The following is a 52,990-nucleotide window of genomic DNA, read 5'->3' as shown; positions in this document are numbered from 1 at the left end:
TGAGAAAGGACGCCTTCCTCGCATCCGCTCCACAATGGACACTGAGGTGCCGGGGCGGCGGCGTCGAGGACCAAGACCGGGGCCGCTTCGCGGCCCGGGTCCCGGAGGGTGGGACTCGTGGGGCCAGGGTGGCACGAGTGGGTGACAAGGGGTTCAAGATCGCCGTTGGGTGTGGCTCTCCTGCAGGGAGTTGCCGATCGTTGGTTCGCCGGCTTGGCTTCAGCTCGATGAATGGGTGACTGGAGGTGCTGGTGTGGCGAGGGATTCTCCGGTGGCAGCGCCTGGTGTCAGGAAGGGGCCCTTCCTGTCGTTGAGCGTCCTGAAGGGTCCCTTCACCACCGTGGACAGTGCCCCACTGGCCCCACCTGCCACACCAGCCCCGGCACCCCGACCGAGATCAACAACTCCCCTCCAGGAGAGCCACGACGATGACGGGCCGCTCACCGGGCCGCAGTGTGGTTCGTGTGGCCACAGTGACACGTGTGGGTGACACCAGACCAATCCAGCCCAAGCCACCCTGCCAACCCACACCCCCGAAGATCAACTGGACCCGAGGCTCCCCCCGACCACTCCGCCAAGGCGACCCGGAAAGACCAGCCCGGCCCCCTCCCCTTCCCAGCCTTCTGTAAACCCAGCCAAACCCCGCCGCCGCCCGCCAACGCGACCGGACCACCGCGGCGAGGCAGGCGAACGCTGAGGACCCTTACCCCGACGCGCGGATGGACTGAGGGAGTGTTCACCTCGGACCGGGATGGTGATCAGCATGCGATGGTGTTGTCCCACTCAGACAGTGGTAATGCGCGGGCCATTTCGAACTCAGGTGTGACACGATGGCGGACGTGCCACGCCTGGGGTCCGGAATTCCTTTGGTGGCACGCACCCGGGAAGTGGATCGGTTGCGTGCCGTGCTTGATCGCGCCGCCGCGGGCTCGGCGGCCGCGGTGCTCATCGCCGGGGACGCCGGGGTCGGCAAGACCCGGCTCACCGAGGAGCTGGCCGAGCTCGCCCGCGGCCGGGATGCGCTCGTGCTCACCGGCCGGTGCCTGGACGCCGGTGAGACCGGCCTGCCCTACCTGCCGTTCGCCGAGGCGCTGGCGCAGGCGCGGGAGCTGATGCCGGCCGACCTGCCGGCCCGCCCGGCGCTCGCCCGGCTGCTGCCCGACCTGGCCATCCCGGCGGTCGCCGACCCCTCGCGGCTCGCGCCCGACCTCAACCCGGCGGTCTGGTCCGCCGGACGCGGCGGCACCCGGCCGGAGCAGGACGTCGGGCAGCTCCAGTTGTTCGACGCGGTGTACAGCGTCCTGGCGGAGCTGGCCGAGCGGTCACCGGTGGTGCTGATCCTGGAGGACCTGCACTGGGCGGACGGCTCGACCCGCGGGCTGCTCTCGTTCCTCCTGGCCCGGCTGCGCAACCAGCGGCTCGTGATCGCCGGCACGTACCGCAGCGACGACCTGACCCGGCGGCACCCGCTGCGGCCGCTGCTGGCCGAGCTGGTCCGGCTGCAGGCGGTGGAGCGGTTGGAGCTCGCACCGTTCGGCGCGGCCGCGTCCCGGGAGTTCGTCACGGCGCTGGCCGAGGACCGGCTGCCCGAGGAGGTCGTGCGCGAGGTCGCCGGGCGGTCCGAGGGGAACGCGTTCTTCGCCGAGGAGCTGCTCGCCGCGTACGCCGACTCCGACAGCGCGGGGATTCCGGCGACCCTGAAGGACGTGCTGCTGGCCCGGGTGGAGCGGCTCAGCGAGGCGGCGCAGCTGGTGGTCCGGGTGGCCGCGGTGTCCGGGCGGGAGGCGCCGCACGGCCGGCTGCGCGCGGTGGCCGGATTGGACGACACGGAGCTGGAGGAGGCGCTGCGCGAGTCGGTGCAGCACCACATTCTCGTGGTGGTGGGGGACTGGGAGGTGTACTCGTTCCGGCACGCGCTGCTGCGCGAGGCGGTGTACGGGGATCTGCTGCCGGGCGAGCGCGTCCGGCTGCACGCGGCCTACGCGAAGGAGCTGGTGGGGGAGCAGGGCACCCGCGGGGCGGCCGCGGCGCTGGCGCACCACAGCATGGAGAGCCACGCCATGCCGCGGGCACTCAGCGCGTCCGTGGTGGCGGCCGAGGAGGCCGAGCGGCTCGGCGCGCCCGCGGAGTCGTTGCGCCACCTGGAACGCGCGCTTCGGTTGTGGGACGCGGTGCCCGAGGCCGACCGTCCGTCCGATGTGGACGAACTGACGCTGCTGCGCCGGGCGCACTGGGTGGCCGGCACCTCCGGCGAGCCCGAGCGGGCCATCGCCTACGCCCGTTCCGCGGTCAAACTTGCCGACCAGACAACGGATCCGGAGATGCGGGCCCGGCTGCGCCGCCGGCTCGCCCAGGCTCTGTACATCTTGGACGGTCGGGAGGCGGAGTCCCGGGACGTCATCGAGGAGGCCTGGACGCTGGTCGCCGACCGCCCGGCCAGCGACGTGCGGGCCTGGGTGCTGGCGGTGTACGCCACGATCCTGCGCGGCGCCGGGCGGGTGGACGCCGCACGGGAGCGGGCCGAGCTGGCCGTGCGCGACGCCCGGGCGGTGTCGTCGGCCGCTGCCGAGGCGGACGCGCTGACCACGATGGCGGTGCTGGAGGAGGGCGCCGGGCGGGTGGCGCAGGCGCGGGAGCGGCTGATCGAGGCGCGCGGCAAGGCGGTCGAGGCCGGCGCGCTGTCGGTGGAGCTGCGCACCTGGTACATGCTCGCGCTGTCGCACTACGAGCAGGGCGAGCTCGAGGAGACCTGGCGGGTGCTCGACGCCGGGGCGGAGCGCGCCAAGGCCACCGGGATGACGTGGAGCACCTACGGGTTGGAGCTGCGCATCCTGCAGGTGATCACGCGGTACGTGGGCGGGGACTGGGCCGGCAGTGAGGCCGCCGCGGAGCCGCCCGGGCATCGGGTGTCCAGCACCGTGTCGGCCCGGCTGGCCGCGGTCGGCGCGCCGGTCGTGGTCGCCCGCGGGCGGTTCGCCGAGGCCGAGCGGCTGGTCAACGACCTGCGCGCGGAGCGGCACCGGGACCTGCAGATCGCCCTGGTGATCGGTGGGGCGGGCGCGGAGCTGGCGTGCTGGCGGGGGCGGCCGGAGCGCGCGGTCGAGTGGGTGCGGGAGGCGCTGGAGTCGGTGGCCGCCGCCGGCGGGGGTTGGCTGCTGGCCGGGCTGCGGCTGGCGGCGCTGGGGGTGGCCGCGCACGCCGACGTGGTGGCCCGGGCCGCCGTGCGCCGGGACGGCGAGGTGGTGCAGGCGGCGCAGGAGCAGGGCGTGCTGCTGGCCGAGCACGCGCGCAAGACCGCCGACCTGGGCACGCCCCGGACCGGCACACTGGGGCCGGAGGGCCGGGCGTGGCTGGCCCGGGCCGAGGCCGAGGCGAGCCGGCTGCGCGGCCCCGGGGATGCCGCGCTGTGGCGGGCCGCGGTGGACGCGTTCGGCTACGGCGCCGGCTACGAGCAGGCGGTCTGCCGCTGGCGGCTGGCCGAGGCGCTGCTCGGCGAGGACCGCCGCGACGAGGCCGCGGTGGAGCTGCGCGCCGTGGACGAGCTTGCCGAGCGGCTGGGTGCGCGGCCGCTGCGGGACGCCGTCCGCCGCCTGGCCAAGCGCGGCCGCATTCCCTTGGGCGAGGCCGCGGTGCTGCGGGACTCCGTGGATCCCTTCACCCCCCGCGAGCGCGCGGTGCTCGCCCTGGTCGCGTTGGGCCGGACCAACCGCCAGGTCGGCGACGAGCTCTTCATCAGCGAGAAGACGGTCAGCGTCCACCTCACCCGCATCATGGCCAAGCTCGGCGCCGCCCGCCGCGCCGAAGCCGTCGCCATCGCGTTGGAGCGCGGCCTGCTCAACGAACAGACCTGAGACCGTGAGTGGCACAGGTGCTGTTGCGCCCTGCGCACTCACGGTCTCCGACCTGACGGGTAGACGCTAGGCGGGGAAGATGGTCAGCGCGATGAACGAGTCCTTCGTGGTCACGTCAGGCTCGAAGGGGTTGGCGGCGACGAACGCGATGTCCCCGAATGCGACATAGGGCAGGTAGGGCAGCGGGCAGTAGCAGTCATAGGCCAGCCACTGGTCGTACCACAGCAAGAGGTCGGTGGTCGGGTAGCCGTTCAGCGGATACTCGAAGACGCCGCCGTCGGCAACGAACACGCAGCCCGAAAGCAGGTCGGTGTCCGCGTTGACGTAACGCTGGTCCAGGTAGACATAACCGAAGCTGGTCATCACCACCGGGTCGTCGTTCCGGATCGGACAGTTGGCCTGGATGCCGTTGCCAGATGGCGCGGCCCGGCTGGCCCCCTGGTAGCCGGCCGGAACCCGGAACAGGTCCGCGGCGGGCTCGACCCCGGCCGAGATGTTCGTGTAAGTCTGTGTGTTCACGTCACCGGACGTCTCCACCACGCGGGTCTGCACCGGCAGCTGCAGATCGATGGACAGCCACAGCGTGACATCCTTCTGCCGGGCCGGAAGCTTGCCGTGCGCCGGGAGGTTCACGGTGTACTCGCGTCCCTCGGCCCGTACCCCCGATATCTCCGTCGTGCCGAGCAACTTTGGCGGCGACGCCAGATTCTGGTTGGTTGCCACGTCCCGCTGAGCCGAGCCACCGGCCGGTGCCGGGTTTGCCTGGTCCTGCGCCGAGCGTCGGAAGGTGCGGGTCGCGACGTCCAGCACCAGCGTGGTCTTGCTGGTGGGATCATTGATCGTCACGGTCGAACCCGCCTCGGTGCGGGTGCGTCCCTGGCTGTCCCGGTACAGGTGCTGGGTTTCCAGCTCGGTCTGCCGCTGCCCGCCTGAGGTCGCGGTGGTCCGGCTGATCTGTAGGTCGGCGCGCAACGGTACGATCTTGCTCTCGCCCTTCGCCGGCCGGCCCAACGCGGACTGACCGGATTGGGCGTCCGCGGGGACCGACATGGTGATGACTACCAGGCTCAGCCCAACCGCGCATATGCCGAGCAATCTTCGCGGCTTTATCCGTTGGGTCACTGCAATCTTCTCCCTTCCCATGCCTGGATGGGTCGGGCAGGACCGTAGGGACGACCGCTGAGTTGGCCCTGAGTTGGCGCTGAGCCCGGCGGCTGGCGGCCAGACGGGTGCCTGGCCGCCGAGCGCTCAGCACGCGATGTCGACTACCGGGCTCTCCGCGGAATCGGAGCCTTCCGACCCATCTGGGAAAGACCAATGTGCGGTCATTCTTGCCTGGTAGGCGCCATTCAAACACTTCATTCTTGCTGTGGCCTCAGCCCCGAGGGTCTCGCTGAGAGAGAACTCCTGGGTCGCCGCCGTGACACCGTCGCGGACCAGTTCCACTTCTCCCTCAAGGGTGCTGGCGAACCAGCTGCAAATGACCCGGCCGGTCGAGTGCACGACGAAATCGTCCACCCGCGGCACCGGCACGAGCTGGAGCGTGCAGGTCTTCGGTAGCACGATCCCGTCCGGTCGCGGCTCGGCACTGACCGTTCCCGCGGTCAGTGCCATTGCCAGACCGGCCGCGGTCAGCGCCGCGATGCCAACTCTGTGATAGATCTTCACGATCGATCCTCCCCGCTGCTGTGTTTCGCATTCCGATCGCCGTCCCCGCCTGGAACAATAAGCCGGTCGGGGGGTGGGTGGATGCGTTTTCGGATGTTGGGCCAACTGCAGGTGCGGGTCGACGCCGGCTGGTCGACGATTCGCGCGGCTCAACCTCGGGTGGTCCTCGCGGTCCTGCTGACCGAATCCGGGCAGGTGGTGAGCGGGAGCCGGCTGGTGGCGGAGATCTGGGGAGACCATCCGCCGCGCACCGCGGTGAACACCATCCAGGGCTACGTCGCGCGGTTGCGCCGGTTGCTCGGTGCCGACCCGGCGGTCCGGCTGGTGACCCGGGGTCGTGGCTACCAGCTGGTGGTCGAGGACGGCGAAGTCGACTCCCGGGTGTTCGAGCAACTTGTCGATTCGGGGCAGCGTCACCTGCTCGGCGGTCGGGTGTCTGCCGGGGCCGATCAGCTGGCGGCGGGATTGGCGCTGTGGCAGGGCCCGGCGTTGAGCGACGTTCCGGCCTCCCCTGCCGTGACGAGCGAGGCGAACCGGCTCGAGCAGCGCCGGCTGACGGCGTGGGAAGCGCGTCTCGGAGCAGGGCTGGCAATCGGCCACCATGCCGAGATCGCCGACGAACTGCACCGCCTCGTGGACGAGTACCCGCTGCGTGAACAGCTGCGGTGTCACCTCATGCTGGCCCTGTACCGCTGCGGCCGGCGTGCCGAGGCGCTCGAGGTCTACCGTCGCGGCCGAACCGTGCTCGTCGACGAACTCGGTGTGGAACCCGGCCCCGAGCTCCGTGAGCTCGAGCGGGCCATCCTCGGCAACGACCCGCGGCTGGCTCTCGTCGCCGGGTCCAGCGAACCGGTGCCCACCCGGATCACCCCGGCCCAGCTGCCGGCGGACATCGAGGAGTTCACCGGCCGGGTGCCGGCCCTGCGGCGACTCGACGAGCTTCTCCCGCCGGCCGGCGAAGCGTCCGGCGCGGTGAGGATCGCGATCGTCGCCGGCAGCCCGGGAGTCGGCAAGACCGCGCTCGCGGTGCACTGGGCTCATCGCGTCCGCGACCGGTTCGCCGACGGGCAGCTGTACGCGAATCTCCGGGGTCACGCCGACGGGCCGCCGGTGCGACCGGTCGAGGCGCTGGCTCGGTTCCTGCACGCCCTGGGTGTGCCGGCCGAGCAGGTCCCGACGGACGCCGAGGAGGCCACCGGCCTCTACCGCAGCCTGCTTGCCGACCGGCGCGTGCTCGTCCTGCTGGACGACGCGCACCACCCGGACCAGGTCCGCCCGCTCCTTCCCGGTGCCCCTGGCTGCCTCGTCCTGGTTACCAGCCGGGCCGCCATGAGCGGGCTGGTCGCCCGCGACGGTGCGCACAGCCTGCGCCTCGACGTGCTGGCCGAGCCGGAGGCGCACCTGCTGCTCAGCCGCCTGCTCGGGGCCGGCCGGTTTCCTGCCGACTCCGCGGCCGTCGCCGAGCTGGCCGCGCTGTGCGATCACATGCCGCTGGCGCTGCGCATCGCGGCCGCCAACCTCGGGGCCGGGCGGCACCGGACCATGGCCGGCTACCTCGAACGGCTGCGTGCCGGCGACCGGCTGGCCGCACTGCAGGTCGAAGGTGACGAGCAGGCGGCTGTACGCGCGACGTTCGACCTCTCCTACGCCGCCCTCCCCGGCGACGCGCGGCGGCTCTTCCGGCTGCTCGGACTGGTGCCCTGTGCCGAGGTCACCGTGGAATCGGCGGCTGCCCTCGCCGCGTCCACCCACCCGGAAACGGAAAGGCTCCTGGCGCGGCTGGCAGACGCCCATCTGGTCAACGAGCACACCGCCGGCCGTTACGGGCTCCACGACCTGCTTCGCGCCTATGCGCGGGAACGCAGCGAGAACCTGGACGGGGAGCAGGAACGCGAGCTGGCGGTGCGGCGGTTCTACGGCTGGTACCTGCATGCCGTCGACGCGGCCGCCATCCTGCTCTATCCGCAGATGCGGCGCTTGACACCGCCCCCGGACCAGTTGCCGCAGGCCGCCTTCACCGACCGCGCCAAGGCCTTGGCGTGGCTGGACGCCGAACGTGCCAACCTTGTCACGGCGATCACGCACGCGTCCCGGCACCGGCCGCTGTCGGTGGTCGCCGTGCTTGCCGACGCGCTCCGCGGTTACTTCTGGCTCCGTATGTACACAGTGGACTGGCACGCGGTCGCTCGAGCAGGTCTCGCCACGGCCGAAGCCTGTGATGACCTCGAGGCCCGGACCGCGGCCCTGCTGAGCCTCGCCGACGCCCACTACCGGCTAGGCCAGTACCGGCAGGCCATTGACCACTCCCTGCGCGCGCTCGCCGCCGGCCGGGAGAGCGGTTGGCGGCAAGGACAGGCCGCCGCCCACAACAACCTCGGCAACCTCTACAAGGAATCGGGCCACCTTTCCCGGGCCGCCGCCCACCACCGGCGCGCCCTCGCCGTCAACCGGCGAAGCGGCAGGCTTGCCAGCCAGGTCAACAATCTCGGCAATCTCGCCGGCGTGTACCGATACCTCGGCAGGTTGCGCGAGGCGAAGGCAATGCTCACCGAGGCGTTGGTGATCAGCCGAAAGGTCGGGTCGATCCACGGAGAGGGCGTCATTCTCGGCGCGCTCGGCGCCACCGCCCACGATCTCGGCCACCTCCATGACGCGATGAGCCAGCTGAACCAGGCCCTCGGCAAGAATCGGGAGGCGGGTGACCGCGGTGGCGAAGTGGACACACGCAACGAACTGGCGGTTGTACACGGTGAGGCCGGTCATCACCGGCAGGCATTCGAACATGCCGACGCGGCGCTGGCCCTTGCCCGGGATATGGCGTACCGGCACGGTGAGATCAACGTCCTGAACACCGTGGGTGCGATCCACCAGCGCCTCGGGCACGACGACGACATGGCTGATCATCACCGCCGGGCCCTGACCCTGGCCCGCGATATCGGATACCGCTACGGCGAAGCCCAGGCACTGATCGGTCTGGCCGCCGCGAGCCACAGCCTCGTCGATGCCAGGGCGGCCGCCGAACTCTGCGGCACAGCCGGTTACCGGGTGCTCGAGGGCCAAGCGTGCACCGTCCTCGCTGTCATACAGCTCAACCGGGACCAGACCGCCGTGGCCAGCGATCACGCCGCCAAGGCGCTGGCCATCCATCGCCAGACCGGCCACCGTCTCGGCGAGGCCGGAACCCTGATCATTCTCGGTCATCTGGCGGACGCTGCGGGGCACCGCGATCAGGCCCTCGCCTATCGCGAGGACGCGCACGCCCTGCTTGCCGACATCGGCGCGCACTGGACCGACGAGGTGGTTGCGCTGCGCCTCATGGCCGAAACCTGAGCTATGGCAGCGTGATCGTCACCTGGAGACCGCCGGCCGGGCCGGGCTGGGCGGCGACGGTGCCGTGGTGGGCGGTGACGATCGAGCGGACGATGGACAGGCCCAGGCCGGCGCCGTCGCGGTGGTGGGTGCGCTCGGCGGTGAGGCGGCGGAACGGTTCGAAGAGGGCGGGGACGGTTTCGGCGGGGACGTGCGGGCCGGAGTTGCGCACGGTGAGGGCGGGCGTGTCGGCGACGATGACGTCGAGGGTGCCGCCGCGGTGGTTGTACTTGATCGCGTTGTGCAGCAGGTTGGCGATCATGCGCTCGAGCAGGACCGGGTCGCCGTGGACGGTGCGGTCGACGAGGCCGCGGTGCACGGTGAGTCGCTGTTCCGCGGCGAGTTCCGCATGGTGGTCGAGGGCGGTGGCGACGAGCTCGTCGAGGCGGACCGGGACGGAGCCGGTCACGCCGCGGTCGCTCTCGGCGAGCACGAGCAGGCCCTCGATGAGGCGCTCGTTGCGCTCGTTGACCAGGATCAGCTGGGCGCCGAGGCGGTTCAGCTCGGGGTCGGAGCCGTTGGTCGTGGTCATGGCAACCTCGACCAGGGTGCGCTGGACGGCCAGCGGGGTGCGCAGCTCGTGTGAGGCGTTGGCGGCGAACCGGCGCTGGCCCTCGAAGCCGACGGCCACCCGGTCCAGCATGGCGTCCACGGCGTCGGCCAGCTCGCGCAGCTCGTCGGTGGCGCCGGACCAGCGGATGCGCTGACCCAGGTTCTGCGGGCCCATGTGCCGCACGGTCGTGGTCATGCCGGTCACCGGGCGGAGCACCCAGCGGGGCACCGTCCGGAACATCAACACGAGCAGGGCAAGCGCGGCGAGCAGCACGATGGCCCCCAGCACCCGGTCACCCTCGCCGAGCGGTGGCGTACACGATGATGAGGTGAAGTCGACACAGAGCACATTGGGATAGGCGTAGGAGCGCCATATCCGGTTGGCGTACGTGAGGCCGGGGCCGGCCAGCGCCGCGCCGATCGTCAAGGTGATCAGGCAGGCCAGGATGATCCGGCCGCGCAGGGAGAGCGGAGTGCCGGTCAGGAACCGAGCCGGTAGCCGGCGCCAGGCACGGTATGGATCACCGGCGGGTCGCCGAGCTTGCGCCGCAACGTCATCACCGCCATCCGCACCGCGTTGGTGAACGGGTCCGTGTTCTCGTCCCATGCCTTCTCCAGCAGCTCTTCCGGACTGACCAACCCGCCCTCGGCCCGCATGAGCACCTCGAGCACGGCGAACTCCTTGGGCGACAAGGTGAGCGGCCGGCCGTCCCGCTCGGCGTAGCGCTTCGGCAGGTCCAGCCGCACGCCGGCCCGGTCCAGCACCGGGGGCAGCGCCGGCCGGGCCCGCCGGGCCAGCGCGTGCACCCGCGCGACCAGCTCGGCGAACGCGAACGGCTTGGTGAGGTAGTCGTCCGCGCCGAGGCCGAGGCCGTCCACCCGCTCCCGGATGCTCGCGGCCGCGGTCAGCATCAGCACCCGGGTCTCCCCGTCGCCGGCGACGATCGTGCGGCAGACCTCGTCGCCGTGCACGGCCGGCAGGTCGCGGTCGAGGATCACCACGTCGTAGCGGTGCACGGTGACCCGCTCCAGCGCGGCGTCCCCGTCGTAGCAGACGTCCACCGCCATGCCGAGGTGCCGCAGCCCGTCCGCGACCGCGTCGGCCAGCATCTCCTCGTCCTCCGCCACCAGCACGCGCATCGCGCCCCCCGTTCGCCCTCCTCGCGCCGCATAAACGCGGGATAAGCATCGCGCTTAGCGGCGAGATATGACCCGAACTGTACACCTTGTGTGAACCGGGGAACCGCAAGGTGGAAGAAGGGTACGCACGATGACGCGCGGGGTTGTTTTGGCGCGCCCGAAATTATTTGTCCCGCTCGTGCTGGCGAACCTGGCGGCGGGCTTTTATTTCGTGCCGAAACTGATGCGGGGTCATTACCTCGATCTCGAGGTATATCAAATCGGCGCGCGCACCCTGCTGAATGGCGGAGACGTCTACGGCGTGCTGCCGGCCACGTCGTTCGGTATCCGGCTGCCGTTCACCTACCCACCGGTCGCCGCCGCCCTGTTCACGCCGCTGACGCTGCTCCCGGTGGCGGTGGCCGGTGCCCTGCTGACCGGGTTCGGCCTCGCCGCCCTGGTGCGGTTGCTCGCGGTGCCCGGCAAGCTGGCCCTCGCCGTGGTGCTCCCGGTCGCGGTGCTGCTCGAACCGGTGCGGGAGACCCTGAACTACGGGCAGATCAACCTGCTGCTGATGGCCCTGGTCGCCGTGGACTGCCTCACCCCGAGCCCACGCTGGCCCCGTGGCCTGCTGATCGGCCTGGCCGCGGCGATCAAGCTGACCCCCGCCGGCTTCCTGCTGTTCTTCCTGCTCCGCAAGGATTTCCGCGCCTCCGCCACGGCCGCCGCGACGTTCCTGGCCGCCACCGCGGCCGGATTTCTCCTCGCCGGCACGGATTCACTCAGGTTCTGGACCGGAACCCTCCTCGACACCGGCCGAATCGGTACCCCGCACTACGCCGGAAACCAGTCTCTCGTGGCCGTTCTCGCCCGGTTCGGCATCGACCCTCCGATCCGCACCGCGCTGTGGCTCCTCGGCGCCGGTCTCGGTCTCGCGCTCGCTGCGATCACCATTCGGCACGCGGTTCCCGAGTTGGCCCTCGCCGCCAACGCGTTGACCATTCTTGTGGTCTCGCCGGTGTCCTGGTCGCACCACTGGGTGTGGGCCGCGCCTGTTCTGCTGGCCTTGTGGCGCGCTCGCGCACGAATTCTGGCCGCGTCCGGCCTCGTTGTCTTCGTGGCCGCGCCACAGTGGTGGTGGCCCGGGACCGAGAACCGCGAGTACGCGTGGAACCTCGGCCAGCAGCTACTCGGAAACCTCTACCTGTACTTCGCCGTCCTGGTTCTGGCCGTTCTGGCCCGGCGTCACGCGCAGGGAGATGCGGACCAGGTTGGATTCGCGGCGGACGGAGAGGGGGAGGCCCGAGTTGGCCGCGGTGCGGGCGAAGGCGAGCTCGGAGGGGAGGCACCAGGCGATGAGCTCGCGGTGGCCGGCGGCGCGGGCCGTGGTGGCGAGGCGGCGGAGCATGGCCGTGCCGAGGCCGCGGTTCTGCCAGCCGTCCTCGATCAGCAGGGAGATCTCGGCCTCGGCGGGGGTGGTGGTGCGGACGAGTTGGGCGAGGCCGATGACGGCGGGGCCGCTGAGCGCCAGCAGGGTCGTGCCGCGGGGTGGGCTGAGCAGGCGGTGCAGCAGCCGGCGGGGGAGCACGCGGATGCCGGCGTGGTAGCGGGCGAAGAGGGTCGCCGCGGAGCAGCGGGAGTGCAGGTCGGCGACCGAGGCGGCGTCCTCGGCGGTGGCGTGGCGTAGCACGACGCCGGCGCCGTCGGTGGTGAGCACGGCGGTGGGGGCGTCGGCCTGGATGACGGCGGCGGTGAGGATCTCGCCGAACGCGGCGACCCGGGCGGCCTCGACGTCGGTGAACGGGGCCCAGCCGCGGCGGGCCACCAGGGTGGCGCCGGTGCCGGTGCGCAGCGTCAGGTGGTGCCGGTCGTCGGGGACCGGCTCGCCGGCTGGTTCCAGGGAGACCGAGTCGGCGGCGAGGACCACGCGCACCGCCTCGGCGACCGACGCCGGGTCGTCGAGGATGCGGGCCACCGCGCGCAGCGCCGAGGCCGTGGTGTCGGTGAGGCTGCTCAGGTCCGCGGGCGTGACGCCGACGCAGCGGCCGCCCTCGGCGCGGATGTCGGCGACCAGGGCGGCCGGCGCGACGTCCTCGGGGGTGCGCACGACCAGCTCGTCGACCACCCCACCGGGTACCGGAAGCACGGACAGACCGAGTACGTTGCAGTCCCGGGCGGCCAGCCGGGTGGTGACCCGGGCCAGCGCGCCCGGCCGGTCCTCCAGCTCCACCCGGAGCAGCCAGGTCCGCGGGGCGGCGATGGCAACGTCCATGACACCCAGACTGGCCGCCGAGTGTTGCCGTTCAGGGACAGAATTGTTACCTGCCGATGAGCGCACCCCGCGCAACGGGCATCGCCCGATGTGCTGCCCGATCGGTCGTCCGTGGAGGTCAGGCCGGGCCCTAACGTCGTTGGTAGCACCCGCAAGCCGTGACCCGAGGGAAGGCAATGGTTCCGACGAAGCCGGGCCTCCGGGCATTTCGCTACACGCTGCCCACCACGCCGGTGGCGACCGCGTCCGTCGACATTGGACACGTCGGCGTGCGGTTCGAGCTGTTCCTGCACGGCGAGCTGGACATCAGCGTGTCCAGACGCGCGGGTGCGGACGACCGGGCGGTGCGCGCGTGCACACTGAAGGCGTTGCGGGCCATGGCCAAGGGCCTGATGGTGAGCGGCTCCGGCTCGTCCTCGCCGACCATCGGCTCGGCCGCCGGGCACGCCTTCGCGCAGAGCGGATACCGGTTCGCCGAGCCGAACACGATGACCTTCGCCGGCACCTGCGGGATCAGCTTCGCGCAGCGGTGCGACTCTGGCCCGGTGACGGTGACCGGCGAGGCCCGCTACGCCCTCGACGTGACGGCATGGCCGGCCGACGGGCGCGCGGTCGAGTCGATCGGCTCCGGCCAGGCCGGCGCCTGGTTCCAGCGGCACGAACAGGAGCTGGCCTCGATCGGCGTGGTGGTGCTGGTGGCGGTGCCGATCTCGCCGAGCCGGCTGGTGGCTTGTTGAGTTGGTGCCATGAAGGTGACCTTCAGGTCGTTGAGCGCCCTGAAGGTCACCTTCATGGCACTGCTCACCGCCCCAACAACGCGTCCCAGAAGACGAAGTCGACGTGCTCGCCTTCGGGCAGACCGTTCTGCTGGCGGAAGTGGGCGACCGCGCTGGCTGTCGCCTCGTCGTACGAGCCGTGCTCCTCGACCACAAGCTGGCCGTAGTGGTGGTTCAGCATCTGCTGCAGGTAGCTGACCCACTCGGAGCTGGCGCCGAGCTCCAGGTCGGGCTCGTCCGCCACGTACCCTCCCTAACCGCCGATGTCGACCGTGCTCACCGCGACGATCGAGCTGGTCGGCGCGGGCGCCGGATCATTGCACGTCATCACCGTATCGCCGGTGCGGGCGGCGGGCTTGTTGTTGATGAGAACGGTGCCGCTGCCCTTCATCACGGTGCCCTGGTTGGTCGGCGGGATCTGGAACGGGCCGCCCTGCGGGATGTGCGGCGGCGCGTTGGTGGCGGTGCTGCCCAGGACCGCCGCGGGCTGGCCCTGGATGAACACGTCGGTGCTGCAGCCACCGGTGATGGTGCCGGCGAACGGGTGCGGCAGCGGGGTGGGGACCGGGCCGCCCGGGGACGGGATCATGATGATGTGGATGTCGGTGCCGACCACCTTGTCACCCATTTTGGCGGCGGGCGGCACCGTACCTCCTGGATCGCTCCGCTCGGCCGCTGAAGCTGCCGCCTTCCCTACGTGCGCTGCTCGGTGCTCGTTCCTCGCACCTGCGCTGCTCCTCCGGTCCAGGCGGCAGCGCGACCTCACTCTCGCTCACGAGCGACCTCCGGGCTTCGTGCGGGCCGGGGTGGGGGCGTTGCCGTTGGGGCGAAGCTCGGGCTGGCCGTTGGTGCCGGGCGCGCGGGTCCACTTCTTGGGGCTGGTGGCGCCCAGCGGGCCGGGGCCGGGCTTGCGCACCTCCTGCCCGGTGGCCAGGGAGATCTGCTCGGCCGGCGGGGCCAGCTCGGTGTCCGGATCGGGCACGAACGGGGCGCTGATCCGGACCACGAACGCCGCCCGGGCCGGCATACCCAGGCTGGTCCACAAGCTGCCCGGGTCGGACTCGGAGACGTTGACGAACACCGGCGCGCCGGTGTCGGCCAGGGCCGCCGGCAGGCAGTCGGCCGGCAGGATGTCGGTGAAAACCATGGTGCGCAGCGCGATGTCCAGCAGCTGGTGCTCCTCGCTGATCTTCGGCGCGCGCGCGGTCACCAGGTAGGTCAGCTCGCAGCGGCGGATCGCCTCGCGCCGGGAGAGCACCGCGCCGCGCTCGTCGCGGACCTCGGTCCAGCCGGTCTCGCGGGCGCGGGCGTCGTCGTGCAGTCCGAACAGGAACAGGTCGATGGCCTTCGACGGCCGCTCGGTCTGCCAGGTGGGCTTCGGCGGATCGAGCCGCACCATGGTGCCCTCCGGCAAGGATCGGCCGAGCAGCACGCAGAGCGCGTCATCCACCTCCGTGATCACGCTGCCAGTGTCGGCACCGGCAGTGCCGCAGCACAGGGGCGGCCGCCCGTCCTTTCAGTGCGCGAACGCCGCCCGAAAAGGCAGCGTCGGTCGCCCACTGCCCCGCCCCGCGGCGGCTGCGTTGACCAGCCGGGAAAGAAGAAGCTCGGGGGGAGCCTCCGGCCGGGGGTCCCATCATCCTGCCGCCGGTGGCACAGACAGCCGCGAAAGAGGGAGAAACCCGAGATGGCAAGCAGTTACCTCTCGCCCGGCGTGTACATGGAGGAGGTCTCCTCGGGCTCCCGGCCGATCGAGGCCGTCGGCACCGCGGTCGCCGCCTTCGTGGGCTTCGCCGAGCGCGGTCCCCTGCACGAGCCCGTGCTGGTCACCAACTGGACACAGTTCAAGACGAACTTCGGCGATTTCGTCGAGGACTACTACCTCGCGCACGCCGTGTACGGCTACTTCCAGAACGGTGGCGGTGTCGCCTATGTGGTCCGGGTCGGGGGTGCCGCGTCTAACGGCTCCGCCAACGGCCACGCGGGCCCGGCCGCGCTGCCGCACGCGGAGTTGCCCGGGGCCGGCGCCGACGGCCGCCCGGCGCTGACCATCGCCGCGCGGGCCGCCGACGCCGCCGACATCTCCATCGAGGTGGCCCCGGCCAGCGAGGAGGGCGACGACACCTTCAAGCTGATCGTCAAGCAGGGCGGCCAGGCCGTGGAGACGTTCGACAACGTCACCACGAAGCGTGGCCCGAACAACGTGGCCACGGTGGTGCGCCAGCAGTCCAAGCTGATCGTGATCGAGGAGACCAAGGGCAAGGCGCTGACCGTGCCCAAGGCCGGCGAGGTCGCGCTGGCCGCCCCGCCGTCCGCGCCGGAGAAGATCGAGTCCAGTCACTACGTCGGCAACTCCGCGGACCGCACCGGTTTCGGTGGCCTGGAAGCGATCGACGAGATCACCATGCTCTGCGTGCCGGACCTGATGGCCGCCTACCAGCGGGGTGCACTGTCCGAAGAGGACGTCAAGGCGGTGCAGCTGGCCATGATCGCGCACTGCGAGCTGATGGCCGACCGGGTGGCCGTTCTGGACACCCCGCCCGGGCTGAAGGCCGAGGACGTCAAGAAGTGGCGGATGGACGTCACCGGCTACGACTCGAAGTACGCCGCGATGTACTGGCCGTGGATCAAGGTGGCCGACCCGGTGGCCGGCAAGCAGGTGTTCGTGCCGCCGTCGGGCCACATCGCCGGCATCTGGGCGCGCAACGACTCCAGCCGTGGCGTGCACAAGGCCCCGGCCAACGAGGTCATCCGCGGCGCGGTCACGCTCGAGCTGAACATCACCAAGGGCGAGCACGACATCCTGAACCCGATCGCGGTGAACTGCATCCGGTCGTTCCGCGGGCAGGGCATCCGGGTGTGGGGCGCGCGGACGCTGTCCAGCGACCCCGAGTGGCGCTACCTGAACGTGCGGCGCCTGTTCAACTACGTGGAGAAGTCCATCCTGCAGGGCACCAACTGGGTCGTGTTCGAGCCGAACGACCCGAAGCTCTGGGACTCGGTGAAGCGCACGGTGACCATGTTCCTGCGCCGGGTGTGGCGGGACGGGGCGCTGTTCGGTGCCACGCCGGCCGAGGCGTTCTTCGTCAAGTGCGACGAGGAGAACAACCCCGCGGAGAACCGGGACGCCGGCATCCTCACCGTCGAGATCGGGATCTCCCCGGTCAAGCCGGCCGAGTTCGTGGTGTTCCGCATCTCGCAGTTCGCCGAGGGTGCGGGCCTCGAGGAATAACTGGCGCTGCGCCATCGAGCCAGAAATTGGAACTGTCCACGTCAGGCTCATCCACTAGGGAGGTTTCACCATGGCAGGCGGACTGGGTCCGAACCAGCCGAACGACGCGATCACCGCGGCCAGGTTCTCGCTCACCATCGACGGCGTCGAGATCGCTTCGTTCTCGGAGCTGCAGGGCATCACCACGGAGGTCGAGCCGGTCGAGCTGATGGAGTCCACCGACAAGGAGGTCATCCTGAAGAAGCTCCCCGGCAAGACCAAGCCGGCGACGCTGGTTCTCAAGCGCGGCAAGAACAGCAGCATGGAGCTGTGGTCGTGGCACGAGGCGGTGCTGCTGGGCAACATCGTCGCGGCCCGGAAGAGCTGCTCGCTGGTCATGTACAACACCGACGGCAAACCCGTTGCCCGGTACCACCTCGAGCACGCCTGGCCGTCCAAGCTGGAGATCGGCGCGCTGAAGGCCGGGTCCAGTGAGGTGCTGATGGAGACGGTCACGATCGTGTCCGAGCGCATCCAGCGCATGGCGGTGTGACCGCTGTGGTCGAGACCTCGGCGGGGCTTCGTACCGAGTACCCGTTCTCGTTGCCGCGTGGCTACGTGGACGAGAACGGCACGGTGCACCGCAACGGGGTCATGCGGCTGGCGACGGCGCGCGACGAGATCACGACCCAGGCCGACCAGCGGGCCCGGCAGAACCCGGCGTACCTCACCGTGCTTCTGCTGGCCCGCACGGTGACCACGCTGGGCTCGCTGGTCGAGGTGGACCACTTCGTGGTCGAGAACCTGTTCGCATCGGACCTGGCGTTCCTGCAGGACCTGTACCGGCGGATCAACGCCGACGGCCACACCGAGGTCGGGGTCAGCTGCCCCAACTGCGGCCACGACTTCGCGGTGGACGTCGCCGGTGATGCCCCGGGGGGATCGTGACGTACGCGACCGACCGGGTGTGGGAGGAAGTCGCGTACGTGGCCTACTACCTGCACTGGGACCTGGACAAGATCCTCGATCTTGAACACCCGGTGCGGGAAAAGGTGATCTCCGAGATCGGGAAGATCCACACCCGGCTCGGGGGAGAGGACTAGCCGTGTTTCGGAATTGCGATGAAAGCGTCGTTCCTCACGCTGGGCGTGTGGAAAGCGTCGTTCATCGCATCTCCGGCATCGCGGCGGACTAAGGGGTAAGCGATGCGTTGGCCATTTCGGCGCAAGGGTTCCGGATCGGAGCCGGAACCCGCCGCCGGTCCCGCGGGATCGGCGGTACCCGCCGCGGGAGGGCAGCCGGACGCTCCGGTGCGGCCGTCCCGGGAGTGGGCGCTGCTGCCGCCGCTGCCGGTCACGGTCGCCCGGTCCGCACCGCTGGTGATCGGGCCGGCGCCGGTGCTTCCCGCGCTGCCCGGCCCGCGGGCGGTGACCGGCCCGCCGGTCGACCTGCCGGCCGGGCGGGTGGAGGGCATGGCGATGGTCCTTCCGCCGCGCCCCAAGGCTCCCGCACCCAAACAGTCCCACATGGACACCGAGCAGGGGACGCCGCCGGTGCCGGTGGTGCACCGGCCGGCTCGGCCGGTCCCGGTGGATGTCCCGTCGCTCACCGACGCGGTGGATGAGTACGTCGGGGAGCCGCGGGTGCCGGCCGAGCCGTACCGGGCCCCGGCCTGGCTGCGGTTCACCCCGAGCTGGCTCGAGCAGGGCGGCCTGCCCGGGCTGGACGCGATCGCCGAACCGCCGTCGCTGCCCGAGCACCCGGGCCTGGCGATGATCACCCCGCCGTCGTTCATCCCCGCCGACGTGCCGGGCTCGATCACCCCGGCGTCCGGGCCGGTGGAGCTGCCGCCGCCGGTCCAGGAGGTGCGGTCCGCCCAGGCACCCGAGCACCCGCCCACCGTCCTCAAGCGCCGGAGGGCGAGCCTGGCGGACTCGCGCCGGCTCGGACTCGGTGCGCCGACCTCACGGCCCGGCCACGAGCCGTTCGTCCTGCCGTCCCAGCAGCAGGAGTTGGTGTTGCCACCGCAGGCCGCCGAGCCGGAGGCGATCCCGGAGCCGGAGCCGGGGCTCGCGCCGGTGGTCGTCGAACCGGTTGTGGTGGAGGAAGAGGAACCGCCGCCGCCTCCGCCCGCGCCGGAGCCATCCGCGGTGCCGCCGCCCGCACCCCCGGTTGCCGAGCGGCCGGCGCCGGCTCGAGTGGTGAAGCCGAGCTACCGGACCACGCCGCCACCGAAGCCCGCGCCGAAGAAGAAGCTGCAGAAGGCGGTTGTCGTTACCAAGCCGCCGGCCGAGCTGGTCGACGCGCTGCGGGCCACGCAGAAGGCGGATGTCGCGGACGTCCCGGTGTATCGCGGGCCGAAGGTCAGCGAGGAGGCCAGGAAGCGCGGCGCCCGCGCGTTCGCCGCGGGTGGCGCGGTGTTCCTGCCGGACGAGGCCGGCCCGGCCGGCTCGCCGGCCGCCCGCGGGCTGCTGGCGCACGAGCTGGTGCACGCCGTGCAGCAGCGCACGTTCGGCCCGAAGCTGCCCTCACCGTCCACACTGGAGGGTCAGGCGCTGGAGGCCGAGGCGGTGTCCGCGGAGAGGTGGTACGCCGGTGAGGCGGGCGCCCCGGCGCCGGCCCCGCTGATCCACGCCCCGCACCCGGCCGCCGCGCCGACGGTCACTCATGTGTCCGAAGTGGACATGTCGGGAGTGGCGCAGCTCGCCCCGGTGGCGCCGTCGGCTCCATCGACAACCTCCACGGAGCAGCCGAGCAGCTTGCACGCCCCGTTCGACGAGCCGACCCGGCAGGCGGTCGGCGAGATCGCCGAGACCAGGGCCAGGACGGTGGTCGAGCATTGGACCAACCCGGCCCTGGGCGGCTCGGGTTTCTCCAGCGGCGGGGGATCCGGCGGTGGCACGGGATCCGGTGGCGCCAAGTCGAAGGTTTCCGCTCCTGGCGCCAAGTCCGGCGGTGGCGCCGGCACGTTCAATGCCGACGCCCGCCGCGACGAGCTCGTCGCGAACCGGCTGGCGGCGATGAACTACGGCCGCAACGCCGGCGATGGCGAGATCACCGAGCTGACGCCGGAGGCGCTGCAGCAGATCGACGACCAGGTCGCCAACGAGGCGGCCGAGCACGGGACGACGGTGCCGGGGGCCGAGCCGGAGAAGCCGCTCTCCGCGGGGCAGCGGTGGGTTCGGGCGTTCGGCGGCGACATCCACGAGAGCGCCTACAACCCGGTGGCGGGGTTCAAGGCGGAGGTCGGCAGCGAGGAGAGCTGGTTCGCCAGCAAGGTTGACCCGGACGAGCGGGACGCGGCGCACATCACCGCCGACATCGGACTGATGAGCCACGACCAGAACTCCGGCGACTGGCACGACTGGATGCAGGATCCGAACGACCAGCAGACGCTGCCCGATGTGGACGCCGGCAAGCAGGGGCCGGGTCGCATGTACACCCAGGCGGAGCGGAACGCACACGGCCGCCCCAGCCAGGAGGAGAACCCGTTCAACCTCGACCAGCTCGACATGGACGAGTTGTCCAACCGGCTCTACGACCGGCTGCGCAGCCGGATGCGACTGGAGCTGCTCGTGGACCGCGAGCGGTCCGGCCGGCTTACGGATTTCAGATAGGAGAAGGCAATGGCGTTGACCGACACCACCCAGGTCGGCCTGGCTAACCGGTTCGTGGTCAGCATGACCGGGATGAAGAAGTACGACCTCGGCAGCTGGTCCAAGGCCGACGGCCTGGACGTCACCTGGGACGTGGCCGAGTACCGCGCCGGCGACGGCGGGAACGACCGGTTCTACTTTCCCGGAAACACCAAGTACACCAACGTGAAGCTGGTCCGGGCGATCTCCGACGAGACCAAGAAGGTGCGCGAGTGGCTGGACGCCAACTCGTTCAACTTCGAGCCGTTCGTCGGCCTGATCAAGATCATGGACGCGCACGGCAAGGACATTCCGGGCGCCGACTGGGAGTTGCGCGACGTCATGCCGGTCAAGTGGTCGGTCTCGAGCATGGACGCGGGCGCGAGCTCGGTGTCCATCGAGACGCTCGAGCTCGCCCACCGCGGGTTCCTCAAGGACGAGAAGAAGCTCGCCTGAGCCGGCGCGGAACCAGCGGGTGACAAGAGGAGGTAGGTCATGACGCTCAGCCTGACCAGCATGCTCGCCCTGACCGCGCGCTTCCACGTGTCGATCTCGGGTGTCGACCTGGGTGGTTGGGCGCGCTGCCAGGGGCTGCAGGTGAAGTTCAACCCGGAGCCGATCAAAGAGGGCGGCAACTACCAGTACGAGCCGATCCTGCAGGGCCACATCCAGTACCCGAACGTCACGCTGACCCGGGCCATGAACGCCGATGGCACCAAGAAGGTGCAGGACTGGCTCAAGGATCGGGCGGCCAACTGGATCGACGGTCTCAGCAGCGGCAGTTCGGCGCTGCGGCGCATGGTCGGGATGGGCGGCTCGGGCGGGCACGCGACGATCACCCTGTACGACGCGAAGGGTGTGAAGGTGTGCGACTGGACCTTGCGCAACGTGTACCCGGCCAGCTGGAAGGGGCCGGACCTGGACGCGTCGACGCTCGGCGTGGCGATCGAGAGCCTGGAACTGGCCCACGAGGGCTTCCTGTGATGACTGGCGCTCTACGCCATCGAGACAACAAAAGGACGCAGTCCATTGTGGACTAGAGAACGAGGAGTGCCGCGATGAGCATCGGAGTTGGCGCAGCGGTCGGCATGGGTGCGAACCTGGCGATCGGCGCCGGGATCGGGATCGCGGCGCTGGCCGGGGCCAAGGTGCCCGCCTCACTGCGCTGCACGACGCTGCCGAACGTCGGGTTGGTGATCTTCGACTTCAACCCGTCGGAGATGGCGTTCAACCGGTCGAGCAGCACGTCCACCGCGGCGCGGCCGGGCGCGAACGGCTCCAACAACAGCACGAAGAAGGTGCCGAACGGCTCGAAGATCACCCTCAAGACGACGTTCGAGGGCTGGGACACGAAGCTGCGCTGCGACACGCTGCTCACCTGGGTGGCCCCGGACGCCGGCTTCCTCGGCCAGTTGCTCAAGGCCATCACCGGGTCGAACCTGAAGACCCAGCCGCCGGAGCTGACCTTCCAGTGGGGCCCGCCGATGGTCGGCTTCATGTACTCGGTCAAGCTGACCGGCTGCACGATCACGTACAAGCGGTTCACCGCAGCGGGAATCCCGATCCGGGCCGAGGTCGGCCTGACCATGCTCGAGGTGCCGACCCTGCTCGGCAGCCTGCCGCAGAACCCGACCTCCGGCGGGCTGATCGGCCGGCGCCGGCACGTCGTCGGGGACGGCGAGTCCCTGCAGTCCATCGCCATGACCAACTACGGCACGCCGGCCCTGTGGCGCAAGATCGCCGAGGTCAACCGGATCCAGGACCCGGCCCGGATTCGTCCCGGCCAGACGGTCTACCTGCCCAACGCGGACGAGCTCACGAACGGGACCGCCTGATGGGCGGGTTGCTCGGCGGCGGCGACCGGACCGCGGTGGTCTGGCCGTCGATCAAGGTGGGCTACCCGATCGGCCTGCCGCTCTCGCCCACGGTCACGCCGAACCTGGTCCGCGGGGTGGTGGACACCCACCTGCACCTGCCGGACATGTTCGAGCTCACGTTCACCGACGAGGAAGGCACCCTGATCAAGGACGCCGGCCTGACCATCGGCACGGTGATCGAGATCAAGGCCGGCCGGGCGGACGAGGACAGCACCACGTCGCTGATCAAGGGCGAGATCACCTCGATCGAGGCGATCTGCCAGGAGGGCCTGATCTTCTCGGTGGTGCGCGGCTACGAGAAGGCGCACCGGCTGCAGCGGGCCAAGCGCACCCGGACGTTCGTGAACATGAAGGACTCCGACATCGCCGAGAAGGTGGCCAAGGACGCCGGGCTGAAGATCGGCACGATCGAGCAGACGAAGACCACCCACGACCACATCGCGCAGGTTTCCCAGACCGACTGGGACTTCCTCACCCAGCGGGCCAGGGAGATCGGCTTCGAGACCGGGGTCGTCGGCGGGGAGTTCTTCTTCCGCAAGGCATCCGGCCGCAAGGACGGCGGCGGACTCGGTGGTGCGCTCGGGGCCGTCGCCTCCGCCGCGGCGAGTTTTCTGGGGCTGAGCGACAAGCTGACGTTCAAGGACAACCTGCTGACGTTCCTGCCGCGGATCTCCGCGGCGAACATCACCCCGGACGTCGAGGTGCGGGTGTGGGATCCGAAGGGCGCGCGGGTGGCGGTGGCCACGGCGGACGCCGCGACCGGCACCGCGACGATCAAGGACCAGGAGCCGGCGGATCTGGCCAACTCGTTCACCGACGGGCTGATCCCGATCCCGAAGCTGCCCTCGATTCCCCAGATCCCGGGTCTGCCGAAGATCGACCTGGGCACCGCCTCGAGCAACACCGCCTACGTCGTGGTGGACCGCCCGCTCGGGATCGGCTCGGCCGCGGACAACGCCGCCGAGGAGGCCGCGAAGGGCCTGGCCGATCACATCTCCAGCACCTTCGCCGAGGCCGAGGGCGACGCGCTGGGTGACCCCAAGATCCAGGCCGGGGCCGAGGTGGAGATCGCCGGCGTGCCCGAGCAGTTCGCCGGCAAATGGGTGGTGACCAACGCCCGGCACGTGTTCGACCCCGAGGAACGGGGCTACCACACGAAGTTCTGGGTCAGCGGCCGGCAGGACCGCTCGCTGCTCGGGTTGACCGGCGGGGCCGGCCCGGGCTCGTCCGCCACGATCAACGGGCTGGTCTGCGGCGTGGTCACCAACATCAAGGACCCGGACAAGAAGGGGAAGGTCAAGGTCGCGCTGCCCTGGCTGTCGTCGAACTACGAGTCGGACTGGGCGCGGGTGGCCTACCCCGGGGCCGGGTCCCGCAGCGGCACCCTGTACCCGCCGGAGGTCGGCGACGAGGTGCTGATCGGCTTCGAGTTCGGTGATCCGCGCCGGCCGTACGTGCTCGGCGGGCTGATCAACGACAACTCCGACTTCGGGCACCTGGCGACCGCGGTGGACGGTGGCGGGAACGTGGTGGAGCGCGGCATCGCCACGTCCGGCGGGAACCGGTTGAAGTTCACCGACGACCTGCCGCCCGGCCCGCCGGGATCGTTGCCGCCCAACAAGTCCGAGATCGTGCTGGGCACCAAGGACGACAAGCTCGCGCTGAAGATCGATCAGGCCGGCGGCACGGTGAGCCTGACCTGCAACCCGGCGCCGCCGGTGAGCAAGTCGCCCAACGGCACGCTGACCATCGAGTGCCCCGGCATGGGCGCGATCGAGATCAAGGCGGGGGCCGGCGGGCTGAAGATCACGACGGACGGCCAGCTGGAGCTGAACGGCAAGCTCGGCGTGAAGATCGAGAGCTCGGCGATCACCGAGGTCAAGGGCTCCATGCTCAAGCTCAACTAGTTCGCTGTAGGGATGGGATCACGATGACGCAGGACTTCATCGGCGCCGGGTGGGCGTTTCCACTCGGCGTCGGGCCGCAGGGCGGGATCGCCCTCGTCCGCCGGGAGGTCGAGCTGGAGCAGGCGATGCGCCTGATCCTGTCGACCTATCCGGGCGAGCGCCCGATGCGGCCCGAGTTCGGCAGCCGCATCCGCGACTTCGTGTTCCGGCCGGTCAACATCGAGACCATCGCCGAGCTTTCGCACGAGGTGCGCAACGCCCTGCTGCGCTGGGAGCCGCGGGTGAACATCGAGGCGGTGCTCGTTATCCCGGATCCCAGTGACGAAGGCGCGCTTTACATCGATATCCAGTACGTGGTGAAGGACACCAACGACCGCCGCAACCTGGTTTTCCCGTTCTACACGATCCCCGACGACGGGAGTGACTACTGATGGCGCTGCCCACTCCCAACCTGGACGACCGGCGGTTCCAGGATCTGGTCGACGACGCCAAGCGGATGGTGATGCGCCGCTGTCCGGAGTGGACGGACCACAACGTGTCCGACCCGGGCGTGACGCTGATCGAGACGTTCGCGTTCATGACCGACCAGCTGCTGTTCCGGCTCAACCAGGTGCCGGACCGGCTGTACGTCAAGTTCCTGGAGCTGATCGGGCTGCGGCTGATCCCGGCCACGCCCGCGCAGGTCGACGTGACGTTCTGGCTCTCCGCCCCGGCGATCACCTCGGTCGGCATCCCGGCCGGCACGTCGGTGGCCACGATGCGCACCGAGACCGACGAATCCATCGTGTTCAGCACGAACCAGGACATGCAGATCATCCCGTGCGTGCTGGACCGGGTCGCCACCCAGGGCGCCCAGGAGGATTCCGTCGACGACCGCACCGACGAGCTGAAGATGAACCAGCCGTTCCCGGCGTTCGCCGAGCTGCCGGCGGTGGGGGACACGCTGCTGGTGGGCCTGTCCACCGCCGTGCCGAACTGCGTGGTGCGGCTGGACGTGCACTGCCGGGTCGAGGGTGTCGGCGTCCATCCGGACCACCCGCCGCTGGTCTGGGAGGCGTGGAACGGCAAGGAATGGAAGAAGTGCCGGGTCAGCCACGACGGCACCGGCGCGCTCAACGCCAACGGCGAGATCCACGTGCACATGCCGGCCGACCACGACGCCTCGGTGCTCGGCGGCGAGCGGGCCGGCTGGCTGCGCGCCCGGGTGATCGAGGTCGACGCGGACTTCCCGAAGTACAACGCCTCCCCGGTGATCACCGGCCTGTCCGCGAGCACGATCGGCGGCACCGTCGAGTGCGATCACTGCGAGATCGTCAACGAGGAGGTGCTGGGCCTTTCCGAAGGCGTGCCGGGGCAGGAGTTCACCACCCTGCGCCGACCGGTGGTGATCGGGGCCGGCGCGGCGATGCTGGAGACCACCTCGGAGGGCGGCTGGGTCGAGTGGACCTCGGTGCAGCACTTCGCCGGCAGCAGCCCGAACGACCGGCACTACATTTTGGACGGTGAGTCCGGCACCATCTCCTTTGGACCGGTCATCCGCGAGGAGGACGGCGGCACCCGGCAGTACGGCGCGGTTCCCGAGTACGGCAGCACGATCCGGTTGCGGCGCTACGCCACCGGCGGCGGCCGGGTGGGCAACGTCGGCAAGGGCACGATCCAGACGCTGAAGTCGTCGATCCCGTTCGTGGCGCGGGTGGAGAACCTGGACGGGGCGTGGGGTGGCGTGGACGGGGAGACCGTCGAGGAGGCCAAGTCCCGCGGCCCCATCCTGCTGCGCACCCGCAGCCGTGCGGTCACCGCGGAGGACTACGAGGCGATCACCCAGGAGGCCGCGCCGGACGTGGCCCGGGTCCGCTGCGTTACCGCCGGCGACGACGACGTGGACGCCGGCGCGGTGCGGGTGCTGATCGTGCCGGCCGCGGCCCAGGTCGCCGGCAAGATCGACTTCGCCGAGTTGGTGCCGGGGGAGGAAACCCTGGCCCGGATCAGCGAGCGGCTGGACGAGGTGCGGCTGATCGGCACCCGGGTGCTGGTGTCCCCACCGAAGTACCGCGGCGTCACCGTGGTGGCCCGGGTGATCGCCCGGCCGCGGCTGGACACCGCGCGGGTGCGGGCGGACGCGCTCGAGGCGCTGTACAAGCACCTCAACCCGATCAGCGGCGGGCCGGACGGAAAGGGCTGGCCGTTCGGGCGTCCGGTGCAGGCCGGCGACGTCTACGCGCTGCTGCAACGGGTTCGCGGCGTCGACCTGGTCGAGGACGTGCGGCTGTTCGGGGCGAACCCGGTCACCGGCGAGCGCGGCGAGGAGGCCCAGCGGCTCGACGTCGACCCGCACAGTCTGATCTTCAGCTACGAGCACCACGTCCGGGTGGAGGACCACTGATGCGCGGTTTGGTACCGGGCCTGGCGAGCGCCGCCCCGTTCATCGACCTGCTGCCCGCGGTGTACCAGGAGGATCCGTTCACCGGGCGGTTCATGGGCGGCTTCGACGACGTGCTCGCGCCGATTCTGGCCACCTTGGACTGTCTGGTCGACTATTTCGACCCGCATGTCGCACCGGAGGACTTCCTGAACTGGATGGCCGGCTGGGTGGGCATCCACATGGAGGAGGGCTGGCCGATCGAGCGCCGCCGCGCGGTTCTGGCCACCGCCGTGGAGATGTACCGCATGCGTGGAACGGTTGCCGGTCTGCGAGCGAACCTACAGGTGCTGACCGGTGGGCGGGTGGAAGTCGCGGACAGTGGCGGGGTCGGGTGGTCCAAGAGCCCGAACGCGGAGCTGCCCGGGGTGTCCAGCCCCCGGCTCGCGGTGCGGATTCGGGTCCACGACCCGTCCACCGTGCCGATGGATCTTGTCGACGCGGCGGTGGCGGCGGCCAAGCCGGCGCACGTCGTGCACAGAGTGGAGGTGGATCGGCCGTGATCGTTTGTAAAAGTTGCGGCTTCCACAACAGGGAGACCGACGCGTTCTGCGGATCGTGCGGGGCGTTCCTGGAGTGGACAGGGGAAAAGCTGAAGCCGGTCGCGGTGCCGGTGGTCGAGGCGGAGGAAGAGGAGCCGCCGCAGAAGCGCGGCTTCTTCTCCCGGATCCAGTCCGTGATCTACATGGACGTCGGCGACCGGGATCCGGTCCCGCCCGCGGCCACCCCGGCCCGGCCAGGTCTGCCAGGTGCCGCCGGTCCGCCCGGTGCCGCCCGCCCGGGTTTGCCCGGTGCCGGCGGTCCGCCCGGTGCCGGCCCGCCCCGGCCGTCCGGTGCCGCCGGTCCGCCTGGACCGCCGAAACCGCCGGGCGCCCCGCCCGGTCCGCCGAGGCCGCCCGGTGCCCCACCCGGTCCCCCGGGTGCCGCGGGTCCGCCCCGGCCGCCCGGTGCGCCACCGCCGCCTGGACCGCCGAAGCCGCCCGCGCCTCCGGGTGCGAGCGCCGGTCCGCCTCCGGCGCCGCCGGGGGCGCCGCCGAGGCCGCCTGGTCCGCCAGCCGGGCCACCGGCGCCACCCGCGGCAGGGAGCTCTGGGCCACCGGCGTTGCCCCAGCCTCCCGCCCCACCGGCGCCCAAACCGCCCGCCGCGTCCGGTCCACCGTCATTGCCGCCCCCCGGCCTACCCACCAAACCACCGGGACCGCCGACCGCACTGGTCCCGCCCGCACCTCCCGGCCCGCCGGCCAAGCCACCGGGGGCGTCGGGTCCGCCCGCGTTGCCGCAAACTCCGGCCAAGCCGACCGAGGGTGAGGCCAAGGAGCTGATCGTCCCGGTCGCGGGCTCGGCGCTGGCGAAGCCGCAGCCGGACGCGGTCATCCCCCAGGAGCCGCAGAAGAAGGTGGCCGCCGTCCGCCGGCAGCCGCCGTCGCGCCGGCTGAAGCCGGGCGACCTGATCTGCGGTGACTGCGGCGAGGGCAACCAGCCGACCCGGAAGTTCTGCAGCCGCTGCGGTGCCTCGCTGCAAGAGGCCGAGGTGGTCAAGACGCCGTGGTGGCGCAAGCTCCTACCACGCGGTGGCCCAAAACAGCGCAAGTCCGGCGAGCGGCCCAAGCGCCGCGGCCGGGGCGGCAAGAGCGCGGTCGGCACGGCGGTCAGCACCACATTCAAGATCGTGCGCCGGGTGGTCACGGTGGCGGTGCTGGTCGGCGGCATCCTCTACGCCGTGTGGGCGCCGTTCCGCGGAATCGTCAACAAGCAGTTCAACGCGGCGAAGCACCAGGTCGAGGTGCTGATCTTCCCCCAGTACGCGCCGGTGTCGCCGACCAAGGGCGACTTCAAGTGCCCCGCCCAGGTCCCGCCCGAGCACGGCTGCGACAGAGCGGTCGACGGCTTCAGCAACACCTACTGGCTCGCCCCGGTCAACGGCCCCCAGCAGCCGGTGATCGTGCTCAGCTTCGGCCGCAACGTCGACCTCTCCCGCACGATCATCCGCAACGGCGCCAACGACGACTTCCAGGCAAATCACCGCGGCCGGAAGCTGCACCTGGTGTTCAACACCGGCAAGACCAGCGACATCGACCTCCTCGACAATCCCGACCCGAACCAGTACGACATCAAAAACGGCGAAGGCGCGTCCAGCGTCGAAATCCACGTGGTCGAGTTTTACCAGTCGGTGAAGGGACCCAACCTCGCCATCACCGAGATCGAACTGTTCGAGAAGAAGTAGCCGGTAGCTTGGCGTCGTGACCGTTCGCACCGTTGATCTCGACGGCGTGACGCTCGGCTACCGCGAGGCCGGCGTGCCGGAGGACCTCCCCGTGGTCCTCCTGCACGCCCTCGGCAGCTCATCCGCCACCTGGGACCACTTCGCCGCCGCCCTCGCCTCCGCCGGCCGCCACTCCATCGCCCTCGACCTCCGCGGCCATGGGGTGAGCTCGCGGACAGCGTCGTACCACCTTCAGCTCATGGTCGACGACGTCATCAATTTCCTCGACGCCCGCGGCCTGTCGCTGGTCGATCTCGTCGGGCACTCCATGGGTGGCGCGGTCGCCTCGCTCGTCGTCGGGCAGCACCCTGGGCGGGTCCGCCGGCTGGTCATCGAGGACGCCCCACCACCGCCACACGTTCCGTTCGACGACGGCTGGCCGGAGCCGCCCGCCGACCGCCCGAGCCGGTGGACTTCGACTGGGCCGTGGTCCGAACCGTCGTCCGCCAGGTCCGCACCCCGGATCCGCTGTGGTGGTCCCGGCTCGCATCGTTCCCCGGGCCCAGCCTGCTGCTCAAGGGCGGCCCGTCGAGCCACGTGTCGCAGGACCGCATCGACGAGATGGCCATGGTCCTCCCCAACGCCCGCGTAGCACTCGTCGACGTCGGCCACCGTATCCACAGCGAGCACCCCGACAGCTTCGCCGAAGTGGTCGTGCCGTTTCTCAGCGCCTAGCGCGGGTGGCCGGGGGGTTGCCTCCAGCACCACTTGCTCGGCAGTATCACAGGTTGTTCGTGTCCTCGGGGTCGGGGTGGGCGATGGACGGCGGCCGGTTAGAAATCCGCGTTTTCACGCGTCATGGCGAAACACTTGAGGGTGTCTCTCATATGTACGTCAGTGACCTTGCCCGGTTGCGGTTCAACTGTGAGGAGGGGTCGCTTAGTGGATGTCGATCATGTGGAGGCAGGCGATGCCGAGATCGCAAAGGCGATCGGAGAGGAGCTGCGACGGGCTCGGGACATAGCTGGGTGGACGCGCACAGAGCTAATTTCTAGGCTGCCTGAGGAAATCCACTCACAAACGTTAGCCGGGTATGAGCGCGGCACAATTCAATGCACAATAAGGCGCTTTGTAGAAATTTGCCGGGCTATGGGAGTATCTGCGCCAGACTTGCTGCAATGGAGTATGCAGCGCGCAGAGGTCGACTTGCGGACTACTGGATTGCAAATTGACCTCCACGCGGTGCTGCACGACAAACAAAAAAGACTTCTTCCGTTACGGAGGTGGGCTCGTAAACGGCTCGTCGAGGATCCGCGTGGATCGGGGGTTGCTCATCTGGAGTGGGCTGTTGTCCACGAGATGGCCACGATGTTCGGAATCAGTCGATCCCAATTCGTCAAAGACCTCATTGCGTTCACACCGAGGCCTGTACCGCGGCGGCGGTAGACTCAGATCTGGAGTCCGAGTGGGCAGGCCTGTTGTAGTCATGCATCAATAAGCATGCGAGGGTGAGCGCGACGGCTATGACTTTCTTTCGCAAGGACTCTCCTTTGGGCTCCGGAAGGCGGGGTGTGCCCGATTGCCGGTGGGACAGCGCATAGTGGCACAGGTTGCGAGACCGGTTCAACGTTGACACGCAGTCATCAGTGATAGTGTCAATGTCCCCGGGCTTGCCTCCACGCCGACATCTTGCCACGGCGGCTAGACCGACTGGCACGCAGGTGAGGACCCACTGACGTCCCCTGTCCGGAGCCTTCGGCTCACCCTACTGGACCAATCACGTCAGGGGGACGTGTCCTCGGACCCTGGCCTGGTGGCATCGCTCGCCGGATCAGGTGATGGCGAAGCCGGGCGCGCGGCGGGCAGGTCGATACCGCCGTTGGGAGTTTTCTCGATCTTGGCGCGAAGCAGGGCGGCGCGGGCCGTATTTCCGGTACGGTCGTACAAATCCGCCGCATGCCGCCAAACGGAGACCGCGTCCGAAACGCTGCCGTTCGCAAATCGGACGGTTCCCAGGACCTCGCGTGAACGGGCTTCGGCGGAAGCGTTATTGGTGCGCTCGCAGATGTCAATCGCGTGGATCGCATACCCGGCGGCCGCAGCGAGGTTGCCATATTCCCTGGTGACCTCGGCGAGAATTGTGCAGGCGTGCACGGTGCAGGCGAGGTCCGGGATGGCCTCGGCGAGTTTCAGGGCCTCCTCGGCGTGTGCCAGGGCGGCGCGGTGGTCTCCTCGGTCGAGATAAATGGAACCGATGGTGGCCATGCTCGTCGCCTGCGCCGTCTGCTCGCCGATGCGCTGCGCAAACCACTGTGCCTGAAAAAGGTGTACCAGTGCCTGGTCATGCTGGTCGAGGCTGCGCAGGGCCTCGCCGACCCGGCAATGGGTCCAGCATTGGCCGGTCTGGTCGTCGATGCGCCGGGCGACGTCCAGAGATCGCCGGTACATGTCGACCGCTCCGGTGGGATTGCCACGAAGCATTTCCAGACGGCCGAGGTGATGCAGGGTTGTCGCCTGGGCCTGCTCGTTCCGGTCCTCCACGGCGAGCCGGAGCCCGGTGTCAAAGCACTCCTGGGCATGGACGTGGTCGCCGAGCGTCACGTACACCATGCCCAGTCCTTCGAGGGACGACGTCTCGCCATCGCGGTGCCCGGCCGCCCGCGCCGAGGAAACGGCGACCTTGCGCACCGCGACGCTGTCTTCGAAGTAGCCGTGCCGGTCGAAGAAGGATGTCAGATTGTCGGTCAGCCGCCAGGCGTACTCATGATGCCCCCGGGCACCGGCGAAGGACACCGCGGCGGTCAGGTTGGTCCGCTCCTCGTTGAAGAATGACTTTGCTTCGGCGATGCCGGTGAAAATGACCGGCTCGACACCCTCCTCGACCGGGAACTCCGTCGGGTTGATGCGATAGGGGTACAGAACGCGATTGGCTGCGGTGGCCGAGCGGAGGTAGAACGTCAGTATTCGCCGTTCCGCAGTCGCCCGGGATTCGGGGGTTTCGTCGAGTGCGGCGTAGTGGGCGGCGAGTTCGCGGAGGATGTCGTGGAAGCGGTAGCGGTCGAGGATCAGGGGGCGTTCGAGGAGGTGGGCGCCGGCCAGGACGCCGAAGCTGCGTTTGGTTTCGGCGGGGGTGCGGCCGTCGCAGGCGATGGCGACGTCGACGCCGATTTCGGGGCCGGTATGCAGGCTGAGGAGGCGGAAGAGGCGTTGTTCGGGTTTGTCGAGGCGTCGGTAGGACCAGCCGAGGACGGAGTCCGCCGCGGCCGAGCCGTCGCCGTCCTCGCCGAGGCGAGCGATCAGTTGCCGGCGGTCCAGGTGCCGGGCGAACCCGGTGAGCTCGGTGGGTGCCGAGGTGGCGATGTGGTCGGCGAGGACGTTGATCAGTAGCGGTAGACCGCCGCACAGTTGTACCAGCCGGGCCAGATCGTGGTGTTTGACCTGGCGGTGCTCGCCGAGACGGGCTTGCAGGAGGTCGGTGGCCTCGGCCGGAGCCATGGGTTCCACCCGCACCCGGCGCGCCCCGGTCGTCGCGCTCAGGGTGGTGAGTCGCTGTCTGGACGTGACCAGAATCAGGCAGCTGGGCAGCAGTGCGATCAGGTCCCTCACCTGGGCCGTGCCGCGTGCGTTGTCGAGCACCAGCAGCGTGCGCCGGTTCGCGAGCAGGCGGCTCAGCAGCAGTTCCCGCGAGCGCGGGTCGAGGCTGCGATCCGGCGGATGGCCCAACGCGATGAGCATGTCATCGACCACTTTGGACGGCTGAACCGGGGCGCTGTCGGCGAAACCGTTGAGGTTGAAGAAGAAATCGCCGTCCGGGAAGCGGTGGCGGGCCAGGTGACCCCAATGGACCGCAAGAGCGGTCTTGCCGACGCCGGCCATACCGTCGAGGATCACGACTCCGCCGGCGGGCTCGCCGGGAGGTTTTGTCGTCGCCGTGTCCAGGGCCCGGAGCAGATCGGTTCGGCCGACAAAATCGGCGATGTCATGGAGCAGCTGGCGTGGCCGGGTGGTCGGCTCGACCCGCGGGGCGGAATGCGTTTCACCGGCCCTGAACCGGAGATTTTCGTGGTACCGGCGTAGGTGATCCGCCGCCTGCTCGTCGCCATCCGCGAGCAGGCGGCGCCGGATGCTGAAATAGTAGGCGTCGGCTTCCGACGAACGGGCCAGACCGCGCAGGGCCGACATGCGGAGTTTGGCCAGGCTGAGATCGTGCGCGTGGTCGGCCTGCAGGTCGTTGAGCCGGGTGAGGGCCTCGTTGAACTCGCCGGCGGCGAGCATTGCCTCGAGCAGAACGGTGTTTGCCGGGATCCATTCATCGTGGACGAGGTGGGTACGCCAGGCTTGGGCCCGCTCGCTGGACAGGTCGTCGACCGGGCGCCCGCGCCATAACCGGACCGCCTCCGTGGCGAGCACGATCGTCTGGGGGACTCGCCCGCGCCGCAGTTCGGACCGGGCGTCGGACATGAGGCTCCGGAAGCGATGCAGGTCAACCTCGGTCGGGTCCATCTCGAGCCGGTAGCTGCCGTCCTCGCCGACCAGGACGACCGGCACGCCCACCCGCTCCAGCGACCGGCGGATACGCGTGGCGTAGGTGTGGAAGGTGGGCACGGGATTTCGGGGCGGCGAGGTTTCTTCCGGCCACACCCATTCGATGAGCGTGCCGATCGGCATGGGCCGGCCCGGCCGGATCAGCAAGGTAGCCAGAACCGCACGTTCCCGGGGTGCTCCCCAGCCCTCCTCGATCCTGCCGTCAATGCGTAACGCCGTTCGCCCCAGGATGCCAAACGCGGTGTCCACCAGCAGCTCCCCTGGCCGGACAGAAGAGGACCTTCCGAGTGTCCGGCACGAGGTCTTGATCAAACCGTGACCTATGACTTACCGAGACCACCTTGTAACCTGCGGTAGCGCATTTGGAGTAGCCGACTGGCCGTTGTCCAGCCCGCCGAAAGCGCATTGAAAGTCCGGTCCGACAAATGGCCAGGATATGGCCCGATCGCTCGACGCGGATCGTTTCCAGCCCTGATCACTGGAATAACTGAGCGAAAGTCGAGTGATTCCACGGGGTTGTCGCGTCATGACAGAGAGTCCACTTCGTCTAGTCGAGGTGGACTGTCATGAGCGCAGACCGGTTCCCGTCCAGTCATCGGCGGCATGCTGGACCGGTCGGGGAGGTGGTGTGATGCTGGGTTTGTCGTGGGTGAACGGGCCGGTCGGGATGGGCGCCGCGGACCGGGTGTTGCGGCTGGGGGCTCGAACGGTGCTGGTCGTGGTGCCGTTCGTCGTCGCCGGAACTCGGTTGATGGATGTGCTTCCGTTGCTGGAGGCGGACCATCGGGTGCAGGTGGTGTTCACGGTGGCACCGGCGCCGGGCGGCGCGATGTGCCACGGTGTGGAAGAGTTCCTGCGATCGTACGGTGCACTGGTGTTGCCGTGGCATCAGGCGTTGCAGTACGAGTTCGACCTCGTGTTGGCGGCGAGCCCGGTCGGCGTGGATCAACTCCATGGCAGGGTGATGTTGATTCCGCATGGTTCCGGCGCGGTCCGGACGTTGCTGCGGGCGCGCAGTGCCGGGCCCGACGCGGAGCCTACCCACAACCTGGATCGCGCGACGCTGATGTGCCGGGGCAGGTTGGTGGTGTCGGCGTTGGTGCTGAGCCATGATGACGAGCTTGCGGTCCTGCGTACATCGTGCCCGCAAGCGCTTCCGGCGGCGGTCGTGGCGGGAGACATCTGTTACGACCGCATCGTCGCGAGCGTCCCGTTTCGGGCCCAGTACCGGCGTGCGCTGAGCGTGGGGGAAACGCAGAAGCTGGTGACGGTCGCCTCGACCTGGCAGCCGGAGTCCACCCTCGGCCGGCATCCGGAGTTGCTGGACCGGCTGCTGAACGCGTTGCCCGCCAAGGAATACCGGGTGGCGGCGATCCTGCATCCCAACATCTGGAACGTGCACGGCGAATGGCAGGTGCGGGCCTGGCTGGCCGACTCCCTGCGGGCCGGGCTGCTGCTCATGCCGCCGGAGGAAGGGTGGCGTGCCGCCCTCGTCGCCTCGGACCTGCTCATAGGAGACCACGGGTCGGTTACCCGCTACGGTGCGGCGATCGGTGTGCCGGTTGCGCTCGCCGCCTGTCCCGAGCGGGAAATCCGGTCCGGCTCGGTGGCCGACGCCCTGCGCAGGTGCGCGCCGCGGTTGCGGCCCGACAAACCGATGGCCGGCCAGATCCGCGCAATGGCTTCTGTGCATGACTGTTCGTGGCAGGATTCGATCCCGCAACGGATCACGTCCCGTCCTGGGGAGGCTGGTCTCATTCTTCGCCGGACGATGTATCGCCTGCTCAACCTTGACGAGCCGGTCCGAGCATTGCCCGTTTCTCCGGTGCCACTACCGAGGCCGATCACAGGTTCCGGTGAGCCGCGATGAGCGACCTGCCGTGCCAGCACCGAATTCTGCGTGAGCTGAACGGGTGCCCGTCGGTTACCGGCGGGACGCTGGCCAGATGCGTTCAGCACAGCGAAGCTACGGCCGGTGGCGCCGTGTGGGTGTGGAGTACGCAACCCATGCCGCTCATCCAATGTCCTTGTGCGGTCGCCGATCGGTTCCTCGTCGCCACCGAACCGGCGACCGGGTGGTGGCAGCAGAGCGCGGACGTCGTGCTCGGCCGCCGCCAGGAAACAGTGCACGAGGCGCTGAACGTCGCCGAGCGGCTTGCCGGTCTGCCTGGTCGCCCGCTCGTCGGGGTGCTCGCGGGCCGGGACGGCACTGTGTTCTGCACGCACGCGGACCGCGTCCTGGTGACGGCTGACGCGTTGTGTGCGGTGTGTCTCTATCCCTGGCTTGCTGGTGGCCACCGCCTGCCCGACCTCCTGGCTGCCCGGTACCGGTCACGATGAGCCGGACAGCCGGGCCTCGACGCGGTCGAGCAGTCCCTGCGCCCGGGCCACATGCGGTAGACCGAGGTCCCGGAAGAGGTTCCGGGCCTGGGTGAGGCGGTCCCGCGCGGTGGTGAGATCGTCGAGGCGCTCCGCGGCTTCACCCCAGATCATCAGGACGTGCGCGCGGTACTGGTTCGACCCGGACTCGCGCAGCGTCGCCCACGCCTCCGTGGCCAGGTCGAGGGCCTCGGCGGCGCGACCGGCCCGGGTCAGCGCGTCGGCGAGCCAGACCGTGGTGTTGGCCTCGACGTGGGCGTCGGGCAGCGCCGCGGCCTGCTGCCGGGCAAGGCTGAGCTCGTCGACGGCTTCGTCGATCCGGCCGGCCGCACCCAATGCCTGCCCGAGCCGGCGGCGGCCGAGCGACTCGTTGCGGAGCAGGCCGGCACGACTGTCGAGGGTGACCGCTCTTCGCAGCACGTCGATCGCCTCGTCGTAACGTCCGCAGGCCCGGTTCGCCATGCCGATCAGGTTCAGTGCTTCGGACTCCATGCGGGACTGCCCGGCGGTCTGGGCGGCGGCCAGCGCGGCGTCACCCTGGCGGACGGCATCTTCGGCCCGGCCCAGGTTGTGATAAGCAAATCCCAGATGGTGGTGCATCCGGGACCTCGCCGCATGATTGCCGCTGCGGCCGGCGGCCTTGCTGCCGAGCTGGTAGGCGAGTATCCAGTCGGGAAAATGCTTGCGATAAAGAAAGAGCGACCACATCGCCTCGCTCAGCTGCCATACCAGCTTGTCGAAATGGTGATCGACGGCAGCCCGCAGTGCCGCCATCAGATTCGGCAGCTCCGATTCCAGGCCGTTCAGCGCCGCCGCCACGCCCGTGCCGTCCGCGCCTGCCGGGCCTTCCCGCCGCGGGCAGGGCGGACCCAGCCGCCACCCCAGCGGGCTGACCACACATTCCGCCAGCACGGCGGAAGACAGGTAGTGCTCGACGATGCGTTGAACGACCCCGGTTCGAGTTTCCGGCGGGTCCTTGTCCTCGGCGCGCTGCCGGGCGTGCAGCCGGATCAAATCGTGGAAGTAGTAACGCTCGGTCTCGGTCACGTGCAGCAGGCTCGCGTCCACCAGGGTTTCCAGCAGTTCGGAGGCGTCCTCATCGGGGGTCTCCAACGCCGCCGCGGCGGCGCCGACGCGGAAGTCGGGGCCTGGATGCAGCCCCAGCCACCGGTAGGCGCGCGACACGACGTCCGAGAGTCCCTCGTAGGAGAGGTCGAACACGCCGTGCACCGAAATCTCCTCTTCGACCGACAGCGCGGACAGCCGCCGCTGCTCGTCGGCCAGGTCGCGGACCACCCGGGCGACCGGCCAGCGTGGCCGGGTCGCCAGCCGCGCCCCGGCGATCGACAGCGCGATGGGCAGCCCGCCACAGAGCTCGACCAGTCTTTCGACGTCGTCCAGCTCCCCCGAAACGCGCGAGTCGCCCAGGGTGCGCGTGAGCATCTCGGTTCCGGCCCGAACGCCGAGTGGCACCAGCTCCATGAACTTCGCGCCGTCCATGACCAGACCACCCAAGCGCCATCGGGTCGCCACGACGACCAGGCTCAGCGGTGACGCTGGCAGCAAGGTCCGGACTTGTGCGGCGGACGCGGCGTTGTCCACCAGTACGGCGATCCGCCGGTCCGCCGTGACCGACCGAAAGAGCGCGGCGGCCTCGCCGAGGTCGGCCGGAACGCGTTCCCCCGCCATTCCCAGCGCGCGCAGAAAGCGGCCGAGCACGGAACTCAACAATGGACCGGAGGTGCTTTCCAAGCCCAGGTCCACGTACAACTGGCCGTCGGGGTACTGATCCGCCGCGCCGTGCAACCAGCGCAGCGCCAGAGCGCTCTTGCCCACTCCGCCCGGGCCGTGTATGACCGCCAGCGCCGGCCCGCTCCGCTCCGGCTCACCGCCGGCGATCCGGTCCAGCTCCGCCAACTCGGCCCGGCGGTCGGTGAAATAGGGCGGCGCGGGTCTCAATTGCCGCGGTATGGCCGGCGTCGCGGGTGGGTGCCCATGGTGGACATGCACGCCGCCGTGAATGGCACCAGCCTGCACACTCGCCCCGGTCACCCCGCCGGCGACTGCGTTGCTCACCTCCTTCCCAGCCGCACCCGGCGTTGGGGCCTCCGCATCAGGGCTGGTCACCGCACGCCGCTCCCACCTCGAATACGTATCGGTAATGTTGACATTACGCCACGTATGCCGGCTGTGACAGCAGGCAATCGGGTGCTCTAGCGCGCCTTGGGACAATTCCGGGTCAGACCCGAACCAGCACCGCCGGACGGGAGCGGCTGAGCACCAGTGTGGTGAGGGCGGCGGTCCACACGGTGAGCACGAGTAGCGGTTTTATTGCGGAGCCGGTTCCATTGTTGATCGCGAATTCGGCGAGTTGGTAGACCGCGCGGGTGGGGAGGAAGTCGGCGATGTGGCGGAGTAGCTGCGGAAGGGAGTCGATGGGGAACCAGAGGCCGCCGAGCATGGCCAGGGGGAAGAAGACGGCGAGGGCGGCGAACTGGGCGGCTTCGCCGGTGGCGAGGAGGCCGATGGCGAGGCCGGTGGCGACGAAGGTGAGGCTGGCGAACCAGATGGTGGCTATGGCGGCGAGCCAGTGGGTTGGCGGAAGGGTGACGTTGTTGACGAGGGCGCCGAGGAGGAAGGTGACGAGGACGGCGGGGAGGGTGAGGAGCCAGGCGGTGATGGCCTTGGCTCCCAGGTAGCTCGGGCCGGAGAGGGGCGTGAGGAGGACCTGGCGGGTCCAGCCGTCGCCGCGTTCGGCGCCGAGGCGGATGCCACCACCGTTCAACGCGCCGAAGAAGGCGCCGGAGACGGACATGGCCAGCATGTAGTTGCGGGCGAACTCGGGACTGCTGGACAGCACGTCCCGGACGACGACGGTGAACATGAGGTAGAAGCCGGCGGCGAAGCCTACCGAGAAGACCAGGAAGTAGAAGCTGCGCACCAGGCACAGCGCGTCGACCCGGGCGTAGCGGAGCATTACGAGGCCTCCTTGCCGAGCAGCCCGACCACGGCGTCCTCGAGCGACGCGGACACCACGCTGAGGTCGTGTATCCCGTCGACGTTCTGGTACAGCGCGGGAAGCGTCAGGTCACTGTCCGAAGTGGTCAGTACGTAGCCGCCGCCGCGGGTGCCCACCTCGCGCACGCCGGGCAGCCGGGCCAGCCGGCCGGGGTCGATGGAATCCTTGGTGGAGAAGGAGATCCGGCTTCCGGTGGCGCTGGAGCGGACCTCCCGCACGGTTCCGTCGGCGACGAGGGAGCCGTCGCGCAGCACCACGACCCGGTCGGCGAACTGCTCGGCCTCCTCCAGGTAGTGCGTGGTGAACAGAACCGTCACGCCCGTGCTCGCCCGCTCGGTCAGCACCGTCCAGAACGAGCGCCGCGCCGCCACGTCGAGGGCCACCGTCGGCTCGTCGAGGAACAGCAGCGAAGGCTTGCCGGACAAGGCAAGCGCGAGCTTCAGCCGCTGCCGCTGCCCCCCGGACAGGGCCGTCACCGGCCGCCGGGCCAGGTCCGCGAGGCCGACCTCGGCCAGCACCTCGCCGGCCGAACGCCGCGCGCCGTACAACCCGGTGACCAGGCGGATCAGCTCGCCGACCCGGACGTCGCGCATCAGCCCGGTCTCCTGGAGCATCGCGCCGACCCCGCCGGCCGCCAGGGCCTCCCGCGGCGAGGAACCGAGCACGCCTACGGAGCCGGTGTCAGGTCGTAACAACCCCAGCATGACGTGGGTGAGCGTGGACTTCCCGGCTCCGTTCGGCCCGAGCAGGCACACCCGCTCCCCGAGCGCCACGTCCAGGGTGACCCCGCGCAGGGCTTCGACGTTGCCCCGCGGGTAGGTCACCCGGACGTCACGGACCCGCACCGCATAGTCCGGCGTTCCCATGTTGTTCGCCTCCGGCTCGACGACGGCTACCACCATCCCCCTGCGGCCGAGCCTGCGGGTGATTCGTCGAGCCGTCCTCGAGCCACGAGCGAGCCGCGCCCGCCGCGTGTTGGCATCTGGCGTCGCCATGTTGGCGCGTGGCGCTGTTGTGTTGGCCGGTCACGAGTTCGGCATCGCGCGACAAGCCAACACGCCTACGTGAGAGGCCAACACAGTGACGTGAGCAGCCAACACATCTGGGGTGGGGCGAGTTTCCCATCACTTCTTGAGCGGCGTTCGAGCCGGCGCTCCCAATCTTTGGGCGCTTCACAGATCCACTGGAGAAGTTCCGTTCAGGAGGTGAATCGCCATGAAGATCGAGAGTGTGGTCGTGGTTGAGCACCGCAGCTCGGCACTGCAGCCGGGTGTGGTGTCGGCGGCCGACAGCGCGGCCTTCGGGGTCGTGGTGCCGGGTGCGTCGACCTGCTGCGCGGGCTGCACGTCGTCCTCGTGCGGCGCGGTGGTCCGTCCCATCGCATGACGATATGGGTTACCGGGCGGGTGATCGCCGCCCGGTAACCCACACCTTCCCAGCATACCTCCAAAAAGTGGAGACACCGTGATCCCCAAGCCAGTCATCATCAACATTCCGGTCGACGACGTGGATGCCGGGATCGAGGTGTACGAGCAGTTTCTGGGTCTGAAGCTGGCCCGATCACTGTCCTACGACATCTCCTTCCACGCCCCGGTCTCGAGCGACGGAATCCTGCTCACCGTGAACAAGCGGCACTTTCCGGGTGAGGGCGTGACGGTCATGTTCGCCGTCGACGACCTCGACGAGGCGATGGAGACCTGGAAGACTGCCGGCGGCACCGTGGTCGCGGGTCCGTACGACCTGCCGCTGCCGAAGTCCATTCGCGCCGAGTTCCGTGACCAGTTCCGGGACAGCCCGTTCTACCGCGGCGAGGCCGGCGACTCGATGGGCCGCGGCGCGAGCCTGAACGACCCGGAGGGCAACCGGCTCGGCATCGTCGAGCTGAACGAGTGGGCGCACGCGACGTTCGCCCTGGGCCGGTACGCCAACCCGGTCACCGCCGACCAGCTCAAGGATCAGTCGATCGCGTTGAGCCGCAAGGTGCCCGCCGCCACCGAGCTCTTCAACCGCTGAGTGAGTGAGGACCGCCATGACTCAGGATTCGGGAATCGCCCAGATCAGCCTGGGCATCAACGCCTACCGGACGATTGCGCCGGCGAAGGCGGCGGTCGGGGTGCGCACCAACCAGCTTCGCTTCGACAACCTCGGCATCACCCCGACCGCGCCGGACACCTCCCGGGTGGCCGAGGACTTCCTGGTGGCCAGCCGGCTCCGCGCGCACGACCGCGAGGGCCAGTTGTCCACTTCGGACTACTTCGGCGACCTCATGGTGACCACGCTGGCCCAGGTGGACGACGACCCGGTGGCCGAGCACCAGCGGATCCCGCTGCCGGCCAGCGTTCCGGCCACGATGGAGCTCGGCGAGGCGCTGATGCGCCGGCGCAGCGTCCGCCGGTACAGCGGTGACCCGATCGCGGTCGCGGAGCTGGCCACGGTGCTGCGGCTGGCCGACGGGCTCACCGCGGAGGCCGACGTGGAGCTGCTGCGCGGCGGCCAGGAGACGTTCCGGTTCCGCACCGCGCCGAGCGGCGGCGGTCTGTTTCCGATCTCGCTTTACGTTGCGGCGCTGGACATCGCGGGCCTGCCGACCGGGCTCTACCGCTACCAGCCGGTGCGCGACCTGCTGGTCAAGGAGGGCGACCGGGGCGTGGTGGACCGGGTGCTGGACGCCTTCGACCACCCGGGCACCGCGATCGCGCTGGACACCGCCTCGGCGATCCTGCTGATGGTGGCGAGCCCGTGGCGCAGCATGCGCAAGTACGGCCCGCGCGGGCTGCGGTTCGTGCTGCACGAGACCGGCTGTATCGCGCAAAACGTGCACCTCGCGGCCACCTCGCTCGGCCTCGGCTCGTCCGACTGCGCGAGCTTCCTGGACGACACCGTGCACGCCGCGCTGGACATCGACGGCGTGCTGCGCGCCGCGGTCCACTCGGTGATCATGGGGCGGCCGGAATGAGTGCCCGCGATCTGCTGGTCTATGTGCACATCCCGTTCTGCCGTTCGAAATGCCACTTCTGCGACTGGGTGACCGAGGTGCCCACCTCGGAGCTCCTGCTGCGGGAGACCGAGCAGCCGCGGATGCGCTACGTCGACGCGCTCTGCCACGAGATCGTCGAGCGCGGCGGGGCGCTGCGGGACGCCGGATACAAACCGAACATCATGTACTGGGGCGGCGGCACGGCGAGCATCCTGACCGTGGACGAGATCGGCAGGATCGCGGACGCGCTGCACTCGGTGTTCGATCTGGACGGTCTGCTGGAGTCGACCATCGAGTGCAGCCCGGACTCGCTGGACGCGGAGAAGCTGGCCAGGTTCCGGGAAGTCGGGTTCTTCCGGCTGTCCAGCGGCGTGCAGTCCTTTCACGACGAACGGCTGCGGATTCTGGGCCGCAGCCACGACGTCGGCCAGGTGCACAAGGCGATCCGGCTGGCCGCCGAGGCCGGGTTCGAGGACGTCTCCATCGACCTCATCTGCGGCTTCCCGGGCCAGCCGCCCAGCGAGATCGAGGACGCGGTCCGGCAGGCGCTGGACCTGCCGATCACGCACGTCGCGCTCTACCCGTACCGGCCGGCACACGGCACGGTGATGCGCCGCCAGCTCGGCCGCGGCGGGCGCAGCATCGACCGGGACGAGCAGAAGCGCGGTTACGCGGTCGGCCGGGACATGTTGGTGGCGAACGGTTTCCCGGAGTACGCGATGAGCCACTTCGGGGTGCCGCAATGCCATTCCGACCTCGCCTACTTCCAGCTCCGCTCGGACTGGGTGGGGTTCGGTTCCGGCGCCACGTCCGTGCTCGACGGCCGCTACCTGTCGCACAGCCGCGGAAAGCTGCTGGAGTACAACCGGGATCCGCTGGCGTTCGAGGAGGACTATGAGCTGGCCTCGCCGGCCATCGCGCCGCGGATGCTGTACCAGTCCCTGACCACGTTCGAGGGCGCCAGCCGCACGCTCTGGGAGGAGCGCACCGGGACGGACCTCGACGCGGTCGTCGACCTTCGGGCGTGCCGGACCCTGCTGGAGTTCTTCGAGTCGGTCACGACCGTGGTGCGCGACGCTGACGGCCTGCGCCTGGTTCCGGACGAGGTCGCCGACGCGTTCATCGAGCTGCAGTACCTCAGTGCACCGAAACAGGGCCGTACCGACCTGTCCATGACCGCCGCGGCGCTCATGGGTTGACCCGTCCGGAAGGAGAGACGGTGTTTTCTCGACGAGGCAGTCGAACCGTGCGGATCAAGCCGACCTTCTCGGTGATCCCGCACGACGAGAACACGGTGGAGCTGCGGTCGGGGGTCTGGAACCCGCAGTCGTACACGCTGGTCGACCACAGCGGCGCCGGCCGGCTGGCCGCGCTGGTGCGTGGGCTCGACGGCAGCAAGGAGCGCGGCGAGCTGGCCAAGGAGGTCGGCGTCACGCGCACCGAGCTGGAGGCGCTGATCGACCACCTGGACCAGCTTTCCGTGCTGGAGAACGGGCCGTCCACGGCGCTCGACGCGTTCCTCGAGCGCACCGTCGGCGGGCGGGTGGAGACCCCGGCCATCGACACGGTGCGGGTGCTCGGGGACGGCTCGAGCGTGGCTGCGGTCACCCAACTCCTTGGCGCGCATGAGGAACTCAAGGTGATCGGGCCGGCCGACCACAGCGAGCAGCTGGCGCTGATCGACAACTGCAGGCTCGAGGTGCTCGAGGACGGCCTGGCGTTCGAGCGGTTCGTGGAGAACTTCGAGGACTGGCGCGGGTGTTTCCTCGTGCACGTGTCCGACTCGGTGCACCCGCTGCGGCTGGCGGTGCTGAACCGGCTCGCGCTCGCCCTTGGCACGCAATGGATCCAGGCCGCCACGGACGGGCCGCTGCTGCTGATCGGGCCGACCTTCATCCCGAACAGCACGGCCTGCTTCACCTGCTTCGAGACCCGCGTGGTGATGAACCTGCGCGAGGCGGCGAGCTACCAGAAGTACAAGGAAGCGCTGTCCCGGGCCGGCGGGCTGAACTCGGTGCAGGGCGCGGGAACCGGCGGCGTGCTCGCCTCGCTGCTGGCCGGCCACACCGCGCTGGAGGCGCTGAACATGGCGGTCACCGGCGCGACCAGCACCGTGGGCAAGGTGCTCGGGATCTACCTGCCGTCCATGGAGATGGTCTACTCCGAGGTGCTGCGGCTGCCCGGATGTCCTTCCTGCGGCACGGTTCCCGAGCGGGACGGCACCGAGCTGTACTTCGACGTGCGGCGGTGGATCGATGCCTGAACTGCGCACCGAGTCGGGCCTGCGGCTGGTCGAACCACCCGACGCGCAGACCGCGCGGTTGCGCGCCCGGATGCACTCGCCGCTGTGCGGGCTGATGCCGCAGCTCGGTTTCCTGACCCGGCCCCGCTACGCGCCGCGACTGCTGGTCTCCGGCGGCGATCTGACCGGGGTGCACGTGCTGCGCGACCAGACGAAGCCGAAGCTGGGCAGCTACCACATCGGCGGCTACGGCATCCGCCCGTTCGAGTCGCACATCCGCACGCTCGGCGAGGTGGTCGAGCGCTACGCCGCCTACGTCGCGGCGGTCAGCGGCTCGTTCCCGGTGCGCTACGCCACCGAGGCCGAGCTGGCCGGCGAGCCGCACTTCCCGGTCAGCCGGCACGTGCTGTACTCGGAGCGGCAACTGTCCAAGAAGGACTTCCCGTTCCGGGCGCCGCGGCCGGAGGACCGGTTGGGGTGGAGCCGGTTCATCGACATCGGGTCCGGAGTGGACACCTGGATCCCGTCGCAGCTCACCACGGTCGGGTACGTGGTGCGCGATGTCGAGGGCGAGCCGTGGATCCAGCCGGCGGTGACCACCGGGACGGCGGCGCACACCGACCATGACAAGGCGGCGCTCGGCGCGCTGCAGGAGATGGTGCAGATCGACGCCGCCATCGGGCACTGGTACGGCGCGACCCGTTCGGTGCGGCTGCGGCCCGGTGCCCGGAACGCCGCGCTGATGCGGCTGATCGACCGGCACACCCACCCGGCCGGTGGCAAGCCCGAGTTCCACCTGCTGCCCAGCCCCGACCTGCCCGGGTTCACCATCGCCTGCCTGATCCGTGAGCCCGGCGGCCAGATCCCGGTCGTGGTGGTCGGCCTCGGCATCGACGGCGCCCTGGAACGGGCCATGTACAAGGCGTTTCTCGAAGCGGTCGGGGTGCGCGCGCTGGCCACCTGGACCGCGGTGCAGGAAAGCGTCGACAAGTCCGATGTGGACCGTGAGGCGATCTTCGACCTGGAGAGCAACGTGGTGCTGGCCGCGTCACCAGAAGGGTCCAAAGTGGTCGACGAGCGGTTCGCGGACAGCGACGAGACGAGCGTGGACGACCTGCCGCCGGACTTCACCGGCTCGCCTGCGGAGGCGGTGCGGACGTACATCAGGGCATTCCTGGACACCGGGAAACGGCTCTACGCCGGCGACATGACCACCACCGACGCGGCCGCGCTCGGCTTCGTGGTGCCCCGGTTCTGGTGCCCGGACCTGCTGACGCTCCCGCTGCCCAGCGCGCCGACGGCGGCGCACCCGCGGTTCGCCGCCCACGGAGGCTTCCGCCGCTATGACCCTCACCCGTTCCCCTGAACCCCTTGTCACGCTGGCCGCCGACACCAGCGCGCTGCTGATCGCCACGGTGGCGGTGGTGGGCCTCGCCGGGCTCACCATCGCCGCGCACCTGCACACGCGCTGGGCGGGACTGCGCCGGTTGCCGTTGCTCGGGTTGCATCTGGTGATCTCGATGATCACCGTACTCGGAGCCGTTGTGCCGCTGGGCATCCTGGTGCTGGCACCGGCGTGGGGGAGCGGTTTCTGGGGCGTGGCCGGCGGTGTGCTGCTCGGCCCGGCGGTCGGGTACGCGGTGATCCGGCTGGACCGGGCGATCACCGGCTGGTGGGGTCGCGGGTACGGGCATGCGGTGCGGGACAACCGGTCGGTGGCGCTCCGGTCCGGGCACGCCCGGCCGGCGGGGGTCGCGGCCGGTTCGACCGGAGGCCAGGCGCGGCGCACCGGGCTCACCGAGGCGCGCAACGACTTCGCGCCCACCTCGGCGGACCTCCAGGTGCGGCTGCCGCTGCTGCTCGGGGTGGCCGCGGCCGAGGAGGTCGTGCACCGCGGGGTGCTGCTGGCATTGGCTCTGCGGGTGCCTTCTCCGGTGCTGGCCGGGTTCGCGGTGCTCGGCGTGCAGCTGGTTTTCGCGCTGTCGCACGTGTTCTTCGGCTGGGGGCAGGTGCTGTCCAAGCTGCCGCTGGCGGCGCTGTGTACGGTGGCGGTGCTGGTCACCGGGACCGTAGTGCCGGCCGTGATCGGTCACCTGATCTTCAACGCCTGGGTGTGGCGCTACCACCGGGCCGCGCCCAAGGTCACCAACCGGCGGTCGGCCTCGTCTGCCTGGGGGGTGCGGCGATGAGCGGGGTGGTTGCGTGGCGTTGCGGGCTGCCGGTTGGCTTGGTGGGTCGGCGTGCACTGAATGCCTCGTTCACTGCGTCCAGTGCACTGAATGAGGCATTCACTGCACCCGGTCCCTCCAGAAGAGCCGCACCCATCGCTGATCTTGATCGTTGCTGGGTGCGCGCTCGCCCCTGGCCCGGAAACCGGCGCCCTGCAGACCAAAGGCGCCACCCCTGCTCTCGTCCCAAGCCATCTTTAGAGCTCCGCACCCACTCCGCCGCAAGTCGCCAACGCCACTTGGCTACCCCGGCGTGTCTCGCGACCCCGCCGCCGAGCGGCCGCAACGGCACCGACCGAACCTGTGAGGTGCTGCCGTGAGCACCGTTTTGCGCGTTCTCGTTCTGGTACTGGTGGTCATCGGCTACTACTGGCTGGGCAAGACGGCGCTCTTCCGCGGGGCGCGCTGGCTTGCCGCGCACACGAAGGTCGGTGCGGCGCGCTGGGACACCGGGCAGCGGGCGGACGTGCTGGAGCTGGCCGTGGCCGGGGCGAGTCACGTCGTGCTGGTGACGATCCTGTTGACGGTCAGCGGGATCGGCCCGTCGATCCTGTTCACCGGCGTTAACCGGCCGGAGCTGCTGCTGCTCGGCGCGCTGCTGGGGATCGGGCAGATGGCGCTGGGTTCGTTGCTGTGCCGGGGGATCATCGAGGCCACGCTGGCGAGTCAGAAGAAGCCGGTGGCTGCCGGGCGGGTACGCACTCGGGACGAGGAGGACCAGGGCGCGTCGCTGCGGTCCTGGCTCGGGCGCTCGCGCGGCGGGTGGATTCGGCACCACCTCACCACGTTGAAGGTGGTGCCGCTGCCCGCGGCGATCGCGCTGACCGGCATCCAGGTGGCCTCGGAGGAGGTGGTGTTCCGCGGCGTGGCCATCACCTGGCTGCGGGACGCGGGCCCGGTCGTCGCGCTCACCACATCCATCGTGCTGTTCGTGGTGATGCAGGCGTTCTTCATGTCCTCCTGGCAGGCTGCGATGTTCCCGCTGATCGGCGGCGTGGTCATGGGCGTGGTGCACGGGCTGGTGTTCTGGGCGGTGCCGGACCTGGCGCCGCTGATCGTGGCGCACGTGGTGTTCTTCTTCTTCGCGGTGCTGTAGGAGGCTGATCATGCAACACGGGCTGTCGTTCCTGCCCGACGCCGAGCACGACACGCTGCCGGCCCCGGAGTACTTCCGGATGCTGCTGGACCTGTCCAAGCTCGCCGACGAGGCCGGCCTCTCCCACGTGAAGATCACCGAGCACTACCTCAAGGCGTACGGCGGCTACTGCCCCAACCCGTTGGGATTCCTGGCCTCCGTGGCGTCGATGACCAGCCGGGTGCGGCTGATGACCGGCTGCCTGCTGCCGGTGTTCCACCACCCCATCCAGCTCGCCTCCGAAGCCGCGATGGTGGACGCGATCAGCAACGGCCGCCTCGACATCGGCTTCGCCCGCGCCTACCTGCCGTACGAGTTCGAGGCGTTCGAGGTGCCGATGGACGGCAGCCGCGAGCGGTTCATCGACACGGTGAACACCGTCCGTCGCCTGTGGACGGAGTCCAACGTCACCGTCGACACGCCGCACTTCCGGTTCACCGACGCCACCATCCTGCCGCGCCCGGTGCAGCGCCCGCACCCGCCGACCTGGATCGCCGCGGTCCGCTCCCGCACCAGCTTCGCCTGGGCCGGGGAGAACGGCCACGGTCTGCTCGTCACCCCGGCGCTGACCCCGCTCGAGGAGGTCGCCGACTACATCGCCGTCTACCGCGAAAGCTTCGAGCCCTTCACCCCCGGCGACCGCCCCCGGGTTCTCGCCAGCCTCCCGCTGTTCGTCGCCCCCACCGACCGCGAGGCCCAACGAATCGCGGATCCCTTGCTGGCGCACTACCTCGACGTGTGGGCCGCCTCCACCGACGCCTGGACGTCCGCGACGTCGACCGACTACCGCGGCTACACCGGCATGAGCCGGGCCATCCGCGCCATGACCCCGGAAAGCTTCCGCACCATCGGCAGCGCCATCGTCGGCAGCCCCGGCCACGTCGCCGACCGCATCCAGAGCATCGCCGAAGTCCTCGACATCGACGGCTTCCTCTGGCAGGTCGACTTCGGCGCCGTCGACGCCGCCACCGCCCGGGCCAGCGTCGAACGCTTCTGCGCCGACGTGCTGCCCGCCCTGGACGGTGGCGTCGCCCAAGCCTCCTAGCCGCGCACCACGAAGTCCGCCGGACTCACCGTCGGGAACACGATCAGCAACGGCGCGTTCGCCGTGATCGTCGGGAACCCGTCCACAGTGGCCACCGCCGATCTGGTCTCCGGCTTCGACTTCTTGAAGATCAGCAGCTGCACGCTGAAGTTCCCGTTCGCATCGGCCGTCGCCGTGGTGTTGTCCACCGCGTTCGGGAACGTCACGAACACCTTCTTGTTCGGCGGGAACCCCTTCCCGATCGCCGTCACCACCCGCCCGGGCTGCGTGACGGCGGGACTGAACTCCAGCGTCGGCGCCCCGGTAAGCCCGTGCAAGCCGACCAGATTCACGCCACCGGGGCCATTGTGGGTGAACTGCAACGTCGCCGCCCGATCCCCGGGCGCCTGCGGCGTGTACCGCACCGACACGGTGCAGGACCCGCTCGGCTGTACGGCGTTCCCGGCACAGGTGTTGCCGACGATCGCGAAGTCCCCGGGCGTTGACCCGACCACGGACACATTCGACACCTGCAATGGCGTCTCACCGGTGTTGCTCACCGTGATCGTCGAGTTCGGACTCGGTGACAGCAGCAGCCGCTGACCGAACTCCACCGGGCTCGGCTCCGCCTTGAACTCCGCCTGCCGCGGCACCGGTTTCTCCGTCCCGGAACCCACCAGCCGCACGGTGAACGGCGTGCGGCTCCCGCGCACCCGCAACGACAGTTGCCCGGTTCGGTTCCCGGCCAGCTGCGGCGCGAACTCAACCGTTACAGCACAGGTCCCGGTTTGGTGCAAAGGTGTGCCGGGCACGCAGGTGTTCCCGAGTACCGTGAAGTCCGCGGCATTGGTCCCGCCCAGGGTGACCGCGTCGACCACCAGCGGCCCGTTCCCGACTTCCTGGAAGGTCACAGTCCTGGTGATGCTCGTGCCCAACTGCACCGGCCCGAAGTCCAGCGCGCCCGCCGTCAGTGTCGGCTCGAGCGTCCGCACGAAAACGTCGAAGGTGTTCTCGTCATCGCCGGCAACGAGGTCGCCAGCGTCCGAGTGGTAGCCGATCCGCGAGCCGTCCGCCGACAGCGACGGGAAGTCGCTGTTGCCCCGTCCCGCGCAGGACCCGCCCGACGGGAGTGCGTTGGTGCAGTTCGTGGACCGGCCGGGGGAGGTGAGCGTGCCGGGCAGCCGCGGGCTCTCCGCAAGCAACCGTGCTTGGTCCACAATCAGGTCCCGCACGACCACCTGGCAGAACGTGCGCGTTGCACCCTCGCGCTGCCCCGGCAACGACGCGGCGAAACTCAGCATCGGGCGGTGGGCGAGATCGCCTCGCGGCTGGTGGATGCAGTTGAAGGCGTCAGCACCCGATGCCGGCTGGTCGACGCCGTCGTGGGTGAGCAACGCGTCGGTGGTGAACGCCAGATATCTGCCGTCCGCGGACAAGGCCGGCAGCTGGCCGTTCACCAGCTCACTCTTGTTGTTTCTGGACGCGATCTCCGAGTGGGTCACCCGGTTCTTTGGGTTATATTCAACGTTGACCACATACACGTTGGGCTGGTCGAACCTCGAGGTGTTGCCGCTGTCGTTGAACAACTCGCCCTCGAACGCGATCACCGTGCCGTTGCCGTTGACCGCCGGACGCTTGACCATCTCACCGAGCGTGGTGCTGATCGTTTTGCCGCCGGCGTCGAGGTCGACCCGGACGGTGTCCCCGTTACCCGGGTTGTACGAGACGATCTCGTGCCAGCGGTGGGTGCAGTCGCAGACGTTCGGGTTCTCCTCGACATCCGCCCGCATCACGATGTGATTGCCGTCTCCGGAGATCGCCGGATCGAACAGCGCCGTCACCCGGTTGAAGGTCCCGACGTTCGGGGTGACCTCTTGGACCTGGCTGCGCTGCCGGCGGCCCTGGTTCTGGCCTGGAACGAGCGGCAGCGGCTCGGTCTTGATCGTGTCTACGTCGTGGAACGAGCATTCGGAGCAGTCCGAGACGAACCTGTGATCGTGCCACACGATTCGGCTGGCATCGGCGGAGAGCTTCGGCTTCGAGACCCACCCGAAACCGTCCTGGTTCGCCGGGGGCGGGTCGTCGACCCGGAAGCAGCTGTAGTCGCGCAGGACGTTGTTGTCGGAGTTCGTCCGGTTCTCGTCGAAGATTCGGTCGCCGTCCGGGTCGCGGTCGCACACGATCACGCCCGGGTGCGACCGGGTCACGCTTCCCCAGATGTTGGATGCGTACGTCACGAACGCCACGAACCGGCCGTCCGCCGAAATCGACGGGTCGAAGCTGTCGCCGTTCGGTGGTTCCTCATGCTCGGTGTCCTGCTGGGCGTTCGCCCGGGCACCGTTCAGGTCGAGCAGGTGGTTCCCGGCGAGCCCGATCACCGCTGGTTCGTGGATTCCCCGGCTGATCATCATCGTCCGGTTGCGCACCAGGTCACGCACGAAGATCTGGTAGTACGGCGAGCTTGAGCCGGTGCCCACGTCGAGGGACGGGTCGAGCTTCTTGTTGCTGTTGAACGCGATGGAGTTGCCGTCCGCGGAAATCATGGGGACGTCCCCGCCGTGCGGTGAGTCGGCGTTGTTCTGGCCGTCCTGGACAGAGGCTCGCAGCGTCGAGCCAGGGGCGACCGCGGCGCCGGCGGGGGGTGCGACGGCGGCCGAGCTCACCAGTAACGCGAGGGTCGTTGCGGCGACCATCGACGTGGACGCGGCAACGACGACCGGGCGGCGGGGGAAAGCTGATTTGGGCACGGCACGACCTCCAGGCGTGGTTCACCGCGAGGAACACTAGGGGGACGCCGGGGGAGCGCGGTCGTTGCCACGGGGTGGCGGAGTGGACGGCGTGTGTCGCCCTATAGGGCAGGTATGGTTGCCCGGGCATGCTCCCTGTCGAAAGCTGTCCACAATGGGTCGCGCTATGCACACTTCCGTGCCATGGGAGCCACCACGTCGCTGGCGAGTAGGCAGCTGTCCGTTACCCCTGGCGGGTCGGTCGACGCCACCGTCCAGGTGCGAAACAACGGAACGCTCGTCGACCAGTTCACCGTGGACCTCGTCGGCGATGCCAAAGACTGGACCGAGATTGAGCCTCGCATCATCAACTTGATGCCTGGCCAGGAGGGCGCCGTCCGGGTCAAGTTCGCGCCGCCACGGGCTTCGACCGTGCCGGCTGGCTTCGTGCCCTTCGGGGTGCGGGTCATGTCCCGCGAGGAGCCACAGGGCTCTGTCGTCGAGGAAGGTTCGGTCCAGGTCGAACCCTTCACCGACCTCCAGGTCGAGCTGTCCCCCAAGTCGTCGCGGTGCCGTACCAAGGCCCGCCACGAGGTCGTGGTCGACAACTCCGGCAACTTCCCCATCCCCGTCGAGCTGGTCGCCAACGACCCCGACGACGCGCTGAAGCTGGGGCTCGACTACACCACCCTGACCGTCCAACCAGGAACCTCAGCGTTCCTCAAGTTGACGGCCAAACCCCACGACCGATTCCTCAAGGGCGCGGAACGCCGCCACCCCTTCCAGGTCACCGCCCTCGCCGGCGACGTCCCGCCCACCACCGTCCAGGGCACCGTCGTCCAGCAGCAGCTGTTCCCGAAGTGGCTGCTCCCCGCCCTGATCGCCCTGATCGCCCTCGCCGTCGTCGCGGTCACCCTGTGGTTCACCGTGGTGAAGCCGACCATCACCTCCTCCGCCCGCGAGACGGCCAAGACCGAAGTCGCCGCCCAGCAAGCCGCCCTCCAGCAGAAAGTTGACCAGGCCGAGCAAAAGGCCAGCGCCGCCGAACAGAAAGCGTCCGCCGCTGAGGCCAAGGCCGGTGGCGGCGCAGCGGCCACTCCCGCCCCGCCGGCCATCACCGGCTCCAACGGCGTCGACGTCTCCAAAGGCACCGCCTTCGACACCCGCATCGCCGTCGTAGCCAACCCGGGCCAGACCAAGACGGAGGGCAACGCCGACCCGGCGATCCCAGGCGACAAGACACTCGTCATCACGGACCTGCTCCTGCAGAACCCGCACGGCGACACCGGCTCCATCCAGATCCTCCGCGGTGGCAAGGTTCTCTACGAATTCGGACTCAACAACTTCCGCGACTACGACTACCACTCGATCGCACCGTTGACGTTCGTGCCAGGCGCGCCCGGCAAACTGGAGGTCAAGGTCGTCTGCCAGACTCCTGGCGCCCCCGAAACCCAGTGCAAGCCGAGCGTGACGTTCTCCGGAAAGATCGCTGGCTGAGGGTCTAAGAACGAAAGCGCGGACCGCCCCAGAGTGTTGGGGCGGTCCGTAGCCACGTCTGGGTGCGCAATTTGGGGTTGCTGGGTCTGCAGTTCGGGGTGTTGGGGGTGGCCGCGGCGCGCATTGTGCGGGGTCGCTTCTCCGGTCTCAAGGGTGCCTTCGGCGTCGGTTTCGCCGGTCGCCGCGCTGGTGTGGTTGGGGTGTGCTGTGGGGGGTGGGTTGGCGCGGCGATCGTTGACTCCGGAGCTTCTGCGACCCGTGGGGCGGCGCTAAGGCGCGGGCAGGGCGGTCGTCCTGCCCCTGTCCGCGCGCGCGGCGGCAGCCGGGGAGGAGGTGCGCAGGTCCGGCGGGTTTTTCGG

43 protein-coding genes and 2 pseudogenes are annotated in these 52,990 nt (G+C 69.7%); 31 read left to right on the top strand and 14 right to left on the bottom strand.

The window, feature by feature from the left end; genetic code table 11:
- Positions 1 to 830 precede the first annotated feature (830 nt).
- Positions 831 to 3,851, top strand: a complete 3,021-nt coding sequence (locus tag VGR06_RS36630; protein WP_327563805.1) for a helix-turn-helix transcriptional regulator — start codon at positions 831 to 833, stop codon at positions 3,849 to 3,851.
- Between the two features lie 66 nt (positions 3,852 to 3,917).
- On the opposite strand, the gene VGR06_RS36625 is transcribed toward VGR06_RS36630, so the two are convergent.
- Together VGR06_RS36625 and VGR06_RS36620 are read right to left on the bottom strand one after the other, a co-directional pair.
- Positions 3,918 to 4,901, bottom strand: a complete 984-nt coding sequence (locus VGR06_RS36625; RefSeq protein WP_327563804.1) for a hypothetical protein — start codon at positions 4,899 to 4,901, stop codon at positions 3,918 to 3,920.
- A 198-nt stretch (positions 4,902 to 5,099) separates the two neighbouring features.
- On the bottom strand, positions 5,100 to 5,519 hold the full coding sequence (locus VGR06_RS36620; protein ID WP_327563803.1) for a hypothetical protein: 420 nt from the start codon (positions 5,517 to 5,519) through the stop codon (positions 5,100 to 5,102).
- Between the two features lie 81 nt (positions 5,520 to 5,600).
- Here VGR06_RS36620 and VGR06_RS36615 point away from each other — a divergent pair, with 81 nt between their 5' ends.
- Positions 5,601 to 8,849 carry an AfsR/SARP family transcriptional regulator gene (locus VGR06_RS36615; RefSeq protein WP_327563802.1) on the top strand — a complete coding sequence of 1,083 codons (3,249 nt, stop codon included), beginning with the start codon at positions 5,601 to 5,603 and terminating at the stop codon, positions 8,847 to 8,849.
- Between the two features lies 1 nt (position 8,850).
- On the opposite strand, the gene VGR06_RS36610 is transcribed toward VGR06_RS36615, so the two are convergent.
- Together VGR06_RS36610 and VGR06_RS36605 are read right to left on the bottom strand one after the other, a co-directional pair.
- Positions 8,851 to 9,867 carry a HAMP domain-containing sensor histidine kinase gene (locus VGR06_RS36610; protein WP_327563801.1) on the bottom strand — a complete coding sequence of 339 codons (1,017 nt, stop codon included), beginning with the start codon at positions 9,865 to 9,867 and terminating at the stop codon, positions 8,851 to 8,853.
- A gap of 53 nt (positions 9,868 to 9,920) precedes the next feature.
- Positions 9,921 to 10,580 carry a response regulator transcription factor gene (locus VGR06_RS36605; RefSeq protein ID WP_327563800.1) on the bottom strand — a complete coding sequence of 220 codons (660 nt, stop codon included), beginning with the start codon at positions 10,578 to 10,580 and terminating at the stop codon, positions 9,921 to 9,923.
- A 130-nt stretch (positions 10,581 to 10,710) separates the two neighbouring features.
- On the opposite strand from VGR06_RS36605, the pseudogene VGR06_RS44165 reads away from it, so the two are divergent.
- Positions 10,711 to 11,565: pseudogene (locus VGR06_RS44165) on the top strand (glycosyltransferase 87 family protein); the annotation flags it as partial.
- A 180-nt stretch (positions 11,566 to 11,745) separates the two neighbouring features.
- Here the strand turns inward: VGR06_RS44165 and VGR06_RS36600 are convergent.
- Positions 11,746 to 12,831 carry a GNAT family N-acetyltransferase gene (locus VGR06_RS36600; RefSeq protein ID WP_327563799.1) on the bottom strand — a complete coding sequence of 362 codons (1,086 nt, stop codon included), beginning with the start codon at positions 12,829 to 12,831 and terminating at the stop codon, positions 11,746 to 11,748.
- 176 nt (positions 12,832 to 13,007) lie between these two features.
- Here VGR06_RS36600 and VGR06_RS36595 point away from each other — a divergent pair, with 176 nt between their 5' ends.
- Positions 13,008 to 13,568, top strand: coding sequence for a hypothetical protein (locus tag VGR06_RS36595; protein ID WP_327563798.1), 561 nt, complete (start codon positions 13,008 to 13,010; stop codon positions 13,566 to 13,568).
- A gap of 64 nt (positions 13,569 to 13,632) precedes the next feature.
- On the opposite strand, the gene VGR06_RS36590 is transcribed toward VGR06_RS36595, so the two are convergent.
- From VGR06_RS36590 to VGR06_RS36580, 3 genes are all read right to left on the bottom strand, one after another.
- Positions 13,633 to 13,851 (bottom strand): peptidoglycan-binding domain-containing protein, encoded by a 219-nt coding sequence (locus VGR06_RS36590; protein ID WP_327563797.1) that lies wholly within the window; start codon positions 13,849 to 13,851, stop codon positions 13,633 to 13,635.
- Between the two features lie 9 nt (positions 13,852 to 13,860).
- Positions 13,861 to 14,253 (bottom strand): PAAR domain-containing protein, encoded by a 393-nt coding sequence (locus tag VGR06_RS36585; protein WP_327563796.1) that lies wholly within the window; start codon positions 14,251 to 14,253, stop codon positions 13,861 to 13,863.
- A 126-nt stretch (positions 14,254 to 14,379) separates the two neighbouring features.
- Positions 14,380 to 15,069, bottom strand: a complete 690-nt coding sequence (locus VGR06_RS36580; protein ID WP_327563795.1) for a Pvc16 family protein — start codon at positions 15,067 to 15,069, stop codon at positions 14,380 to 14,382.
- A 225-nt stretch (positions 15,070 to 15,294) separates the two neighbouring features.
- Between VGR06_RS36580 and VGR06_RS36575 the strand changes: the two genes are divergently transcribed.
- The 16 genes and pseudogenes from VGR06_RS36575 (at position 15,295) to VGR06_RS44160 (ending at position 30,305) form a co-directional block, all read left to right on the top strand.
- Complete coding sequence (locus VGR06_RS36575) at positions 15,295 to 16,839, top strand: phage tail sheath family protein (RefSeq protein WP_327563794.1); 1,545 nt, start codon at positions 15,295 to 15,297, stop codon at positions 16,837 to 16,839.
- Between the two features lie 70 nt (positions 16,840 to 16,909).
- On the top strand, positions 16,910 to 17,371 hold the full coding sequence (locus VGR06_RS36570) for a phage tail protein (RefSeq protein WP_327563793.1): 462 nt from the start codon (positions 16,910 to 16,912) through the stop codon (positions 17,369 to 17,371).
- On the top strand, positions 17,368 to 17,766 hold the full coding sequence (locus VGR06_RS36565) for a phage tail assembly protein (protein ID WP_327563792.1): 399 nt from the start codon (positions 17,368 to 17,370) through the stop codon (positions 17,764 to 17,766). Before VGR06_RS36570 ends, VGR06_RS36565 begins: the two co-directional genes overlap by 4 nt.
- Entirely contained in the window at positions 17,763 to 17,921 is a 159-nt protein-coding gene (locus VGR06_RS36560) for a DUF6760 family protein (RefSeq protein WP_327563791.1), read from the top strand. Before VGR06_RS36565 ends, VGR06_RS36560 begins: the two co-directional genes overlap by 4 nt.
- 102 nt (positions 17,922 to 18,023) lie before the next feature.
- Positions 18,024 to 20,435, top strand: coding sequence for an eCIS core domain-containing protein (locus VGR06_RS36555; RefSeq protein ID WP_327563790.1), 2,412 nt, complete (start codon positions 18,024 to 18,026; stop codon positions 20,433 to 20,435).
- 9 nt (positions 20,436 to 20,444) lie between these two features.
- The gene (locus VGR06_RS36550; protein ID WP_327563789.1) at positions 20,445 to 20,909 is read left to right on the top strand and encodes a phage tail protein; all 465 of its coding nucleotides are present in this window, start codon (positions 20,445 to 20,447) and stop codon (positions 20,907 to 20,909) included.
- 39 nt (positions 20,910 to 20,948) lie between these two features.
- On the top strand, positions 20,949 to 21,437 hold the full coding sequence (locus tag VGR06_RS36545) for a phage tail protein (RefSeq protein WP_327563788.1): 489 nt from the start codon (positions 20,949 to 20,951) through the stop codon (positions 21,435 to 21,437).
- 74 nt (positions 21,438 to 21,511) lie between these two features.
- Positions 21,512 to 22,288: a LysM peptidoglycan-binding domain-containing protein gene (locus VGR06_RS36540; RefSeq protein ID WP_327563787.1), complete on the top strand. Its 777-nt coding sequence runs from the start codon at positions 21,512 to 21,514 to the stop codon at positions 22,286 to 22,288.
- Positions 22,288 to 24,237, top strand: coding sequence for a phage baseplate assembly protein V (locus VGR06_RS36535; protein ID WP_327563786.1), 1,950 nt, complete (start codon positions 22,288 to 22,290; stop codon positions 24,235 to 24,237). The genes VGR06_RS36540 and VGR06_RS36535 overlap by 1 nt, the downstream gene beginning before the upstream one ends.
- Before the next feature lie 23 nt (positions 24,238 to 24,260).
- Positions 24,261 to 24,668, top strand: coding sequence for a GPW/gp25 family protein (locus VGR06_RS36530; protein ID WP_327563785.1), 408 nt, complete (start codon positions 24,261 to 24,263; stop codon positions 24,666 to 24,668).
- Positions 24,668 to 26,620: a putative baseplate assembly protein gene (locus VGR06_RS36525; RefSeq protein WP_327563784.1), complete on the top strand. Its 1,953-nt coding sequence runs from the start codon at positions 24,668 to 24,670 to the stop codon at positions 26,618 to 26,620. The genes VGR06_RS36530 and VGR06_RS36525 overlap by 1 nt, the downstream gene beginning before the upstream one ends.
- Positions 26,620 to 27,159, top strand: coding sequence for a phage tail protein (locus VGR06_RS36520; protein ID WP_327563783.1), 540 nt, complete (start codon positions 26,620 to 26,622; stop codon positions 27,157 to 27,159). The genes VGR06_RS36525 and VGR06_RS36520 overlap by 1 nt, the downstream gene beginning before the upstream one ends.
- On the top strand, positions 27,156 to 28,880 hold the full coding sequence (locus VGR06_RS36515; RefSeq protein WP_327563782.1) for an NADase-type glycan-binding domain-containing protein: 1,725 nt from the start codon (positions 27,156 to 27,158) through the stop codon (positions 28,878 to 28,880). Before VGR06_RS36520 ends, VGR06_RS36515 begins: the two co-directional genes overlap by 4 nt.
- A gap of 16 nt (positions 28,881 to 28,896) precedes the next feature.
- A pseudogene (locus tag VGR06_RS36510) lies at positions 28,897 to 29,298 on the top strand (alpha/beta fold hydrolase); the annotation flags it as partial.
- A 29-nt stretch (positions 29,299 to 29,327) separates the two neighbouring features.
- Positions 29,328 to 29,594, top strand: a complete 267-nt coding sequence (locus VGR06_RS36505; RefSeq protein WP_327563806.1) for a hypothetical protein — start codon at positions 29,328 to 29,330, stop codon at positions 29,592 to 29,594.
- 123 nt (positions 29,595 to 29,717) lie between these two features.
- Positions 29,718 to 30,305 (top strand): helix-turn-helix domain-containing protein, encoded by a 588-nt coding sequence (locus tag VGR06_RS44160; RefSeq protein ID WP_414637399.1) that lies wholly within the window; start codon positions 29,718 to 29,720, stop codon positions 30,303 to 30,305.
- A gap of 336 nt (positions 30,306 to 30,641) precedes the next feature.
- Here VGR06_RS44160 and VGR06_RS36500 read toward each other — a convergent pair whose 3' ends face one another.
- On the bottom strand, positions 30,642 to 33,527 hold the full coding sequence (locus tag VGR06_RS36500) for an ATP-binding protein (protein WP_327563781.1): 2,886 nt from the start codon (positions 33,525 to 33,527) through the stop codon (positions 30,642 to 30,644).
- Positions 33,528 to 34,122: 595 nt separating this feature from the next.
- Between VGR06_RS36500 and VGR06_RS36495 the strand changes: the two genes are divergently transcribed.
- Complete coding sequence (locus tag VGR06_RS36495; protein WP_327563780.1) at positions 34,123 to 35,274, top strand: hypothetical protein; 1,152 nt, start codon at positions 34,123 to 34,125, stop codon at positions 35,272 to 35,274.
- A 137-nt stretch (positions 35,275 to 35,411) separates the two neighbouring features.
- Positions 35,412 to 35,744: a hypothetical protein gene (locus VGR06_RS36490; RefSeq protein WP_327563779.1), complete on the top strand. Its 333-nt coding sequence runs from the start codon at positions 35,412 to 35,414 to the stop codon at positions 35,742 to 35,744.
- On the opposite strand, the gene VGR06_RS36485 is transcribed toward VGR06_RS36490, so the two are convergent.
- The 4 genes from VGR06_RS36485 to VGR06_RS36470 form a co-directional block, all read right to left on the bottom strand.
- A complete protein-coding gene (locus VGR06_RS36485; RefSeq protein ID WP_327563778.1) occupies positions 35,736 to 37,859 on the bottom strand; it encodes a tetratricopeptide repeat protein in 2,124 nt (707 codons plus the stop codon). The genes VGR06_RS36490 and VGR06_RS36485 overlap by 9 nt on opposite strands.
- A gap of 163 nt (positions 37,860 to 38,022) precedes the next feature.
- Positions 38,023 to 38,760 carry an ABC transporter permease gene (locus VGR06_RS36480; protein ID WP_327563777.1) on the bottom strand — a complete coding sequence of 246 codons (738 nt, stop codon included), beginning with the start codon at positions 38,758 to 38,760 and terminating at the stop codon, positions 38,023 to 38,025.
- Positions 38,760 to 39,704: an ABC transporter ATP-binding protein gene (locus VGR06_RS36475; protein WP_327563776.1), complete on the bottom strand. Its 945-nt coding sequence runs from the start codon at positions 39,702 to 39,704 to the stop codon at positions 38,760 to 38,762. The genes VGR06_RS36480 and VGR06_RS36475 overlap by 1 nt, the downstream gene beginning before the upstream one ends.
- Before the next feature lie 270 nt (positions 39,705 to 39,974).
- Positions 39,975 to 40,181 carry a hypothetical protein gene (locus VGR06_RS36470; protein ID WP_327563775.1) on the bottom strand — a complete coding sequence of 69 codons (207 nt, stop codon included), beginning with the start codon at positions 40,179 to 40,181 and terminating at the stop codon, positions 39,975 to 39,977.
- Between the two features lie 85 nt (positions 40,182 to 40,266).
- On the opposite strand from VGR06_RS36470, the gene VGR06_RS36465 reads away from it, so the two are divergent.
- From VGR06_RS36465 to VGR06_RS36430, 8 genes are all read left to right on the top strand, one after another.
- Positions 40,267 to 40,815 carry a VOC family protein gene (locus VGR06_RS36465; protein WP_327563774.1) on the top strand — a complete coding sequence of 183 codons (549 nt, stop codon included), beginning with the start codon at positions 40,267 to 40,269 and terminating at the stop codon, positions 40,813 to 40,815.
- Positions 40,816 to 40,831: 16 nt separating this feature from the next.
- Positions 40,832 to 41,758, top strand: coding sequence for a SagB/ThcOx family dehydrogenase (locus VGR06_RS36460; protein WP_327563773.1), 927 nt, complete (start codon positions 40,832 to 40,834; stop codon positions 41,756 to 41,758).
- Positions 41,755 to 42,978: a coproporphyrinogen-III oxidase family protein gene (locus tag VGR06_RS36455; RefSeq protein WP_327563772.1), complete on the top strand. Its 1,224-nt coding sequence runs from the start codon at positions 41,755 to 41,757 to the stop codon at positions 42,976 to 42,978. The genes VGR06_RS36460 and VGR06_RS36455 overlap by 4 nt, the downstream gene beginning before the upstream one ends.
- 47 nt (positions 42,979 to 43,025) lie before the next feature.
- Complete coding sequence (locus tag VGR06_RS36450; protein ID WP_327563771.1) at positions 43,026 to 44,042, top strand: TOMM precursor leader peptide-binding protein; 1,017 nt, start codon at positions 43,026 to 43,028, stop codon at positions 44,040 to 44,042.
- Positions 44,035 to 45,387, top strand: coding sequence for a YcaO-like family protein (locus VGR06_RS36445; protein ID WP_327563770.1), 1,353 nt, complete (start codon positions 44,035 to 44,037; stop codon positions 45,385 to 45,387). The genes VGR06_RS36450 and VGR06_RS36445 overlap by 8 nt, the downstream gene beginning before the upstream one ends.
- The gene (locus VGR06_RS36440) at positions 45,365 to 46,210 is read left to right on the top strand and encodes a CPBP family intramembrane glutamic endopeptidase (protein ID WP_327563769.1); all 846 of its coding nucleotides are present in this window, start codon (positions 45,365 to 45,367) and stop codon (positions 46,208 to 46,210) included. Before VGR06_RS36445 ends, VGR06_RS36440 begins: the two co-directional genes overlap by 23 nt.
- 355 nt (positions 46,211 to 46,565) lie before the next feature.
- On the top strand, positions 46,566 to 47,345 hold the full coding sequence (locus VGR06_RS36435; RefSeq protein ID WP_327563768.1) for a type II CAAX prenyl endopeptidase Rce1 family protein: 780 nt from the start codon (positions 46,566 to 46,568) through the stop codon (positions 47,343 to 47,345).
- Between the two features lie 10 nt (positions 47,346 to 47,355).
- Positions 47,356 to 48,429, top strand: coding sequence for an LLM class flavin-dependent oxidoreductase (locus tag VGR06_RS36430; protein WP_327563767.1), 1,074 nt, complete (start codon positions 47,356 to 47,358; stop codon positions 48,427 to 48,429).
- On the opposite strand, the gene VGR06_RS36425 is transcribed toward VGR06_RS36430, so the two are convergent.
- The gene (locus VGR06_RS36425; protein ID WP_327563766.1) at positions 48,426 to 51,155 is read right to left on the bottom strand and encodes a choice-of-anchor D domain-containing protein; all 2,730 of its coding nucleotides are present in this window, start codon (positions 51,153 to 51,155) and stop codon (positions 48,426 to 48,428) included. The genes VGR06_RS36430 and VGR06_RS36425 overlap by 4 nt on opposite strands.
- 183 nt (positions 51,156 to 51,338) lie before the next feature.
- Here VGR06_RS36425 and VGR06_RS36420 point away from each other — a divergent pair, with 183 nt between their 5' ends.
- Positions 51,339 to 52,631 carry a hypothetical protein gene (locus tag VGR06_RS36420; protein WP_327563765.1) on the top strand — a complete coding sequence of 431 codons (1,293 nt, stop codon included), beginning with the start codon at positions 51,339 to 51,341 and terminating at the stop codon, positions 52,629 to 52,631.
- Positions 52,632 to 52,990: the final 359 nt, after the last annotated feature.

Origin of the sequence: Actinophytocola sp., assembly GCF_036002505.1 — a bacterium.
In the GTDB taxonomy this organism is placed as follows: Bacteria; Actinomycetota; Actinomycetes; order Mycobacteriales; family Pseudonocardiaceae; genus DASYTH01.
Note: the sequence above shows the minus strand (reverse complement) of the source record. Positions and strands in the feature narration are given on the sequence as shown.

What these genes read in the sequence shown, in the direction of transcription:
- VGR06_RS36630 (WP_327563805.1), top strand. Translation starts at nt 831, where the DNA reads ATGGCGGACGTGCCACGCCTGGGGTCCGGAATTCCTTTGGTGGCACGC.
- VGR06_RS36625 (WP_327563804.1), bottom strand. Translation starts at nt 4,901, where the DNA reads ATGTCGGTCCCCGCGGACGCCCAATCCGGTCAGTCCGCGTTGGGCCGG.
- VGR06_RS36615 (WP_327563802.1), top strand. Translation starts at nt 5,601, where the DNA reads ATGCGTTTTCGGATGTTGGGCCAACTGCAGGTGCGGGTCGACGCCGGC.
- VGR06_RS36605 (WP_327563800.1), bottom strand. Translation starts at nt 10,580, where the DNA reads ATGCGCGTGCTGGTGGCGGAGGACGAGGAGATGCTGGCCGACGCGGTC.
- VGR06_RS36600 (WP_327563799.1), bottom strand. Translation starts at nt 12,831, where the DNA reads ATGGACGTTGCCATCGCCGCCCCGCGGACCTGGCTGCTCCGGGTGGAG.
- VGR06_RS36595 (WP_327563798.1), top strand. Translation starts at nt 13,008, where the DNA reads ATGGTTCCGACGAAGCCGGGCCTCCGGGCATTTCGCTACACGCTGCCC.
- VGR06_RS36575 (WP_327563794.1), top strand. Translation starts at nt 15,295, where the DNA reads ATGGCAAGCAGTTACCTCTCGCCCGGCGTGTACATGGAGGAGGTCTCC.
- VGR06_RS36570 (WP_327563793.1), top strand. Translation starts at nt 16,910, where the DNA reads ATGGCAGGCGGACTGGGTCCGAACCAGCCGAACGACGCGATCACCGCG.
- VGR06_RS36555 (WP_327563790.1), top strand. Translation starts at nt 18,024, where the DNA reads ATGCGTTGGCCATTTCGGCGCAAGGGTTCCGGATCGGAGCCGGAACCC.
- VGR06_RS36550 (WP_327563789.1), top strand. Translation starts at nt 20,445, where the DNA reads ATGGCGTTGACCGACACCACCCAGGTCGGCCTGGCTAACCGGTTCGTG.
- VGR06_RS36545 (WP_327563788.1), top strand. Translation starts at nt 20,949, where the DNA reads ATGACGCTCAGCCTGACCAGCATGCTCGCCCTGACCGCGCGCTTCCAC.
- VGR06_RS36540 (WP_327563787.1), top strand. Translation starts at nt 21,512, where the DNA reads ATGAGCATCGGAGTTGGCGCAGCGGTCGGCATGGGTGCGAACCTGGCG.
- VGR06_RS36535 (WP_327563786.1), top strand. Translation starts at nt 22,288, where the DNA reads ATGGGCGGGTTGCTCGGCGGCGGCGACCGGACCGCGGTGGTCTGGCCG.
- VGR06_RS36530 (WP_327563785.1), top strand. Translation starts at nt 24,261, where the DNA reads ATGACGCAGGACTTCATCGGCGCCGGGTGGGCGTTTCCACTCGGCGTC.
- VGR06_RS36525 (WP_327563784.1), top strand. Translation starts at nt 24,668, where the DNA reads ATGGCGCTGCCCACTCCCAACCTGGACGACCGGCGGTTCCAGGATCTG.
- VGR06_RS36520 (WP_327563783.1), top strand. Translation starts at nt 26,620, where the DNA reads ATGCGCGGTTTGGTACCGGGCCTGGCGAGCGCCGCCCCGTTCATCGAC.
- VGR06_RS44160 (WP_414637399.1), top strand. Translation starts at nt 29,718, where the DNA reads ATGGCGAAACACTTGAGGGTGTCTCTCATATGTACGTCAGTGACCTTG.
- VGR06_RS36500 (WP_327563781.1), bottom strand. Translation starts at nt 33,527, where the DNA reads ATGCCGATCGGCACGCTCATCGAATGGGTGTGGCCGGAAGAAACCTCG.
- VGR06_RS36490 (WP_327563779.1), top strand. Translation starts at nt 35,412, where the DNA reads ATGCCGCTCATCCAATGTCCTTGTGCGGTCGCCGATCGGTTCCTCGTC.
- VGR06_RS36480 (WP_327563777.1), bottom strand. Translation starts at nt 38,760, where the DNA reads ATGCTCCGCTACGCCCGGGTCGACGCGCTGTGCCTGGTGCGCAGCTTC.
- VGR06_RS36475 (WP_327563776.1), bottom strand. Translation starts at nt 39,704, where the DNA reads ATGGTGGTAGCCGTCGTCGAGCCGGAGGCGAACAACATGGGAACGCCG.
- VGR06_RS36470 (WP_327563775.1), bottom strand. Translation starts at nt 40,181, where the DNA reads ATGGGACGGACCACCGCGCCGCACGAGGACGACGTGCAGCCCGCGCAG.
- VGR06_RS36460 (WP_327563773.1), top strand. Translation starts at nt 40,832, where the DNA reads ATGACTCAGGATTCGGGAATCGCCCAGATCAGCCTGGGCATCAACGCC.
- VGR06_RS36455 (WP_327563772.1), top strand. Translation starts at nt 41,755, where the DNA reads ATGAGTGCCCGCGATCTGCTGGTCTATGTGCACATCCCGTTCTGCCGT.
- VGR06_RS36445 (WP_327563770.1), top strand. Translation starts at nt 44,035, where the DNA reads ATGCCTGAACTGCGCACCGAGTCGGGCCTGCGGCTGGTCGAACCACCC.
- VGR06_RS36440 (WP_327563769.1), top strand. Translation starts at nt 45,365, where the DNA reads ATGACCCTCACCCGTTCCCCTGAACCCCTTGTCACGCTGGCCGCCGAC.
- VGR06_RS36430 (WP_327563767.1), top strand. Translation starts at nt 47,356, where the DNA reads ATGCAACACGGGCTGTCGTTCCTGCCCGACGCCGAGCACGACACGCTG.
- VGR06_RS36420 (WP_327563765.1), top strand. Translation starts at nt 51,339, where the DNA reads ATGGGAGCCACCACGTCGCTGGCGAGTAGGCAGCTGTCCGTTACCCCT.